Origin of the sequence: Frigoribacterium sp. PhB107 (genome assembly GCF_003751515.1) — a bacterium.
Classification (GTDB): domain Bacteria; phylum Actinomycetota; class Actinomycetes; order Actinomycetales; family Microbacteriaceae; genus Frigoribacterium.
In genome coordinates this window covers 860,698-917,932 of sequence record NZ_RJKU01000001.1, presented here as the reverse complement: position 1 = coordinate 917,932, position 57,235 = coordinate 860,698, and the positions used below count along the sequence as shown (strand labels likewise).

The 57,235-nt window shown below is 71.9% G+C and carries 50 protein-coding genes, 2 tRNA genes and 2 pseudogenes (2 of these 54 running past the window's edge); 38 read left to right on the top strand and 16 right to left on the bottom strand.

Annotated features, from left to right (window positions below; translation table 11 throughout):
* The 4 genes and pseudogenes from EDF18_RS04145 to secA all read left to right on the top strand — a co-directional run.
* A protein-coding gene (locus EDF18_RS04145; RefSeq protein WP_123546502.1) for an LpqB family beta-propeller domain-containing protein crosses the window boundary here: on the top strand, positions 1-1,273 show its 3' portion. Its footprint begins 410 nt before the window's first position; only the last 1,273 of its 1,683 coding nucleotides appear in the window; the start codon falls outside the window, past its left edge; its stop codon occupies positions 1,271-1,273.
* Positions 1,274-1,382: 109 nt separating this feature from the next.
* Complete coding sequence (locus tag EDF18_RS04140) at positions 1,383-2,051, top strand: ComF family protein (RefSeq protein WP_123546501.1); 669 nt, start codon at positions 1,383-1,385, stop codon at positions 2,049-2,051.
* Positions 2,052-2,203: 152 nt separating this feature from the next.
* A complete protein-coding gene (gene hpf, locus EDF18_RS04135; RefSeq protein WP_123546500.1) occupies positions 2,204-2,905 on the top strand; it encodes a ribosome hibernation-promoting factor, HPF/YfiA family in 702 nt (233 codons plus the stop codon).
* 170 nt (positions 2,906-3,075) lie between these two features.
* Positions 3,076-5,728 (top strand): annotated as a pseudogene (secA, locus tag EDF18_RS04130) (preprotein translocase subunit SecA); the annotation flags it as partial.
* Between the two features lie 316 nt (positions 5,729-6,044).
* Here the strand turns inward: secA and EDF18_RS04125 are convergent.
* Entirely contained in the window at positions 6,045-6,578 is a 534-nt protein-coding gene (locus EDF18_RS04125; RefSeq protein WP_123546498.1) for an Rv3235 family protein, read from the bottom strand.
* A 168-nt stretch (positions 6,579-6,746) separates the two neighbouring features.
* On the opposite strand from EDF18_RS04125, the gene EDF18_RS04120 reads away from it, so the two are divergent.
* Positions 6,747-8,240: a sensor histidine kinase gene (locus EDF18_RS04120; RefSeq protein WP_123546497.1), complete on the top strand. Its 1,494-nt coding sequence runs from the start codon at positions 6,747-6,749 to the stop codon at positions 8,238-8,240.
* A gap of 101 nt (positions 8,241-8,341) precedes the next feature.
* On the opposite strand, the gene EDF18_RS04115 is transcribed toward EDF18_RS04120, so the two are convergent.
* Entirely contained in the window at positions 8,342-8,590 is a 249-nt protein-coding gene (locus tag EDF18_RS04115; RefSeq protein ID WP_055796236.1) for a WhiB family transcriptional regulator, read from the bottom strand.
* Between the two features lie 182 nt (positions 8,591-8,772).
* Here EDF18_RS04115 and EDF18_RS04110 point away from each other — a divergent pair, with 182 nt between their 5' ends.
* Complete coding sequence (locus EDF18_RS04110; RefSeq protein ID WP_233568972.1) at positions 8,773-9,231, top strand: hypothetical protein; 459 nt, start codon at positions 8,773-8,775, stop codon at positions 9,229-9,231.
* 35 nt (positions 9,232-9,266) lie between these two features.
* On the opposite strand, the gene bcp is transcribed toward EDF18_RS04110, so the two are convergent.
* Positions 9,267-9,737, bottom strand: coding sequence for a thioredoxin-dependent thiol peroxidase (gene bcp, locus EDF18_RS04105; protein WP_123546496.1), 471 nt, complete (start codon positions 9,735-9,737; stop codon positions 9,267-9,269).
* Positions 9,738-9,834: 97 nt separating this feature from the next.
* Between bcp and EDF18_RS04100 the strand changes: the two genes are divergently transcribed.
* The 4 genes from EDF18_RS04100 (at position 9,835) to EDF18_RS04085 (ending at position 12,448) form a co-directional block, all read left to right on the top strand.
* Positions 9,835-9,907, top strand: a tRNA-Lys gene (locus EDF18_RS04100).
* A 469-nt stretch (positions 9,908-10,376) separates the two neighbouring features.
* The gene (locus tag EDF18_RS04095; protein ID WP_123546495.1) at positions 10,377-11,069 is read left to right on the top strand and encodes an MSMEG_4193 family putative phosphomutase; all 693 of its coding nucleotides are present in this window, start codon (positions 10,377-10,379) and stop codon (positions 11,067-11,069) included.
* Positions 11,070-11,114: 45 nt separating this feature from the next.
* Positions 11,115-11,681, top strand: coding sequence for a DUF3090 domain-containing protein (locus EDF18_RS04090; protein WP_123546494.1), 567 nt, complete (start codon positions 11,115-11,117; stop codon positions 11,679-11,681).
* Positions 11,678-12,448, top strand: a complete 771-nt coding sequence (locus EDF18_RS04085) for an SCO1664 family protein (RefSeq protein ID WP_123546493.1) — start codon at positions 11,678-11,680, stop codon at positions 12,446-12,448. The genes EDF18_RS04090 and EDF18_RS04085 overlap by 4 nt, the downstream gene beginning before the upstream one ends.
* 24 nt (positions 12,449-12,472) lie before the next feature.
* Here the strand turns inward: EDF18_RS04085 and EDF18_RS04080 are convergent, their stop codons facing one another.
* Complete coding sequence (locus EDF18_RS04080; protein ID WP_123547280.1) at positions 12,473-14,020, bottom strand: amino acid permease; 1,548 nt, start codon at positions 14,018-14,020, stop codon at positions 12,473-12,475.
* Between the two features lie 499 nt (positions 14,021-14,519).
* Here EDF18_RS04080 and EDF18_RS04075 point away from each other — a divergent pair, with 499 nt between their 5' ends.
* The 4 genes from EDF18_RS04075 to EDF18_RS04060 all read left to right on the top strand — a co-directional run bounded on the left by EDF18_RS04075 (position 14,520) and on the right by EDF18_RS04060 (position 18,186).
* Positions 14,520-15,824 carry a glycine betaine/L-proline ABC transporter ATP-binding protein gene (locus EDF18_RS04075; RefSeq protein ID WP_123546492.1) on the top strand — a complete coding sequence of 435 codons (1,305 nt, stop codon included), beginning with the start codon at positions 14,520-14,522 and terminating at the stop codon, positions 15,822-15,824.
* Positions 15,821-16,774 (top strand): proline/glycine betaine ABC transporter permease, encoded by a 954-nt coding sequence (locus tag EDF18_RS04070; protein ID WP_123546491.1) that lies wholly within the window; start codon positions 15,821-15,823, stop codon positions 16,772-16,774. The genes EDF18_RS04075 and EDF18_RS04070 overlap by 4 nt, the downstream gene beginning before the upstream one ends.
* A 74-nt stretch (positions 16,775-16,848) precedes the next feature.
* Positions 16,849-17,754 (top strand): glycine betaine ABC transporter substrate-binding protein, encoded by a 906-nt coding sequence (locus tag EDF18_RS04065; RefSeq protein WP_123546490.1) that lies wholly within the window; start codon positions 16,849-16,851, stop codon positions 17,752-17,754.
* A gap of 195 nt (positions 17,755-17,949) precedes the next feature.
* Entirely contained in the window at positions 17,950-18,186 is a 237-nt protein-coding gene (locus tag EDF18_RS04060) for a hypothetical protein (protein ID WP_123546489.1), read from the top strand.
* 19 nt (positions 18,187-18,205) lie between these two features.
* On the opposite strand, the gene EDF18_RS04055 is transcribed toward EDF18_RS04060, so the two are convergent.
* A complete protein-coding gene (locus EDF18_RS04055) occupies positions 18,206-19,039 on the bottom strand; it encodes an alpha/beta hydrolase (protein WP_233568970.1) in 834 nt (277 codons plus the stop codon).
* Between the two features lie 61 nt (positions 19,040-19,100).
* Here EDF18_RS04055 and EDF18_RS04050 point away from each other — a divergent pair, with 61 nt between their 5' ends.
* A complete protein-coding gene (locus EDF18_RS04050; protein WP_123546488.1) occupies positions 19,101-20,372 on the top strand; it encodes a mechanosensitive ion channel family protein in 1,272 nt (423 codons plus the stop codon).
* Between the two features lie 95 nt (positions 20,373-20,467).
* Here EDF18_RS04050 and EDF18_RS04045 read toward each other — a convergent pair whose 3' ends face one another.
* Positions 20,468-20,647 carry a hypothetical protein gene (locus EDF18_RS04045; RefSeq protein WP_123546487.1) on the bottom strand — a complete coding sequence of 60 codons (180 nt, stop codon included), beginning with the start codon at positions 20,645-20,647 and terminating at the stop codon, positions 20,468-20,470.
* A gap of 148 nt (positions 20,648-20,795) precedes the next feature.
* Between EDF18_RS04045 and EDF18_RS04040 the strand changes: the two genes are divergently transcribed.
* Entirely contained in the window at positions 20,796-21,953 is a 1,158-nt protein-coding gene (locus tag EDF18_RS04040) for an SLC13 family permease (RefSeq protein WP_123546486.1), read from the top strand.
* Positions 21,954-22,087: 134 nt separating this feature from the next.
* Here the strand turns inward: EDF18_RS04040 and EDF18_RS16570 are convergent.
* Both EDF18_RS16570 and EDF18_RS04030 read right to left on the bottom strand, forming a co-directional pair.
* Positions 22,088-22,807, bottom strand: a pseudogene (locus tag EDF18_RS16570) (sugar phosphate isomerase/epimerase family protein); the annotation flags it as partial.
* 132 nt (positions 22,808-22,939) lie between these two features.
* Positions 22,940-23,938, bottom strand: a complete 999-nt coding sequence (locus EDF18_RS04030; protein WP_123546485.1) for a magnesium transporter CorA family protein — start codon at positions 23,936-23,938, stop codon at positions 22,940-22,942.
* Positions 23,939-23,955: 17 nt separating this feature from the next.
* Here EDF18_RS04030 and EDF18_RS04025 point away from each other — a divergent pair, with 17 nt between their 5' ends.
* The 17 genes from EDF18_RS04025 to serA all read left to right on the top strand — a co-directional run bounded on the left by EDF18_RS04025 (position 23,956) and on the right by serA (position 43,276).
* Entirely contained in the window at positions 23,956-24,726 is a 771-nt protein-coding gene (locus EDF18_RS04025) for a fructosamine kinase family protein (protein ID WP_123546484.1), read from the top strand.
* A 147-nt stretch (positions 24,727-24,873) separates the two neighbouring features.
* Entirely contained in the window at positions 24,874-26,370 is a 1,497-nt protein-coding gene (locus EDF18_RS04015) for a trehalose-6-phosphate synthase (RefSeq protein WP_123546483.1), read from the top strand.
* Entirely contained in the window at positions 26,367-27,164 is a 798-nt protein-coding gene (gene otsB / locus EDF18_RS04010; protein WP_123546482.1) for a trehalose-phosphatase, read from the top strand. Before EDF18_RS04015 ends, otsB begins: the two co-directional genes overlap by 4 nt.
* Positions 27,165-27,306: 142 nt before the next feature.
* The gene (locus EDF18_RS04005; RefSeq protein ID WP_123546481.1) at positions 27,307-30,303 is read left to right on the top strand and encodes a Na+/H+ antiporter subunit A; all 2,997 of its coding nucleotides are present in this window, start codon (positions 27,307-27,309) and stop codon (positions 30,301-30,303) included.
* On the top strand, positions 30,300-30,905 hold the full coding sequence (locus tag EDF18_RS04000; RefSeq protein WP_123546480.1) for a Na(+)/H(+) antiporter subunit C: 606 nt from the start codon (positions 30,300-30,302) through the stop codon (positions 30,903-30,905). Before EDF18_RS04005 ends, EDF18_RS04000 begins: the two co-directional genes overlap by 4 nt.
* Positions 30,902-32,497 (top strand): Na+/H+ antiporter subunit D, encoded by a 1,596-nt coding sequence (locus EDF18_RS03995; RefSeq protein WP_123546479.1) that lies wholly within the window; start codon positions 30,902-30,904, stop codon positions 32,495-32,497. Before EDF18_RS04000 ends, EDF18_RS03995 begins: the two co-directional genes overlap by 4 nt.
* Positions 32,494-33,129 (top strand): Na+/H+ antiporter subunit E, encoded by a 636-nt coding sequence (locus EDF18_RS03990; protein ID WP_123546478.1) that lies wholly within the window; start codon positions 32,494-32,496, stop codon positions 33,127-33,129. The genes EDF18_RS03995 and EDF18_RS03990 overlap by 4 nt, the downstream gene beginning before the upstream one ends.
* Positions 33,126-33,389 carry a monovalent cation/H+ antiporter complex subunit F gene (locus EDF18_RS03985; protein ID WP_123546477.1) on the top strand — a complete coding sequence of 88 codons (264 nt, stop codon included), beginning with the start codon at positions 33,126-33,128 and terminating at the stop codon, positions 33,387-33,389. The genes EDF18_RS03990 and EDF18_RS03985 overlap by 4 nt, the downstream gene beginning before the upstream one ends.
* Positions 33,386-33,955: a monovalent cation/H(+) antiporter subunit G gene (mnhG, locus tag EDF18_RS03980; protein WP_123546476.1), complete on the top strand. Its 570-nt coding sequence runs from the start codon at positions 33,386-33,388 to the stop codon at positions 33,953-33,955. The genes EDF18_RS03985 and mnhG overlap by 4 nt, the downstream gene beginning before the upstream one ends.
* Positions 33,956-33,986: 31 nt before the next feature.
* On the top strand, positions 33,987-35,750 hold the full coding sequence (ilvD, locus tag EDF18_RS03975) for a dihydroxy-acid dehydratase (protein WP_123546475.1): 1,764 nt from the start codon (positions 33,987-33,989) through the stop codon (positions 35,748-35,750).
* 146 nt (positions 35,751-35,896) lie between these two features.
* Complete coding sequence (locus EDF18_RS03970; RefSeq protein ID WP_123546474.1) at positions 35,897-37,801, top strand: acetolactate synthase large subunit; 1,905 nt, start codon at positions 35,897-35,899, stop codon at positions 37,799-37,801.
* The gene (gene ilvN, locus EDF18_RS03965) at positions 37,798-38,307 is read left to right on the top strand and encodes an acetolactate synthase small subunit (protein ID WP_123546473.1); all 510 of its coding nucleotides are present in this window, start codon (positions 37,798-37,800) and stop codon (positions 38,305-38,307) included. The genes EDF18_RS03970 and ilvN overlap by 4 nt, the downstream gene beginning before the upstream one ends.
* A gap of 68 nt (positions 38,308-38,375) precedes the next feature.
* On the top strand, positions 38,376-39,401 hold the full coding sequence (gene ilvC, locus EDF18_RS03960; RefSeq protein ID WP_123546472.1) for a ketol-acid reductoisomerase: 1,026 nt from the start codon (positions 38,376-38,378) through the stop codon (positions 39,399-39,401).
* A 105-nt stretch (positions 39,402-39,506) separates the two neighbouring features.
* Positions 39,507-40,646 carry a mannitol-1-phosphate 5-dehydrogenase gene (locus EDF18_RS03955; RefSeq protein ID WP_123546471.1) on the top strand — a complete coding sequence of 380 codons (1,140 nt, stop codon included), beginning with the start codon at positions 39,507-39,509 and terminating at the stop codon, positions 40,644-40,646.
* A complete protein-coding gene (locus EDF18_RS03950) occupies positions 40,643-41,134 on the top strand; it encodes a hypothetical protein (protein ID WP_123546470.1) in 492 nt (163 codons plus the stop codon). Before EDF18_RS03955 ends, EDF18_RS03950 begins: the two co-directional genes overlap by 4 nt.
* Complete coding sequence (locus EDF18_RS03945) at positions 41,131-41,532, top strand: hypothetical protein (RefSeq protein ID WP_123546469.1); 402 nt, start codon at positions 41,131-41,133, stop codon at positions 41,530-41,532. The genes EDF18_RS03950 and EDF18_RS03945 overlap by 4 nt, the downstream gene beginning before the upstream one ends.
* 154 nt (positions 41,533-41,686) lie before the next feature.
* The gene (gene serA / locus EDF18_RS03940) at positions 41,687-43,276 is read left to right on the top strand and encodes a phosphoglycerate dehydrogenase (protein WP_123546468.1); all 1,590 of its coding nucleotides are present in this window, start codon (positions 41,687-41,689) and stop codon (positions 43,274-43,276) included.
* An 88-nt stretch (positions 43,277-43,364) separates the two neighbouring features.
* Here the strand turns inward: serA and EDF18_RS03935 are convergent, their stop codons facing one another.
* Positions 43,365-44,000 carry an MBL fold metallo-hydrolase gene (locus EDF18_RS03935; RefSeq protein WP_123546467.1) on the bottom strand — a complete coding sequence of 212 codons (636 nt, stop codon included), beginning with the start codon at positions 43,998-44,000 and terminating at the stop codon, positions 43,365-43,367.
* 155 nt (positions 44,001-44,155) lie between these two features.
* On the opposite strand from EDF18_RS03935, the gene EDF18_RS03930 reads away from it, so the two are divergent.
* Positions 44,156-44,231 (top strand) — tRNA-Glu (locus EDF18_RS03930).
* Positions 44,232-44,398: 167 nt separating this feature from the next.
* Here the strand turns inward: EDF18_RS03930 and EDF18_RS03925 are convergent.
* The 7 genes from EDF18_RS03925 to EDF18_RS03895 all read right to left on the bottom strand — a co-directional run bounded on the left by EDF18_RS03925 (position 44,399) and on the right by EDF18_RS03895 (position 53,306).
* Positions 44,399-45,382: a carbohydrate ABC transporter permease gene (locus EDF18_RS03925; protein ID WP_123546466.1), complete on the bottom strand. Its 984-nt coding sequence runs from the start codon at positions 45,380-45,382 to the stop codon at positions 44,399-44,401.
* A complete protein-coding gene (locus EDF18_RS03920; RefSeq protein ID WP_123546465.1) occupies positions 45,379-46,518 on the bottom strand; it encodes a carbohydrate ABC transporter permease in 1,140 nt (379 codons plus the stop codon). The genes EDF18_RS03925 and EDF18_RS03920 overlap by 4 nt, the downstream gene beginning before the upstream one ends.
* Before the next feature lie 127 nt (positions 46,519-46,645).
* On the bottom strand, positions 46,646-48,007 hold the full coding sequence (locus EDF18_RS03915; RefSeq protein ID WP_123547278.1) for an ABC transporter substrate-binding protein: 1,362 nt from the start codon (positions 48,005-48,007) through the stop codon (positions 46,646-46,648).
* 134 nt (positions 48,008-48,141) lie between these two features.
* Entirely contained in the window at positions 48,142-49,215 is a 1,074-nt protein-coding gene (locus EDF18_RS03910; RefSeq protein WP_158614605.1) for a LacI family DNA-binding transcriptional regulator, read from the bottom strand.
* A gap of 154 nt (positions 49,216-49,369) precedes the next feature.
* A complete protein-coding gene (locus EDF18_RS03905; RefSeq protein WP_123546463.1) occupies positions 49,370-50,050 on the bottom strand; it encodes an alpha-ketoglutarate-dependent dioxygenase AlkB in 681 nt (226 codons plus the stop codon).
* Between the two features lie 50 nt (positions 50,051-50,100).
* On the bottom strand, positions 50,101-51,669 hold the full coding sequence (locus EDF18_RS03900; RefSeq protein WP_123546462.1) for a PQQ-binding-like beta-propeller repeat protein: 1,569 nt from the start codon (positions 51,667-51,669) through the stop codon (positions 50,101-50,103).
* A 44-nt stretch (positions 51,670-51,713) separates the two neighbouring features.
* Positions 51,714-53,306 (bottom strand): PQQ-binding-like beta-propeller repeat protein, encoded by a 1,593-nt coding sequence (locus EDF18_RS03895; protein ID WP_123546461.1) that lies wholly within the window; start codon positions 53,304-53,306, stop codon positions 51,714-51,716.
* A gap of 246 nt (positions 53,307-53,552) precedes the next feature.
* On the opposite strand from EDF18_RS03895, the gene leuC reads away from it, so the two are divergent.
* The 4 genes in view from leuC to EDF18_RS03875 are tightly spaced (at most 7 nt apart) and all read left to right on the top strand, a layout consistent with a single transcriptional unit that may run on beyond the window.
* Positions 53,553-55,061, top strand: coding sequence for a 3-isopropylmalate dehydratase large subunit (leuC, locus tag EDF18_RS03890; RefSeq protein ID WP_233569052.1), 1,509 nt, complete (start codon positions 53,553-53,555; stop codon positions 55,059-55,061).
* Positions 55,061-55,657 carry a 3-isopropylmalate dehydratase small subunit gene (gene leuD / locus EDF18_RS03885; RefSeq protein WP_123546460.1) on the top strand — a complete coding sequence of 199 codons (597 nt, stop codon included), beginning with the start codon at positions 55,061-55,063 and terminating at the stop codon, positions 55,655-55,657. Before leuC ends, leuD begins: the two co-directional genes overlap by 1 nt.
* Positions 55,658-57,025 (top strand): UDP-N-acetylglucosamine 1-carboxyvinyltransferase, encoded by a 1,368-nt coding sequence (gene murA / locus EDF18_RS03880; protein WP_123546459.1) that lies wholly within the window; start codon positions 55,658-55,660, stop codon positions 57,023-57,025.
* A 7-nt stretch (positions 57,026-57,032) separates the two neighbouring features.
* On the top strand, positions 57,033-57,235 hold the 5' end (the start) of the coding sequence (locus tag EDF18_RS03875; protein ID WP_123546458.1) for a 1-acyl-sn-glycerol-3-phosphate acyltransferase. Its footprint extends 622 nt past the window's final position; the window shows 203 of its 825 coding nt (coding positions 1-203); the start codon lies at positions 57,033-57,035; the stop codon falls past the right edge of the window.

Here is a 57,235-nt window from a genome sequence, read left to right as displayed (position 1 = left end):
CTCCGTGCCCACCAGCCTCGGCTACTCGTTCGTGCAGGAGGACGGCCAGTGGCGGATCAGCGACGCCCCGGACGGCACGGTGCTGAACCCTGCCACGTTCCAGTCGATCTTCCGGGCGCACGCGGTCTACTTCTACGACCCCTCGTTCCGGTACCTCGTGCCCGACCAGCGGTGGTTCCTCGCCCGGTCGTCGACGAGCACGCGCATCGCCTCGGCGCTCCTCGACGGGCCGTCGACCTGGCTGCAGGGCGCGGTGGTCTCCGCGTTCCCCGAGGGCACGCAGCTCTCGCTGACCGCGATCACCGTCGACGACGGCACCGCCAGGGTCGACCTCACGAGCGACGCCCTCTCGGCCTCGGACACCGCCCGCGCGCGCATGCAGGCCCAGCTGCTGGCGAGCTTCTCGACGCTCTCGACCATCACGGCGGTCGACCTCAGCGTCGAGTCGACCGTCCTCGATGTGCCCGACCTGGGCGGGGCGGCGCCCCTTCGCGACCCCACGGTCGACGCGCGGCCCCTGGTGGTCGCCGACGGGGTGCTCGGGTTCGCCTCCCGTTCGTCGGTCAGCCCCCTGCCCGGGCTCGGCCCCGTCGTCGGCGCCCTGGCCCCGACCTCGGCCGAGGCGTCGGCGGACCTGTCCGTCGTCGTCGTCGGGACGGACCGCGGCGCCCTGCGTGTGGGAGCGGACGGGTCGAGCCTGCTCGTCGACGGACGCGCAGGGCTGGCCCCGCCGACCCTCGACGACGCCGGCTGGGTCTGGTCGGTGCCGGTCGACGACGCCCGGGCCGTCACGGCTACCGGTGCGGACGGGGTGCCCCACGCCGTCACGTCCACGCTGCCCGCCGGGTCGGCCGTCGTGGCGTTCCGGGTGTCGCGGGACGGGGCCAGGGCGCTCGTGCTGCTCGACGACCAGGGCGAGTCCCGCCTCCTCGTCGTCGCCCTGCTGCGTGACTCCCGCGGCGTGCCGACGGCGCTCGGCCCCCCGGTCGAGCTGGCGGCGCCGACGGGCCGCCCCGTCGACGCGACGTGGGCCGACCAGCTGACGGTCGCCTCCCTGACCGACACGGGTGAGGGCTCGCTCGTCTCGCTCGCCGAGGTGGGCGGGGCGTCCGCGGGGTCGGGGCAGCCCTCGGGGAGCGCCACGACCATCGTCGGCGGGAACGGGTCCTCGAGCCTGCGCGTGCTGACGGCGGAGGGCTCGGTGCTCGAGCCCCGGGGGAGCAGCTGGCAGGACACGGGCGTCGTGGCGGACCTGCTCGCGACCCAGCGCTGAGCGGTCGGCCGGGGGCGTCGTCCCTCCCCGGGGCAGGTCGTCGCGACGCCGTCCCCGTCCGCGGCCGGTCCGGCAGGGGACGGCCTCGCGACGCGGCCAGGCTGGGGAGGTGCCGCTCGTCCTCCGTCCCGCCATCGCCGTGGCCCTCCGGGGTGCCCTGGCCGCGGTGTCGCCCGTCAGCTGCGCCGGCTGCGGCGCCCCCGACCTCGAGGTCTGCGACAGCTGCCGCCTCCTCCTGCGCCCCCGGCCCGTCGAGGCGGTGCACGCCGGCCTCCGCGTCGTCACGGCGCTCCGGTACGAGTTCGAGGTCCGCGAGGCCGTCCTGGCGTACAAGCAACGCGGCCGGCTGAGGCTCGCGGCCGAGCTCGGCCCGGCCCTGCGTGCGGCGGTGGAGGTCGCCCTGCCCGCAGGCTCCCCTCCGACGGCGCTGGTCGCCGTGCCGCCGTCCCCGTCGGGGCGGCGGCGCCGGGGGTGGGACCCGGTGACGACCCTCGCACGGGCCGCGAGGGTGTCCGCGTCCCCGGGCGTCCTCGTCGTCCGGCCCGGTCGTTCGTCGTCCCAGAAGCGCCTGGACCGCGAACAGCGCGCCCGTGCCCGTCGGGGCAGCCTGCGCTGCCGCGTCGACCTGACGGGGCACCGGGTGGTCGTCCTCGACGACGTCCTCACGACGGGGAGCACTGTGCAGGAGGCGCGGAGGGCACTCGAGGACGCGGGCGCCGAGGTGGTCGCCGCGGTCTGCCTCGCGTCGACGCCGCTCGCCTCGCACGCCGCGTCGTGACGCCTCCAGGCCGGGCTCGCGGCCGCCCCAGGGCGACGCGCGGGTGGACGGGAGGTGACAGGGAGGCGTCGACCTGGCTACGGTGGGGCAAAGGCGTGAAAGGACATCCGCCTGGCTGACAGGCGGCACGTCGATAGCCATAGGAGGTCGTCATGGAAATTTCCGTCACGGGTCGAAACGTCGGCATCACCGATCGTTTCCGCGACTACGCCACTGACAAGGCCGACAAGGTGGCGCAGCTCGCCACCAAGGCTCTGGCGCTCGAGATCAAGGTCTCGCGCCACAACGAGAAGGCGAGCGGACAGGCCGGCGACGACCGCGTCGAGCTCACCCTCATCGGCCCGGGCCCGCTCGTGCGGGCCGAGTCGACGGGAGGCGACAAGTACGTCGCCTTCGACCTCGCTGTCGCGCGGCTGCTCGAGCGGATACGCCGGGCGAAGGACCGCAAGAAGGTGCACCGGGGCCAGCACAGGCCCACGTCGCTGCAGGAGGCCTCGAGCGCCGACTTCAGCACCCTCGGGGTGGTCCCGGCCGCCGCCGAGACCCTCGACGCGGTCCGCACGGGCAGCGTCCCGACCGTGCAGGGCGAGGTGGCCGAAGAAGAGGACGAGGTCTACACGCCCGTCGTCATCCGCAAGAAGGTCTTCGCGTCGACGCCGATGACCGTCGACGACGCCCTGTACTACATGGAGCTCGTGGGCCACGACTTCTACCTCTTCATCGACTCCGAGACCGATCGCCCGAGCGTCGTCTACCGCCGCAAGGGGTGGGACTACGGCGTCATCGGCCTCGACCAGAGCGCCCCAGAGCTGCAGGAGGCGGCGACGGCCCTGAAGGCGGGCTTCGCCGGCTGACGCGGCCGACGCCCCACCGCGGCGTCGACCCAGGCGGCCACGCCTCGGGGGAGGAGGGGAGGACCACGCCGGTCCTCCCTCCTCCTCCCAGGGCGGTGGCCGCTAGTCTTGTCACCATTCCGTGACCGTCCCGCGAGGGGACGGACACGTCCAGAACCAGGGAGCATCCGTTGGCCAACGTCCTAGAGAAGGTCCTCCGCGTCGGTGAAGGGCGCACACTCCGCAGGCTCAAGGCGTACGCCTCGGCCGTCAACGAGCTCGAGGACGACTTCACGACGCTCACGGACGACGAGCTCAAGAACGAGACCGTCGAGCTGCGCGAGCGCTACGCGGGCGGCGAGTCGCTCGACGACCTCCTGCCCGAGGCCTTCGCCGCCGTCCGGGAGGCCGCGAAGCGGACCCTCGGCATGCGCCACTTCGACGTCCAGCTGATGGGCGGCGCGGCGCTCCACCTCGGCAACATCGCCGAGATGAAGACCGGTGAGGGCAAGACGCTGGTCGCCACGACCGCCGCCTACCTCAACGCGATCGCCTCGCGCGGCGTGCACATCATCACCGTCAACGACTTCCTCGCGAGCTACCAGTCCGAGCTGATGGGCCGTGTCTTCCGTGCCCTCGGCATGACGACCGGCTGCATCCTCGCCGGACAGACGCCGGCCGAGCGCCGCGAGCAGTACGCGGCCGACATCACCTACGGCACGAACAACGAGTTCGGCTTCGACTACCTGCGCGACAACATGGCGTGGCAGTCGCAGGACATGGTCCAGCGCGGCCACTTCTTCGCCGTGGTCGACGAGGTCGACTCGATCCTCATCGACGAGGCGAGGACGCCCCTCATCATCTCGGGTCCCGCCTCGGGCGAGGCCAACCGCTGGTTCGCCGAGTTCGCGACGATCTCGAAGCGCCTCGTCGCCGGCACCGACTACGAGGTCGACGAGAAGAAGCGCACCGTCGGCGTGCTCGAGCCCGGCATCGAGAAGGTCGAGGACTACCTCGGCATCGACAACCTCTACGAGTCGGCCAACACCCCTCTCATCTCGTTCCTCAACAACTCCATCAAGGCGAGCGCGCTCTTCAAGCGCGACAAGGACTACGTCGTGATCAACGGCGAGGTGCTCATCGTCGACGAGCACACCGGCCGCATCCTCAGCGGCCGCCGCTACAACGAGGGCATCCACCAGGCCATCGAGGCCAAGGAGGGGGTGGAGGTCAAGGCGGAGAACCAGACGCTCGCGACCGTCACCCTGCAGAACTACTTCCGGCTCTACAAGAAGCTCTCGGGCATGACGGGAACGGCCGAGACCGAGGCCGCCGAGTTCATGAGCACCTACAAGCTCGGCGTCGTCCCCATCCCCACGAACAAGTCGATGCAGCGCATCGACCAGACCGACCTCGTCTACAAGAACGAGACCGCCAAGTTCGAGCAGGTCGCCGAGGACATCGTGGAGCGCCACGAGAAGGGCCAGCCCGTGCTGGTCGGCACCACGAGCGTCGAGAAGAGCGAGTACCTGTCCCGCCTCCTCGCGAAGCGCGGCGTCAAGCACGAGGTGCTGAACGCCAAGAACCACGCCAGGGAGGCGGCGATCGTCGCCCAGGCCGGTCGCTTCGGCTCGGTCACGGTCGCGACGAACATGGCCGGTCGAGGCACCGACATCATGCTGGGCGGCAACGCCGAGTTCCTCGCCGTCGCGGAGATGAACACGAAGGGCCTCAGCCCCTCCGACACGCCGGACGAGTACGAGGCCGCCTGGGACGACGTCTTCGCGGCCAAGAAGGCCGAGGTCGCCACCGAGGCCGAGAAGGTGATCGAGGCCGGCGGTCTCTACGTGCTCGGCACGGAGCGCCACGAGTCGCGACGCATCGACAACCAGCTGCGCGGACGCAGCGGCCGACAGGGCGACCCGGGCGAGAGCCGGTTCTACCTGTCGCTCACGGACGACCTGATGCGCCTGTTCAACTCGGGCGCCGCCGAGTCGCTGATGGGCCGCGGCAACGTGCCGGACGACCTCGCGATCGAGAACAAGATCGTCGGGCGTGCCATCCGGTCCGCCCAGTCGCAGGTCGAGTCGCGCAACGCCGAGATCCGCAAGAACGTCCTCAAGTACGACGACGTCCTCAACCGTCAGCGTGAGGCCATCTACGGCGACCGTCGACACATCCTCGAGGGCGACGACCTGCAGGACCGCTCGCAGCGGTTCCTCGAGGACGTCGTCAACGAGGTCATCGACCAGCACACGGGGGAGGGCAGCCCCGACGACTGGGACCTCGACGCGCTCTGGACCGAGCTGCGGACCCTGTGGCCCATCTCGATCACCATCGACGAGGTCATCACCGAGGCAGGCTCCAAGGGCAAGGCGACGCGCGACTTCCTCGGCCAGGAGATCCTCTCCGACGCCAAGGTCGCCTACGGAGCCCGCGAGGAAGCTCTGGGCGAGCCCGCGATGCGCGAGCTCGAGCGCCGCGTCGTGCTGTCGGTCATCGACCGGCGCTGGCGCGACCACCTGTACGAGATGGACTACCTCAAGGACGGCATCGGCCTGCGGGCCATGGCCCAGCGCGACCCGCTGGTCGAGTACCAGCGCGAGGGCTACGCGCTCTTCCAGAGCATGATGGGCCAGATCCGCGAGGAGTCGGTCGGGTTCCTGTTCAACCTCGAGGTCGAGGTCCAGTCCCAGGTCGGCGCCGCGGAGACCCCCGTCATCGCCGCCAAGGGCCTCGACGGCGAGAAGCAGCAGTCGAAGCTCGAGTACTCCGCTCCGAACATCGCGGGCGAGGTCGAGGTCCGCGATCAGCGCGGGCGCCTCGAGCAGGCCGCGACGGCCAAGGCGCAGAAGGCCCAGGACGACGCCGAGCGCGGCGACGATCCCGAGGTCGCGGCCGCGCAGGCGACGACCACGTCCAAACCGGCTGCCCGCGGGGCCTTCGGCCAGGCGCAGGGCGGCGAGGCGGCCGGTTCGCCCGTCAACCGTGCGGAGCGTCGGGCGGCGGGCAAGAAGAACGCCTGACGACGCCGGCACGTCCCTGCCGACACGACCCTGACGGGGCCGCTCACCTCCGGTGGGCGGCCCCGTCGCCGTCTGCGCGTCGGCGGGGTGCCGTGGTGCCGGTCGGAGGCTGTGCTCGTCAGAGGCTGTGCTGGTCAGAGGATGTGCAGCGCGCTCGCCTGCCAGCGCCCGCAGACGATCTCCAGCCGGATCGCGACGGCCCGCGCGCGACCCCGACCGTGCACGACCACGACCGTCTCGGCGACACCCGGAACGGGACGGGCGACCGTCACCGTGCCGATCCGGAGGACGGGCCGGATGGGTCGGTCGGCGAGCACGGAGCGCGCCCGGGTGGAAAGCTGGACCCGGGCGCGAAGCACGGCGTGGACCTCGGCCGTGACCCAGCGGGTCAGCTGTTGGAGGTCACGAGCGCCGGCGAGCACCTCGAGCACCGAGCGGGCGAGGCCCTCGGCGGCCAGTCCCGGGTCGAGCTCCGGCTCGGGCGGAGCCGTCTGCTCCGGGGGGAGCGATTCTGAGGGGAGCGATTCTGGGGGGAGCGGCTCCGGGGGGAGCGGCTCGACGAGGAACAGCTCGGCAGGACGGTGAGGCCCGTCCGTCCGTCGTTCGGGCTCGTCCAGCCCACGTGGCTCGTCGGGCTCGGATGACAGGAGGGCGAGAGGGGGAGTCATGGGGCTCGGACTTTCGTCGGTGGTGTGGCGTTCAACATATGACATGTGCAGACGGGTCTGTCCCGACCTGCCGCGGCTGTGGACAAGTCGTGGACGCGGGACGGGCGCGCGGCCCACGGCCGACGGCCGACGGCCGACGGTCGGCGGAGGTCGACCTAGACTGGGCGGGTGTCGACGCTCAGTGATCTCGTTCTCGCCCAGGGCCGCTCCAGCGAGGCCGACGTCGAGTGGCTGCACCTGCTGGTCGGCGACTGGCAGCTGCTCGCCGACCTCGCCTTCGCCGACATGGTGCTGTGGGTCCCCACGGACACCGACAGCTACGTCGCCGTCGCGCACGCGCGGCCCTCGAGCTCGGCCACGCTCTTCTACCGCGACTTCGTCGGCCAGGAGGTGCGCCCCGAGTGGCGCTCCCAGATCCAGCAGGCCTTCGAGACGACGCGCATCGTCGACTCGGCGGCGCCCGACTGGTACGAGGAGACCCCCACCCGCGTCCGGGCCGTGCCCGTCCTCCGTCGCCTCGGCGCGAGCCGTCCCGACGTGACGGAGGCGCCCATCGCGGTGATCACGCGACACACGAACCTGAGCGAGGCGCGCACGCCGAGCCGTCAGGAGCTCACCTTCAACCAGTGCAGCAACGACCTGTTCGCGATGATCGCCGCGGGGGACTTCCCCGATCTCGGGGCCCCGACCGGCCCTCGACGGGGCGCCCCCCGCGCCTCCGACGGCCTGCTCCGCCTCGACGTCGACGGCATGGTCACCTTCGCGAGCCCGAACGGCCTGTCGGCGTTCAACCGGATGGGCTTCGCCGGCGAGCTCGAGGGCGAGTCGCTGGCCGAGGTGACGACCGGGCTGCTGCAGGGCAAGCTCGTCATCGACGAGTCGCTCCCGCTCGTCGTCACGGGGCGGGCGCCGTGGCGCACCGACATCGAGGCGCGAGGCGTGACGGTCTCGTTGCGTGCCATCCCGCTGCGCGACAAGGGCGAGCGCGTGGGCGCCGTCGTGCTCTGCCGCGACGTCACCGAGCTGCGTCACCAGGAGCGCGAGCTCATCACGAAGGACGCGACGATCCGCGAGATCCACCACCGCGTCAAGAACAACCTGCAGACCGTCGCGTCGCTGCTGCGGATCCAGGCCCGACGGACGCACACGGACGTGGCCCGCGAGGCCCTGACCCAGGCCATGCGCCGTGTGGCCTCCATCGCCGTCGTGCACGACACCCTGTCCGAGGGGCTCAGCCAGAACGTGGACTTCGACACGGTCTTCGACCGGGTCCTCATGTTGATCACCGAGGTGGCGTCGAGCCACGCCACCACCGTGCGACCCACCAGGACCGGCAGCTTCGGCGCGCTCCCGAGCGAGTACGCGACCCCCTTGGCGCTGGCGCTCACCGAGCTCGTGACCAACGCCGTCGAGCACGGCCTCGACGGTCGCGACGGGGTCGTCGAGATCTCGGCCGAACGGGACGACGAGCAGCTGACGGTGAAGGTGCGCGACGACGGCGTCGGCCTGCCCGAGGGCAAGGTCGGCTCCGGACTGGGCACGCAGATCGTCCGGACGCTCATCCAGGGCGAGCTCGGCGGCACCATCGACTGGCACACGCTCGTCGGGAACGGCACCGAGGTCACCATCGAGATCCCGTTCCGGTGGCTGACCCGGTCCTGACGGCTGAGGCCTGACGCGCTGGGCGTGACGGCTCGCGGGCCCGGACACGACGAGGCCGGCTCCCCGTGGGGGAGCCGGCCTCGTGGTCGTCCTGCCGTCGCCTAGCTGGCGCGGCGGGCGCGGGCGGCGCGGCGCTTCAGCGCTCGGCGCTCGTCCTCGCTGAGCCCGCCCCAGACGCCGGAGTCCTGACTGGTCTCCAGGGCGTACTGCAGGCAGGTCTCCGTGACCGTGCAGCGACCGCAGACGGTCTTGGCCTTGTCGATCTGGTCCACAGCGGGGCCCGTGTTGCCGACCGGGAAGAACAGCTCCGGGTCAGCGGTCAGGCAGGCGGCTTTGTCACGCCAATCCATCGATGGGTACTCCTTTGGGTGCTGGACCGGGCACGTCGAAGCGCCGGGTTCCGGTGGGGGGAAGAAAGCCGAGAGACTTCGATTCATTGGGAGGCGCGCACCACGACGTACGCGTCACTTCGACCTCGAATATGGTCGCATACTGGAACCGCCAGATCAAGGATTCTCAGGAGGGATCGAGCGTGACCGAGCAGTCCGGAGACACCCCTCCCGAGAGGACAGGTCGTTCTGCGACACCGTCACGTCCCGCCCTCTTCTGGCTGCTCGTCCTGCTGCTCGCGGCCGAGGCTGCGCTGCTCGCCGTGGCGACGGCGTACCTCCTGATCGAGATCCTCACGGTGCAGCCCGACTCCTACGCGGCCGCCGCGGCGATCCTGCTGCTCACTCTCATCGCCACGGTCTGGCTCGGCGCCATCGTCGTCGGCGCGCTCCGGGGCCGAGGCTGGATCCGGGGAGCCGCGATCGTGTGGCAGGTGCTGCAGATCGCCGTCGGCGTCGGCAGCCTGCAGGGCACCTTCGCCAACCCCTCCGTGGGGCTCTGGCTCATCGTGCCCGCCGTGCTCGTCGTGGTGCTGCTGCTCGTCCCCAGCGTCGTCGCCGTGACCTCCGCACGTGACGACGCCCCGCCTCGCACCTACTGAAGGGGCGCGGCGGGGCGAGGCGTCGTCGGGGAGGCTCAGTCGAGGCCGAGCTTCTTCCGCAGCGAGGCCACGTGGCCCGTCGCCTTCACGTTGTACAACGGGAGCTGCACCACGCCCTGCTCGTCGAGCACGAACGTCGACCGGATCGTGCCGGTGACGACGCGGCCGTAGTTGTTCTTCTCGCCCCAGGCGCCGTACTCCTGGTGCACCGTCAGCTCCGGGTCGGACAGCAGGGGGAAGTTCAGGCCCTGCTCGTCCTTGAACCGGCGGAGCGCCTCCGGAGCGTCCTTCGACACGCCCAGCACCTGGTAACCCGAGCCCGCCAACGAGTTGATGTTGTCGCGGAAGTCGCACGCCTGCGTCGTGCAGCCCGGCGTCGACGCCGCCGGGTAGAAGTACACGATCACCTTGCGACCCACGAAGTCCGACAGGGAGACGGGCGCGCCCGACTCGTCGTCGAGGGTGAACGAAGGCGCCGCGGCGCCCTTCTCGAGCTTCGTGGACATGGTGCTCCGATCTGGCAGCGCGCAGGGGCGCCGGTGGTTCTCAGGGGGTCGATTCTCATGCTAGAGTCATTCCTCGTTGCGCCACGCCGCGCAGCACGCACCTCTAGCTCAATTGGCAGAGCAACTGACTCTTAATCAGTGGGTTCTCGGTTCAAGTCCGAGGGGGTGCACGAACAAAAAATGGGTCCCCCGTGTTCGAAGCTTCGCTTCTTCGCGGGGGATTTTTTGCATGCCTTTCGTCGCCTCCGGCGACGTGCGGCTCGGGTCGGGCGGTGCCGAGACTCGTGCCGCCAGGTGCTGGTGCGTCGGGGCTCGGGGCGGCGCTTCGCTGGCCCCCTTCGGCGACAGGTGAGTCGGCCGGCGCTTCGCTGGCCCCCTTCGGCGACAGGTGAGTCGGGCGGCGCTTCGCTGGCCCCCTTCGGCGACAGGTGAGTCGGGCGGCGCTTCGCTGGCCCCCTTCGGCGGCAGGTGAGTCGGGCGGCGCTTCGCTGGCCCCCTTCGGCGACAGGTGAGTCGGGCGGCGCTTCGCTGGCCCCCTTCGGCGACAGGTGAGTCGGGCGGCGCTTCGCCGGCCTCCTTCGGCGAGAGATGGGTCGGGGGCCGGGGAGGGGAAGGGCGGGGCGGGCCTAGGGTGGCGGGATGGCGACTGTTGTGGTGGTGCGGCACGGGCGGACGACGGCGAACGCGACGGGGGTGCTCGCGGGGCGGACTGCCGGGGTGCTCCTCGACGAGGTCGGACGGCAGCAGGCCGCCGCGACCGGGGCGCGGCTCGCCGTGGTGCCCTTCGCCCGGGTCGTGACCTCTCCGCTCGAGCGGTGTCGGGAGACGACCGAGGCCATCGTGGCGCAGCAGTCCGCCGACGCCGCCTTCAGCGTGCTGGTCGACGCCGCGATCACCGAGTGCGACTACGGGGACTGGCAGGGCCGGCCCCTCTCGGAGCTCGCGGGCGAGGACCTCTGGCAGACGGTCCAGCGCCAGCCCTCGGCCGTGACCTTCCCGGGCGGCGAGACGATGTCGGGCATGCAGCACCGCGCCGTGAGCGCGATCCGCGCCCACGACGCCGCGGTCGAGCAGGAGCACGGGCCGGGAGCCGTCTGGCTCGCGGTCAGCCACGGAGACGTCGTCAAGTCCGTCCTCGCCGATGCGCTCGGCGTGCACCTGGACCTGTTCCAGCGCATCTCGGTCGGACCTGCCTCGGTGTCGATCCTCCGCTACGGCGCGCACCGCACCGACGTCCTCGCCACCAACACCGACGGAGGCGACCTCAGCTGGCTGCGAGGCTCGGCGCCGAGCGCCGACGCCGCAGTCGGGGGAGGCGCGGGCACCGTCTGAGAGCCGGCCCCGGACACCCGTCCGCACCGCTCGTAGGATGGCGTCATGCCCACCATCGTCCACGGGTTCGACTGGCCCGACCGCGTCGTCGTCGGCACCGTCGGGCTTCCCGGAGCCCGCACCTTCTACCTCCAGGCCCGCGACGGCCGACGTGTCGTCAGCGTCGCCCTCGAGAAGGAGCAGTCCGCCGTCCTCGCCCACAAGATCGACGAGATCCTCGACGAGGTGCGCCGCGTCGAGGGCAACCCCGCCAGCGTGCCCGAGACGACGCCCGACGAGCTCGTCGACCACGCGCCCCTGGACCAGCCGGTCGAGGCCGAGTTCCGCGTCGGCGCCCTGAGCCTCGGCTGGGACCCGTCCACCGCCCAGGTCGTCGTCGAGGCCTACCCCCTCGCCGATCCCGGCGACGACGACCTCGACGTCGACCTCGATGCGGACGACGCCGTCGAGCCCGTCGAGATGATGACCCTGCGGCTCCCCGTCGGCACCGCCAGGGCCTTCGCCGCCCGCACCCTCGAGGTCGTGGGCGCCGGTCGTCCGCTCTGCCCCCTCTGCGGCGCGCCCATGGATCCCGAGGGCCACGTCTGCGCCGTCCCCGGCGACTCCTGGTGACGACCGGGCCCGACCTGGTGACGGGGGAGTTGACGCTCACGGGCCGGGTGACCACCGCCTCCAACGCGACGTTCGTCGGCGAGGTCGAGGGCGTGGTCGTCGTCTACAAGCCGGTCGCGGGCGAGCGACCCCTGTGGGACTTCCCGGACGGCGACCTCGCCTCCCGGGAGGTCGCCTCCTGGCACGTGTCCGAGGCGCTCGGCTGGGACGTCGTCCCGCGCACCTGGCTCCGTGACGGCCCGCTCGGCCCCGGCATGGTGCAGCTCTGGTGCGACGTCGATCCCGAGCAGGACGCCGTCGACCTGCTGCCCTCGGCCGACGTGCCCGAGGACGGCTGGCGCACGGTGCTCGAGGGCCTCGACGAGGACGACGAGCCGGTGGCGCTCGTGCACGAGGACTCTGCCGCCCTCCGCCGGATGGCCGTCTTCGACGTCGTCGTGAACAACGCGGACCGCAAGGGCGCCCACGTCCTGGCGATGCCGGACGGCCGACGACACGGAGTCGACCACGGCCTGACCCTGCACGTCGAGCACAAGCTCCGCACCGTCCTCTGGGGCTGGGCCGGCGAGCCCCTGACGAGCGACGAGCTCGACGGCGTGGCCCGGGTCGAGCGGCAGCTCGGCGGCGAGCTGGGGGCCGTCCTCGGCGGGCTGGTCACCGAGGCCGAGCTCGCAGCCCTCCAGGCACGGTGCGCCCGCCTCCGGTCGACGGGCGCCTTCCCCGAGCCCGAGGGCCAAGCGCCCGCCGTCCCCTGGCCCCTCTTCTGACCTCGGCTGCCCGAGCGCCGCGGTCTAGTCCTGTCCGCGGTCGTCGCGGGGCAGCTGCGACGACGCGTCGCGACCAGTGACCGGGTAGGGGCCCGTCATGCCCTCGCGCAGCCGTGCCGCCGCGAGGATGCGGTCGCGCTGGAGGTGCCAGCCGAGGATCAGCAGCGGGATGATGACGACGAGCGACATGACGGTGAACGAGCCGATCGGCCAGTCGATCGCCATCAGCACGACGACCGCCAGCAGGAAGGCCAGCGTGAGGTAGCTCGTCACGGGCGCGCCGGGCAGGCGGAACGACGGCTCCTCGGCCTTGCCCTGCTTGGCCCACTGCCGCAGTCGCATCTGGCAGAGGATGATCGTGCCCCACGCGGTCAGGATGCCGAGCGAGGCGATGTTGAGGACGATCTCGAACGCGGTGTTCGCGCCGACGACCGCGTTCAGCACGACGCCCAACAGGGTGATGCTCGCGGTGAGCAGGATGCCGCCGAAGGGCACGCCGCCCTTCGACATCTTCGTCGTGAACTTCGGTGCCGAGCCGTTCATGCCCATCGAGTGCAGCACGCGGCCGGTCGAGTAGAGGCCGGCGTTCAGGCTCGAGAGCGCGGCGGTGACGACCACGAAGTTCATGATCGAGCCGGCCACCTCGCCCACCTCGGGGCTGCCGATGCTGCCGAAGAAGGTGACGAACGGGCTCTGGCCGGCCTCGTACGACGTGTACGGCAGCAGCAGCGACAGCAGCACCAGGCTGCCGACGTAGAACACCGCGATGCGGATGATGACGGTGTTGATCGCCCGGGGGACGACCTTCTCGGGGTGCTGCGTCTCGCCGGAGGCGGTGCCGACGAGCTCGATCGCGGCGTAGGCGAACACGACGCCCTGGATGACGATGACCGCGGGCAGGAGGCCGTTCGGCAGGATCCCGCTCGCCGCGATCACCGACCAGCCCGTGTCGATCGACTCGCCCCCGCTCGTCACGGGGAACGACGCCGCGAGCCACACGACGCCCACGACGAGGAACACCACGAGCGCCGCGACCTTGATGATCGCGAACCAGAACTCCATCTCGCCGAACACCTTGACGGCCAGCAGGTTGACCGAGAGCACGACGGCCAGCGCCACGAGGGCGAGCAGCCAGTCGGGCGCCGACGTGAAGGCGCTCCAGTAGTGCAGGTAGAGGGCGACGGCGGTGACGTCGACGATGGCGGTCATCGCCCAGTTCAGGAAGTACATCCAGCCGGCGGCGTACGCGGCCTTCTCGCCGAAGAACTCGCGGGCGTACGAGACGAACGACCCCGAGGAGGGGCGGTGCAGCACGAGCTCGCCGAGGGCGCGGAGGATGAAGAAGGCGAAGACGCCGCAGATCGCGAAGACGATCGCCAGCGCGGGGCCCGCCGAGGCGAGCCGGCCGCCGGCGCCGAGGAACAGTCCTGTCCCGATCGCACCGCCGATGGCGATCATCTGCAGCTGGCGCGGCTTCAGCCCCTGGTGGAACCCCTCCTGCTCGTGCGAGAAATCCTGGGGAACGTGGTCGGGGGCGGCGGCGCGGCCACCCTCGTTCGAGGGGCTCGTCATGGGACGACCGTAGACCCCTCGGTGCACGATGTGCACCTTCCCTCGCCGCAGCGCGCGGGACCAGGAGGCGCGGCCCGGTGCGTGCAGGCTCTGTAACGATGGGGTCTCGATCGAGATCCCCGCAGGCACGGGCGACACGCCGTCGCGGGGGACGCGCACGGTCCCCCGGGAGGGGGTCGGCGACTTGGTCGTCACGTGTCGTCCACGCTACCGTCGTGTCGACCCGGTCACCCGGGTCCGTCATCATCAGGACGCGCTGCCGCCGGCCCCCACGACCACCGGGCCGCGACGACGTACGGTCTGGTGGCGCAGGCGCCGGTCCCGTGACCGGCCCAGCGGGGTACGGGTTCGCGAGGCAGACCAGGCACGACGCCGGTCACGCGCCGCTTGAGCCGGTCCGTCCCGCACGTGCCGTCGACCCGTCCGCCCGACCTGGACGCCGCCGACGGCTCCGGCCCGAGCGGCCGGACGCCCCTCTCGGCGTGCGCATGGAGAGCCCGTGACCACCACCCCCGCAGTGCGAGCCCGGAACCTGTACAAGGTGTTCGGCCGCCGCCCCAAGGACGCCGTGACCCGCCTGGAGGCGGGCGCCACCCGAGCCGAGGCCGCGTCCCTCGGCACGGCCGCCGTCATCGACGCCTCCTTCGACGTGCAGCCCGGCGAGATCTTCGTCGTGATGGGCCTGTCCGGCTCCGGCAAGTCGACGCTCATCCGGATGCTCAACGGCCTGCTCGAGCCCACGTCCGGCTCGGTCGAGGTGTCGGGGTCCGCCATCTCCGACGTGCCCGCCGCGCGCCTCCGCGAGGTGCGGCGTCAGAACGTGTCGATGGTGTTCCAGCACTTCGCACTGCTGCCGCACCGCACCGTGCTCGACAACGTCGCCTACGGCCTCGAGGTCCAGGGCGTCCCCAAGGCCGACCGTCTCGCCAAGGCGAGGGAGATGACCGAGGTCGTCGGCCTCGGCGGCTGGGAGGACAAGCTGCCCTCCGAGCTGTCGGGTGGCATGCAGCAGCGCGTCGGTCTGGCCCGCGCCCTCGCCGCCGAGACCGACATCCTGCTGATGGACGAGGCGTTCAGCGCCCTCGACCCGCTGATCCGCCGCGAGATGCAGGAGCAGCTGCTCGAGCTGCAGGCGACGCTCGGCAAGACCATCGTCTTCATCACGCACGACCTCAACGAGGCGATGTTCCTCGGCGACCGGATCGCCGTCATGCGCGACGGCCGCATCGTCCAGATCGGCACGCCGGAGGACATCCTCACCGACCCGGCGAACGACTACGTCGCCCAGTTCGTGCAGGACGTCGACCGCGCCAGGGTGCTCACCGCGTCGAGCGTGATGGAGCCGGCCCGCGCCGTCGTCCAGCTGACCGCCGGCCCGCGCGGCGCGCTCCGCACCCTCCGCGACCTGCAGACCGCGGCGCTGTTCGTGCTCGGCCGCGACCGGAAGCTGCTCGGCTGGGTGCGCGACGGCCACGTGATGCGCCAGGTCAAGGCCGCCGACGCCGACCTCGCCTCGATCGTCAACGCGGAGTTCGCGAAGGTGGGCCCCGACGCCGCCCTGGTCGACCTCTTCGAGCTCGCCGTCGAGAGCCCCCTGCCCATCGCCGTGGTCGACGACCGCGACCGCCTGATCGGCGTCATCCCGCGCGTCACGCTGCTGGCCGCCCTCGGCGGGGTCGACACCTCGACGTCGCCGATCCCGGTGCTCGAGCCCGTGACCCGCTACTCCGAGAGCGAGCTCGACGAGACCCTCGCGGCGCCTGCCGGCGTCCCGACCGCGACCACCGAGGGAGCCCTCCGATGAACGAGTACCTGCGCATCCCCTTCGGCGACGCCGTCGCCGTCGTCGTCGACTGGGTCACCACCCACCTCGGCGGCTTCTTCTCCGTGATCCGCGCGATCGTGACCTTCTTCTACGAGTGGGTCGAGTACTTCCTCAGCGCGCCTCCCTTCTGGGCGGTCGTCGTCGTGATCGCTGCCCTGGCCTTCGTCGCGAAGGGCTGGAAATTCGGCCTCGGCACGGCGGCCGGGCTGCTGTTCATCGGCACCCTCGGCCAGTGGGAGAACGCGATGTCGACCCTGGCCCTGGTGCTCGTCGCCGGCGCGGTGGCCATCGTGCTGAGCATCCCGCTCGGCGTGCTCGCGGCCAAGTCGAACCTGGCGTCGCAGATCATCCGGCCCGTCCTCGACTTCATGCAGACGACGCCGGCGTTCGTCTACCTGATCCCCGCCCTGCTGCTGTTCCGGATCGGCGTCGTCCCCGGCATCGTCGCGACCGTCGTGTTCGCGATGGCCCCCGGCGTCCGTCTGACCGAGCTCGGCATCCGGGGCGTCGACAAGGAGGTGGTGGAGGCGGGCCACGCGTTCGGCTCGTCGCCGTGGCGCATCCTCCGCCAGATCCAGCTGCCGCTCGCGAAGCCGAGCATCATGGCCGGCGTCAACCAGGTCATCATGCTCTCGCTCTCGATGGTGGTCATCGCCGGCATGGTCGGCGCGGGCGGGCTCGGCGGCGACATCGTCGCGAGCCTCAACCGCATCGACATCGCCCTCGGCGCCGAGGCCGGCATCTCGGTCGTCGTGCTCGCGATCATCCTCGACCGGATGACGGCGGCCCTGGGTGCCGATCGCCGCGCACGGCGACGTCCGCTCCGCAGCGGCACGGGCCGGGATGACGCTCCCGCCCCGTCGCCGAGCACCCAGGAGGCGCGCACCGCCGACAGCGAGCAGCCCGTCCCCGTCGGGGCCGGCGCGTGAGCCCGCAGCCCGTCACCAGCACCAGCACCCGCACCAGCACCTCGAACACACCGATCGTCCCCGGAAGGACACCCATGAAGAAGCGCACCATCGCCGCCTCCGTCGCCCTCGGCACCACCGCCGTCCTCGGCCTCGCCGCCTGCTCGCCTCCCGGCAGCTCGTCGTCGGCCGAGACGCTCGACAACGGCGACAAGAGCGTCGTCGAGCTGGCCGTCTTCAACGGCTGGGACGAGGGCATCGCCGCGTCGTGGCTCTGGAAGTCGGTGCTCGAGGACGAGGGCTACACGGTCAACCTGCAGATGGCCGACGTCGCTCCCGTCTACTCGGGCCTCACCACCGACGACTACGACGTCGTGCTCGACACCTGGCTGCCGACCACCCACGCGGACTACGTCGAGCAGTACGGCGACGACCTGACCGACCTCGGCGCGTGGAACGACGACGCCAAGCTCGCCGTCGCGGTCAACGCCGACGCCCCGATCGACTCGCTCGAGGAGCTGAACGCGAACGCCGACCTCTTCGGCGGCTCGATCGTCGGCATCGAGCCCGGCGCCGGCCTGACGACGGCCGTGCAGGACGCGACCATCCCCGACTACGGCATCGACGCCCTCGAGCTGCAGACCTCGTCCACGGCCGCCATGCTCACCGAGCTGAAGAGCGCCACCGAGGCCGGCGAGAACATCGCCGTGACCCTGTGGAGCCCGCACTGGGCGTACGACGCGTTCCCGATCAAGGACCTCGCCGACCCGAAGGGCACGCTCGGCGACGCCGAGGGCATCCACTCGTTCGGCGGCAAGAGCTTCACGGCGAACTTCCCGCAGCTGACCGAGTGGCTCGAGGGCTTCGAGATGGACACCGAGACCCTCTCGTCGCTCGAGAACGCCATGTTCAACAGCGGTGTCGACGGCAGCGACTACACCGAGGTCGTCGACGAGTGGATCGCCGAGAACCAGGACTACGTGGACGGCCTCACCAGCTGACCCGAACCTCCTCGTCCCGCGCCCTGCGGGCACGATCTCGCCCCGTCCGGCTCTGCCGGGCGGGGCGTCGTCGTACCCCGGTTCCGGGCGTCCGCACAGGCGGACCACCGGGGACGCACGGCTGGACCCCAGGAGAGAACAGGGGAGGCGCGGGTACCGTCGGTCACGCACGTCCCCCACGAAAGGCACCACCCCGTGACCACGATCGCCGTCGAGCCCCTCCGCCGCAGCGCGCAGCTCAGCACCCGGATCGTCTCCGGCGGGCTGGTCCAGGTCTCGACCCCCGACCGCGTCCTCGGCCACGTCAGGGACGAGGGCGGCGTGCACGTGGCGCTGAAGGGCCCGAACCCCGCCTGGGCCGAGGAGGTCGGCCGCTACGCCACGCTCGGCATGGCGCTCGAGGCGCTGCGCCTCCGCAAGCGCTCCGTCTGACGCTGCCTCCCGCGCCCCGTCAGTCGCCCACGCCGGCGAAGAACGACGTGAGCTCGCGGTCGATCCGTGACCGCGCCTCCTCGTCGCTGATCGACGGCTCGCCGTCGCCCGGCTGGGCACCGTAGCTGCCGAACTGCGCGTGGGCGAGGCCCGGGATCTCGACGACCGTCGCGTCGTCGGGCAGCATGTCGCGGTAGCGCTCGATGTCGTCCGGCGTGCTCAGGCCGTCCTGGCCGCCCCCGAGGCTGAGGACGGGCAGGTCGTCCCGGCCCGACAGGTCGGTCGTCGCGCAGTACGAGCCGAAGAGCACCAGCCCGTCGACCGCCGGGTCGTCGGCAGCGTACTGGCAGGCCCGCACCCCGCCGAGGGAGTGACCGCCCACGGCCCAGTTCGTGACCTCGGGCGCGAGGTCGGTGAAGTGCGAGAGCGGACGCGGGTCGAGGATGCCGAAGCCGAGCACGGGGCGCTCGACGACGACGGTGACGCCCGTGGCGACGAGGCCGGCGAGCACCTGCTCGTAGGCCTGCGGGTCGACGCGGGCGCCTGCGACGAAGACGAGTCCCTGGTCGAGCGCCGTGGTCCGGGCCGGGCGCAGCACGACGACGTCGGGCTGGTCGGCGACGTCGACCCGAGGGTCGTCCGCGACGGCGGCCAGTGAGGAGGCGGTGGCCGACATCGGCGTCTTCGCCCAGACGAAGAAGCCGGTCGCCACGAGGACGACCACGGCGAACAGGACGAGCGCGACGCCCTTCAGCACGCGACGCGTGCGGCTGCGGGGGGCCGCGCGGCGCCGGCGTCCGGGAGGTGACGAGGGCGTGGCGTCGCCGTGACGGGAACCTGTGGATCGACTCACGGTCCCAGTCTGACGGCACCGAGGTCGGTCGGGCGTCCTCCCGGTGCGACAGGGTGGACGGATGCCTTGGATCCAACTGCTCATCTCGGTGGCCGCGGCCGTCGTGCTCACCTTCGTCGTCTCGGCGGTCGTCGGCCTCGTCGTGGGGCTCGTCGCCAAGAAGAAGGAGTGGGCGAAGGCGCTCGTCGAGCGCATGCGCCGCCCGTTCCGCTGGACGCTGCTGGTCGTCCTCCTCACGATCGCCCTCCGCACCTCCTTGCCTGCCCTGCTGGGCTCGCCGTACGCCGGCGAGGAGGTCGTCGCCCAGCTCTTCCGCTGTGCGGTGATCGTGGTCGTGGCCTGGTTCGTCGGCGCGCTGGCCCTGTTCTTCGAGGACCTCGGGCTCGCGCGGTACCGGATCGACACCGCCGACAACCGGATCGCGCGGCGGGTGCGGACGCAGGTGCTGATCCTCCGTCGCCTCACGATGGTGGTCGTGGTGGTCATCGCGGCGGGGGCGATCCTGCTCGGCTTCCCCGGGGTCGAGGCGGTCGGTGCGAGCGTCCTCGCCAGCGCCGGGCTCGTCTCGGTCGTGGCGGGGCTCGCCGCGCAGTCGACCCTCGCGAACGTGTTCGCGGGGATCCAGCTCGCCTTCAGCGACGCGATCCGCATCGACGACGTCGTGGTGGTCGAGGGGCAGTGGGGCCTGATCGAGGAGATCACGCTCTCGTACGTGGTCGTGCACATCTGGGACGACCGTCGTCTCGTGCTGCCGTCGACCTACTTCACCACCACGCCGTTCGAGAACTGGACCCGCCGCAACAGCGAGCTGCTCGGCGCCGTCGAGCTCGACCTCGACTGGCGCGTCGACCCCGGGGCGATGCGCGACGAGCTCGACCGCATCCTCGAGCGCACCGACCTCTGGGACCGCCGGACGAAGGTGCTCCAGGTGACCGACGCGACCGGCGGCTGGGTGCGCGTCCGGGTGCTCGTCACCGCCAAGGACGCCGGCACCCTCTTCGACCTGCGCTGCCTCGTGCGCGAGGACCTCGTCTCGTGGCTGCACCGCGTCTCGCCCCAGGCCGTGCCGCGCACCCGCGTCCAGACGGTCGAGGCAGAGCCCGAGCCGACGACGCGCCGTCCGTCCCGGTCGACCTCAGAGTCGGGCGGCCTGTTCTCGGGCGAGAACGCCGGGTCGGAGCGCACGCAGCTCTTCACCCAGGCGATCCCTGTCCAGCGCGACGCCGACCCCGAGCCGCGGCCCTACGCCGCGACGATGGGCGCCGAGGACGAGCGCGACCCCCACGTCGACCGCTCGTTCGACGGCCGTCCGACGGGTCGCCCCGACCGCTGAGCCCGGTCTCTACGCACGAAGGAGGCGCGCCCCCGGTCGGGGACGCGCCTCCTTCGTGCCTGCGCCGGCAGGTCAGCCGGCCGGGGGCGGAACGGTCAGTCGTTCTCGTTCGCGGCCTCAACCACGTTGCCGACCGCGATGGCCGTCGTGGCCGCCCAGGCCACGGCGGTGAGCAGCAGCCGCCAGTCGCGGGGGCCGGAGCTGAGGCTCTTGAGCAGGCTGACGCCCGAGAAGAGCGAGCTGATGATCGCTCCGTTGAAAAGGAATTTGCGCACGGTTCTCTCCTGGTGATCGGTGCCTCCACCGTACTCGTCAGGCCGCGGAGCGCACCGGGGCGGATCGGTGCAGTGCGTGCACCGCGTGGGGTCGTAGGGTGAGCTGCCCGGCTCGCCCGGTCCGGGCTCGTCGGCCGGAGGAGACCTGGTGCGCACTGCCGTGCTCGGAGCAGCGTTGCTCGTCGTCGGGCTCGTCGCCCTGCTCGCCGGGGTGCTCACGCTCGACGAGCTGGGCACGCTCGTCGAGCGCGTGGCGCCGGTGCTCGGCTTCGTCGTCGCGCTGACGATCGTGTCGGAGCTCGCGGCCGAGGCGGGCCTCTTCTCGTGGCTGGCCGGCTTCGCGGCACGAGCGGCGCGCGGCCGGGTCGTCGTGCTCTGGGCCTTCGTCGTCGCGCTCGCGCTCGGCTGCACGATCTTCCTGTCGCTCGACACGACCGCCGTGCTGCTCACCCCCGTGGTGGTGCTCGTCGCCCGGCGCGTCGGGCTGCCGCCGATGCCGTTCGCCCTCACGACGGTGTGGCTCGCGAACTGCGGCTCGATGCTGCTGCCGGTGTCGAACCTGACCAACCTGCTGGCCCTCGACGCCCTCGGGTCGCCGTCGCCCGCCTCCTTCGCCGCGCTCGTGGCGCCGGCGGCCGTGGTCGCCGCCGTCGTGCCGGTGGCCGCCGTCGGCCTGCGCTACCGCCGCGAGCTGAGCGGGCGGTTCGAGGCTCCCGGGCGGGAGGAGGCGGGCGACCGCGTGCTCTTCGTCGTGGCCGCCGTCTCCGTGGCGCTGCTCGTGCCCGCGCTCGTCAGCGGGATCGAGGTCTGGATCCCGGCGGCCGTCGCGGCGCTCGTCCTCGTCGTCGTCACCGCCGTGCGGCGCCCCTCCACGCTGCGGCTCGGCCTCGTCCCCTGGGGCACGATCGTCTTCGCCAGCGGCCTCTTCGTCGTCGTCGAGGCGGCTCACTCGCTCGGGCTCGCCGACGCGCTCGCCGTGCTCGTCGGCTCCGGCGACGGGCTGCCCGACCTGCTGCGCCTCGCCGCCGGCAGCGCGGCCGCCGCCAACGTCGCGAACAACCTGCCTGCCTACCTCGCCCTCGAGCCCGTCGCCGGCTCGCCGCTGCGGCTCGTCGCCGTGCTCGTCGGCGTCAACGTCGGCTGCCTCGTGGCGCCCTGGGCCTCGCTCGCGACGCTGCTCTGGCACGGGCGGCTGACCTCGATGGGCGTCGAGGTGAGGTGGCGCGGCGTCGTGCTCGGCGGGCTCGGGGTCGCGGTCGTCGCCGTGCCGCTCGCCGTCGTCGCCACGGTGCTGGTCGGGGCGTAGGCCGCCGAGGCTCCGCCCGCGGACGCGGTGTCTGCGGACGCGGCGCCCGAGGACGCGGTGCCGGCGGCCAGAGCTGCTCGTGCGTGCCTCAGCGTGCGCCTCAGCATGTCCGTGAGCGCCGCCTCGTCCGTCGCCCGGCCGCGGGCGTGCACCTCGGCGACGACCGACCCGGACCAGCCCGACCGTGCCAGGTGCCCGAGCACCTCGGCGACCGGCTGGTCGCCCGTGCCCGGCACCAGGTGCTGGTCGACGAGGCCGCCCGGCCGCGTCGAGACGACCCCGTCGCAGAGGTGCACGTGACGGAGGCGCGGGCCGAGGGCCAGCGCGAGGTCGAGCGCGTCCCGCCCGGCGACGGCGGCGTGCGAGAAGTCGAGCACGGCCGCGTCGACGGCGAGGGCCGAGGGGTCGTGCCCGGGGGAGTAGACGTCGGCGACGACGGGCCCCAGCCGCCACGGGAACATGTTCTCGACCGCGAGCTCGACGCCCGTCGCGGCAGCCAGCTCCCGGACCAGGTCGAGGAACCGCGCGGCGTGCCGACGTTGCCAGCGGAACGGCGGGTGGACGACCACGGTGGCCGCGCCGAGGTCGGCGGCCAGCTCGGCCGAGCGCCGCAGCTTCTCGCCCTGGTCGCGGCCGAGCGCGAAGTGCGCGAGCGGCAGCACCGGTGCGTGCACCGAGAGCACGGGCAGCCCCCAACGGGCCGAGGAGGCGCGCAAGAGCCGGGCGTCCCGGCTCGCCCGGTCGGCGGTCACCATCACCTCCACCCCGTCGAAGCCGGTGGTCCTCGCGAGGCGGAACGCCTCGTCGACGGGGAGCGGGGAGACGCAGGACGTGCTCGTTCCGACCGTGATCACGCGGCCAGGCTACGACCGGGCCCGCGGCGGGGGAGCCGAGCAGGGGTGAACGTCGGGCGAACGGCCGGGGAACGTCCCCGGGGCCGGGCGACCGCCTCCTGGGTCGGCTCGAGGGTCCGGGCCAGCCGCCGGCTACAGCCAGTCGCGCTTGCGGAACTGCCACCAGAGCACGCCGCCCACGCCGACGATGAGCACGCACGAGGTGACGAAGCCCCCGACCGTGCTGAAGCCGGGGTAGGGCACGTTCTGGCCGTAGAAGCCGGTGATGGCGGTGGGCACCGCGATGATCGCCGCCCAGCTCGTCACCTTCTTCATGATCCCGTTCATCCGGTTCGACTGCAGGTTGAGGTTGGTGTCGAGGATGGTCGAGACGAGGTCGCGGAGCGAGTCGTTCTGCTCGGCGACCCGGACCACGTGGTCGTAGACGTCCTGGTAGTAGGGCTGCATCACCGGGTCGAGGTCGTGCAGGTCGCGGCGCAGCAGCGTGTTGAGCACCTCGCGCATCGGAGAGGCGACGCGCCGCAGCCGCACCAGGCTCTTGCGCAGCGCGAACGAGCGCTTCTGCACGTCGAGGGTGCGCGGCGCCGGGTCGAACAGGTCGTCGGCGATGCCCTCGATCTCGTCGTCCAGCGCGTCGACGGCCTCGAAGTGGCGGTCGACGACGACGTCGAGGACGCCCCACAGCAAGAAGGAGACGCCGTGAGCCGCGAGGTCGGGGCTCTGGTCGAACGCCTTCTCGAGCCGGGAGACGTCGAAGTCGGCGTGGTGGATGGTCACGAGCGCCTTGGCGGTCAGGAACGCCTTGACCTCGCTCGTCGCCAGCTCGCCCGACGCCGCGTCGAACGAGACGTCGTAGAGCGCCGTGAAGAGGTGGTTCTCGTAGCGGTCGACCTTCGGCCGCTGGCCGTCCTGCAGGGCGTCCTCGACGGCGAGCTCGTGCAGCCCCAGCTCGTCCTCGAGGTCGTCGAAGTCCGCCGCGGTCGGGTCGGTGAGGTCGACCCACACCGTGCAGCCCTCGGTCTCGAGGTGGTCGCTGACGTCGGCGAGGGGGAACCCCTGCACCACGAGCCGCCCGCTCCGGTACGCCCGGGTCTGCGTCGGGGTGCGGGTCGTGGTCGGGGCCTCGGTCATGGGGGCATGCTATCCACGTGACCTCGCACGTGAAGCAGCGCGCCGACGCCCCCGACGACTTCTTCGAGGCCGAGGCGGCCGGCCTCGCGTGGCTCGCCGAGGCCACACCCGGCGGGGGCTCGAGGATCGTGTCCGTCGAGTCGGTCTCGCCGGGCCGCATCGCGCTCGGGGCCGTGCACGAGACCCGCCCGACGCCGGAGGCGGCACGGCGGTTCGGCGCGGCGCTCGCCGCAACCCACGCGGCCGGCGCGGACGCCTTCGGGGCGCCTCCTGCCGGCTGGCACGGCCCCGTCTTCATCGGCCGACGGCAGCAGGAGTGCACGCCCCGCGACAGCTGGGGCGCGTTCTACGCCGCCCAGCGCGTGCTGCCGTTCGCCCGGACGGCCGTCGAGGCCGGGTCGCTGACGCGCGACGAGCTCGACCTCGTCGAGAGCGCCTGCGACCTCGTCGCCGCGGGAGCGCTCGACGACGACCAGGCGCCGGCCCGCCTGCACGGCGACCTCTGGAGCGGCAACGTCCTGGTCGACGCGGACGGCGTCGTCCTGATCGACCCGGCCGCTCACGGCGGCCATCCCGAGACCGACCTGGCGATGCTGCAGCTGTTTGGCCTCCCCTTCCTCGAGGAGGCGCTGGCTGGCTACCAGGACGCCTCGCCCCTCCGGGACGGCTGGCGCGACCGCGTGCCGCTCCACCAGCTGCACCCGCTCGCGGTGCACGCGGCGGGCCACGGCCGCAGCTACGGCCGGGCGCTCGCCGAGGCGGCCGGACAGGTGCTCCGGCTCGTCTGAGCCGGCCGCGCGGGGGAGGGACGCCCGGGAGCAGGGCGCCCGGGGGAGGGGCGCCCGGGGGACAGGCCTCGCCGGGGGCCCGGACGGGCGCGCTGATAATCTGGCCGTCCCCCGTCTCCCGGGGGTCGAACGGAGCTGATCACCCCCATGTCTGACACCGCAGAGCGCTACGGCTTCGTCGTCGTCTCCAACCGCCTCCCCGTCGACCGCGTCGTCGCCGAGGACGGCTCCGCGTCCTGGCAGCACTCGCCGGGGGGCCTCGTGACCGCCCTCGAGCCCGTCATGAAGGCGAACGACGGGGCCTGGGTCGGCTGGGCCGGCCAGCCCGAGCTCGAGTTCGAGCCGTTCGTCGACGAGGGCATCCACATCGTGCCCGTGCCCCTGAGCGCCGAGGAGGTGCAGCGCTACTACGAGGGCTTCAGCAACGACACGCTCTGGCCGCTCTACCACGACGTCATCGCCGCCCCTACGTACCACCGGCTCTGGTGGGAGGCGTACGTGCAGGTGAACCAGCGGTTCGCCGACCGCGCCGCCGAGATCACCGAGGAGGGCGGCACGATCTGGGTGCAGGACTACCAGCTGCAGCTCGTCCCGAAGATGCTGCGCGAGGCGCGTCCCGACGTGACGATCGGCTTCTTCAACCACATCCCGTTCCCGCCGCTCGGCATCTTCTCGCAGCTGCCCTGGCGCCGCCAGATCCTCGAGGGGCTGCTCGGCGCCGACGTCATCGGGTTCCAGCGCGGCGACGACGCCTCGAACTTCTCCCGCGCGGTGCGCCACCTGCTCGGCTACGGGACGACCCGCCCCTACGTCGAGGTGCCGGTCGACGACGACGTGGTCACGGGGTCCTCGCACGTGTCCCGCCGCGGCACGAAGGTGCGCCGGGTGCTGGCCAAGCACTTCCCGATCTCGATCGACGCCGCCAGCTACGAAGAACTCGCCGCGCGACCCGACATCCAGGCCCGGGCGGCCGAGATCCGCGCCGGCCTCGGCAACCCGAAGACGGTCATGCTCGGCGTCGACCGGCTCGACTACACCAAGGGCATCCGCCACCGGATGAAGGCGTTCGGCGAGCTGCTCGCCGACGGCCGCCTGAGCGTCGAGGACGCGACGCTCGTGCAGGTCGCGAGCCCCAGCCGCGAGCGGGTCGAGACGTACAAGACCCTCCGCGACGAGATCGAGCTGACCGTCGGCCGCATCAACGGCGACTACGCGACGATGAGCCACACGGCCATCAGCTACCACCACCACGGCTACCCGCGTGAGGAGATGGTGGCGCTCTACCTCGCCGCCGACATCATGCTCGTCACCGCCCTCCGCGACGGGATGAACCTCGTCGCGAAGGAGTACGTGGCGGTGCGCCGCGACAACGACGGCGTGCTCGTGCTCAGCGAGTTCGCCGGCGCCGCCGACGAGCTCAAGACCGCGCTGCTGATCAACCCGCACGACATCGGCGGCTTGAAGAACACCATCATGCGGGCGATCGAGATGCCGAAGCGCGACCGGACGACGCGGATGCGCGCCCTCCGTCGGCGCGTGCTCGAGCACGACGTGGCCAGCTGGTCCGCGTCGTTCCTGCAGGCGCTCGAGAACGTGCGCCCCGGCCAGCAGATCACGGCACCCGCCGAGGAGGACGCCTCGTGACCACGACCCCCCTGACCACGGACGACGAGTCGCGAGCCCTCTCGGACGCGCTCGGCCGTCTCGCGACGACCCCGCGCCTCCTCGTCGCCCTCGACTTCGACGGCACCCTCGCGCCCGAGGTCGACCAGCCGATGGCGGCCCGCCCGCTGCCCGAGTCGAAGGAGGCGATCCGTCGCCTGCTCGAGATGGAGGGCACCTCCGTCGCCCTCGTCTCCGGCCGCGACCTCGCGTCGCTCGACCGCATCAGCGAGATGCCCGAGCAGGTCCTGCTCGTCGGGTCGCACGGGATCGAGGTGCGGATCGGGGGAGAGGTGACCTCCCTGACCGAGGACGAGCTCGCCCGTCGCGCCGTCATCTCCGAGGCGCTGCACACGGCGGCCGACGGTCGCGAGGGCGTCTTCGTCGAGGAGAAGCCGGCGGGCCTCGCCCTGCACACGCGTCTCGCCGACGAGGCGACGACGACGGAGGTGCGAGAGGCCGTCCGGCAGCGCCTCGCCGACGAGCCCGGCGTGCACGGCCGCGAGGGCAAGAACGTGCGCGAATACGCCGTCCGCCCGACGGGCAAGGACGACGGGGTGGCGCGGCTGCGCGAGGCGGTGGGCGCCACCGGCGTCCTCTTCGCCGGCGACGACGTGACCGACGAGGACGCCCTGCGGTCGCTCGGCGACGGCGACCTCGGCATCCGGGTGGGGCCGGGCGAGACCGCCGCGAGCCACCGCGTCGCCGACCCGGCGGCGATCGGACGGCTGCTGGGCGAGCTCGCCGACCTCCGCGAGCACCTGGGGCATGCCTGATCGCGCATGCGTCCCCCGGGTGAGCCGGCCTCGGGCAGTCCTCCCAGGTGACCGCAAGGTAAGCTGACCTCTCCGCCCGACTCCTCGTCGCCGATCAGCCCGAACGACCGACGAACTCGCCAGCCGACGGAGGTGCACCAAGATGATCGCTGCTCTCGCGGCTTTCGCGGCCGCCTCGATCGTCGTCGCCGCACTGGGTCGCCGGCTCGGGCCGTCGCTGTTCCTGTGGGCCTCGGCCGTCCCGTTCGCCGCCATGGTGATGACCGCGCTCCAGGGCCCCCAGGTCCTCTCGCAGGGGCAGGTCGTCGAGTCGGTCCCGTGGATCCCGCAGCTCGGCATCACGCTGACACTTCGCCTCGACGTGCTGTCGTGGGTGCTCGCCCTGGTCGTCACCGGCGTGGGCGGGCTCGTGCTCGTGTACTGCTCCCGCTACTTCAAGCCGGGGGAGAAGAGCCTCGCGCGCTTCGCCGCCGTGCTCGTCGCCTTCGCCGGGGCGATGTACGGCCTCGTCACCAGCGACGACGTCTTCGTGCTGTTCGTCTTCTGGGAGGCGACGAGCGTCTTCTCGTACCTGCTGATCGGCCACTACACGAACAAGCAGGCGAGCCGCGGGGCCGCGCTCCAGGCGCTCATCGTCACCACGGCGGGCGGGCTGGCCATGCTGGTCGGGCTCGTGGTCCTCAGCGTGCAGGGGGGCACCTCCTCGATCGAGGCCCTCGTCGCGTCGCCGCCGAGCGGCACGGCCGTCACCGTCGCGGTGATCCTCGTGCTCGTCGGCGCGCTGTCGAAGTCGGCCCTCGTGCCGTTCCACTTCTGGCTGCCCGCGGCCATGGCCGCCCCCACCCCGGTGAGCGCGTACCTGCACGCCGCGGCCATGGTCAAGGCGGGCATCTACCTCGTCGCCCGCTTCGCGCCGGGCTACCACGACTCGCCCGGCTGGCAGGAGGTCGTCGTCACCGTGGGCGTCGTGACGATGCTGCTCGGCGGCTACCGTGCCCTCCGCCAGCACGACCTGAAGCTCGTCCTCGCCTACGGCACGGTCAGCCAGCTCGGCTTCCTCACGATCATCGCGGGCTACGGCACCCGGGACGCGGGGCTCGCGGCGCTCGCGCTGCTCGTCGCGCACGCCCTGTTCAAGGCGACGCTGTTCCTCGTCGTCGGCATCGTCGACCACCGCACCGGCACGCGTGACCTCCGCAAGCTGAGCGGCCTGGGCCGGCAGGCTCCCGTCCTCGTCGTCATCACCGTCATCGCGCTCGCGTCGATGGCGGGCGTGCCCCCGACGTTCGGCTTCGTCGCGAAGGAGGCGGTGCTCTCCGCCCTGCTCGCCGACGCCGAGCACGGCAGCGCCTGGGGCGTGATCGCGCTCGTCGGCGTCGTCGTGGGCTCCGTCCTCACCACGGCCTACAGCCTGCGGTTCCTCTGGGGGGCGTTCGCCCGCAAGCGCGACGTCGCCCCGGTCGACTTCGTCCGCGAGCACATCGACTTCCTCGCCGCGCCGGCCGTGCTCGCCGCGCTCAGCCTCGCGATGGGCTTCGTCGCGGCCCCGGTCGACCGCGTCATGGCGCGCTACGCGGACACGCTGCCGCACGTCGAGGGCGAGCACGGCCCGTACCACCTCGCCCTCTGGCACGGCTTCGAGCCCGCCCTCGGCCTCACCGTCCTCTCGCTCGTGCTCGGCGCCGTGATGTTCTGGCAGCGCGAGCGGGTCTCCTCGGTGCAGAAGGCGGTCTCGTTCCTGCCCCGCGCCTCCGACGGCTACGTCCGGATCATGACCGGCATCGACAAGACGGCGTCGCGCACGACGGCGGCGACCCAGCGGGGCTCGCTGCCGTTCTACCTCGGCACGATCCTCGTCGTGTTCGTCGTGTCGAGCATCGTCACCCTGTCGTCGAACCGCAGCTGGCCCGACGCGGCCGTCATCTGGGACTACCCGGCGCAACTGGCCGTGGGCGGACTCATGATCGTCGGCGCCGTGGCCGCGGCGCGGTCGAACAAGCGCTTCCAGGCCGTCGTGCTCGTCGGTGTGACCGGCTACGGCATGGCTGCGCTGTTCGCCCTGCACGGCGCCCCCGACCTCGCGCTCACCCAGGCCCTGATCGAGACGATCACGCTCATCGCCTTCGTGCTCGTGCTGCGGCGACTGCCGGCGCGCCTCGGCGACCGCAACGGCCGCTCGCACCGGGCGCTGCGCGCCGTCATCGGCGTCGCGGTCGGCTGCGTCATGGCGACCATCGCCGTCGTCGCCCTCGGCGCCCGCAGCGGCGGCACGATCTCGAGCGCGTTCCCCGAGCTCGCCGTCGTCGGCGGCCACGGCAAGAACGTCGTCAACGTCACCCTGGTCGACATCCGCGGCTGGGACACGATGGGCGAGATCAGCGTGCTGATCGCGGCCGCGACCGGCGTCGCGAGCCTCGTGTTCCTCACCTCGCGCACCGACATGCTGCCGCGACCCGCGCGCCGCACCCGAGCCCAGCGCTTCCTCGCCCGGGTGCGCCCGGCCCTCGAGCCCGCGCCCGTCGTCCCCGGCGCCGAGGCCGGCGGCAGCCAGGCCGACCGCGCCGACGCCTCGTCGAGCACGGCGGTCGGCTCCGAGGTCGAGGGCGACCGGCGCGCTTGGCTGCTCGCCGGCCGCAAGCTGGCGCCGCAGAACCGCTCGATCCTGCTCGAGGTCGTCGTCCGGCTGCTCTTCCACGCCATCGTCGTCGTCTCGATCTACCTGCTCTTCGCCGGTCACAACCTGCCGGGCGGCGGCTTCGCCGGCGGCCTGGTCGCGGGCATGGCCTTCGTGGCGCGCTACCTCGCGGGCGGGCGCTTCGAGCTCGGCGCCGCGGCGCCCCTCGACGCCGGCAAGGTGCTGGGCAGCGGTCTGCTGATCATCGTCACCACCGCCGTCGTGCCCCTCTTCTTCGGCGTCGACGCCCTGACCTCGACCTGGTTCGAGGGCGAGGTGCCGCTGCTCGGCCACGTCGAGTTCGTCACGTCGACGTTCTTCGACATCGGCGTCTACCTCGTCGTGGTGGGCCTCGTGCTCGACGTGCTCCGCAGCCTGGGGGCCGAGGTCGACCGGCAAGAGGAAGAGGACGACCGCGGCGACGCGTCGGTCACGGCCACCACCAAGGCGGAGGGCCCCGCATGAGCGCGTCGCTGATCCTGATCGTCGTGATGGCGGCGCTCTACGCGTGCGGCATCTACCTCATGCTCGAGCGCAGCATGACCCGTGTGCTGCTCGGCTTCCTGCTCGTGGGCAACGCGACGAACATCCTCATCCTCACGATGTCCGGCCGCAGCGGCGAGGCGCCGATCGCCGACGGCCAGGTGCCCGAGTCCAGCTTCGCCGACCCGCTGCCGCAGGCGCTCATCCTCACGGCCATCGTCATCACCTTCGGCGTCTCGGCCTTCCTGCTGGCCCTCATCTACCGCTCCTGGCGGCTCGCGCAGGAGGACGACGTGGCCGACGACCTCGAAGACCTGGAGATCGGCATCCGCGGGGTGCCCGCCGAGGACGAGACGCAGGGCGACGGCGACGACGAGAGCGACGGCGACACGGAGTTCGGCACGGACGCCGAGGCCGCCGTGCCGAAGTCGTCCTTCGACGACGACGACCCCTGGGACCACGCCCCGAGCGAGACCATCCCGGTGGCCGACCCGGAGCACGCTCCCGACCACGACCCGGCCCACCCCGAACGAGACCGCGACCGCGGCACCTACCGTGACGACCCGAGAGGAGGCCGACCGTGAACCTCGACTTCCTCGTCCCGCTGGTCGTGCTCGTGCCTCTCATCGGTGCGGGCGCCGCGCTGGTCGCGACCCGGCGGCCCCGGCTCCAGGCCGTCCTCACGATCGCCGCGCTGGCGGTCGTCGTGGCCATCAGCGCCGTCCTCCTCGTCGTCGTCGACCGTGACGGCGCGATCGCGGTCCAGGTAGGCGGGTGGGAGGCGCCCTTCGGCATCCTCCTCGTGGTCGACCGCCTCGCGGCGCTGATGCTCACGATCTCGTCGATCGTGCTGCTGGCGGTCTTCGTGTTCTCCGTCGGGCAGGGCTCGGCGGACGGCGACGGCGACGCCCCCGTCTCGATCTACAACCCCACGTACCTCATCCTCGCCGCCGGCGTCTTCGACGCGTTCGCGGCGGGTGACCTCTTCAACCTCTACGTCGGTTTCGAGATGCTGCTCATCGCGAGCTACGTGCTGATCACCCTCGGCGGCACCGAGCAGCGCATCCGGGCAGGCGTCACCTACATCGTGGTGAGCCTGCTGTCGAGCGTGCTGTTCCTGGCGTCGATCGCGATGATCTACGGCGCCCTCGGCACGGTCAACATCGCGGACATCGCGCAGAAGATGGACACCATCCCGCCGGACGTCCAGACGATCATCCACGTGATGCTGCTGACGGCCTTCGGCATCAAGGCGGCGATCTTCCCGCTGTCGTTCTGGCTGCCCGACTCGTACCCGACCGCGCCGGCCCCGGTCACGGCGGTGTTCGCGGGCCTGCTGACGAAGGTCGGCGTGTACGCCATCATCCGGACCGAGACGGTGCTCTTCGTCGAGAGCAACGTCAACGTCTACCTGCTGATCATCTCGTTGCTGACGATGGTGATCGGGATCCTGGGCGCGGTGGCGCAGGCGGACATCAAGCGCCTCCTGTCGTTCACCCTGGTCAGCCACATCGGCTACATGATCTTCGGGATCGCGCTCGGCACCGTCGAGGGCCTCGCCGCGACGATCTACTACGTGGTGCACCACATCACGGTGCAGACCACGCTCTTCCTGGCGGCGGGGCTGATCGAGCGGCGGGGCGGGACGGCCTCGGTGCTCCGGCTCGGCGGGCTGCTCAAGGCGGCGCCCGTGGTGGCGGTCCTCTTCTTCATCCCGGCCCTCAACCTCGGCGGCATCCCCCCGTTCTCCGGCTTCATCGGCAAGGTGGCGCTCTTCGACGCCGGCGCGCGCCTCGACGACCCGCTCGTCTACGTGCTGATCGGTGCCGGTGCGGTCACGTCGCTGCTCACGCTCTACGCCCTGATGCGGGCCTGGAACCTGGCCTTCTGGCGTCCCGGCAGCGACGTCGAGGACCACGAGTCGCCCCTCACCGAGCGTCTCGAGGAGGCGCCCGGCCGCACCGCCGTCCAGGCGAAGCGCGCCAACCCGCGCACCATGATCGGTGCGACCGTCGGCATGGTCGGCGTCTCGCTCGTGCTGACGGTCTTCGCGGGCCCGCTCTACGGTGTCGCCGAGCGCGCGGCGGGCAAGGTCTACGGCTCGAACTCGTACGTGCAGCTCGTCTTCCCCTCGGGTGAGGGCGACACCGCCGACAACGAGGGGAGCGCACCGTGACAGCCCGGCCCTCGGCCCACGAGGTCGGACGCAGCCTGCTCCGTCAGCTGCCCCTCCTCGTCGGCCTCGTCGTCCTCTGGATGTTCCTCTGGAACCAGCTGACCGTGCTCTCGTTCGTCACGGGTGTCCTCGTGGCCTTGCTCGTCACGCGGGTCTTCTTCCTGCCGCCGGTCGAGCTGAGCGGGCGGTTCAACCTCGGCTGGGCTCTCGTGTTCCTCGGCCGCTTCGTCTTCGACCTCGTCGTCGCGTCGGTCGAGGTTGCCTGGACGGCCGTCCGGCCCCGAGGCGTGACGAGCAACGCGATCGTCGCCGTCCAGCTGCACACCCGGTCGGACTTCATCATGACGCTCGTCGCCGAGGCCGTGTCGCTGGTGCCCGGTTCGCTCGTCGTCGAGGCCGACCGTGAGCGGTCGATCCTCTACATGCACGCCCTCGCGGTCGAGGACGCGGACGGAGTGGAGGAGGTGCGGAAGAGGGTGCTCGGCTTCGAGAAGCGCATCGCTCGTGCGCTCGGCAGCGCCGACGACCTCCGCCGCATCGCCGACGGGATGCCCGCCACCGAGGACGCCCCGACCGACCGGTCCGGCGCCGAGCTGCCCGTGAACGAGAAGAACAAGGGGGTCGCCTCGTGACGATCGTCTCCTGGGTCGTCGGCGTGCTCTTCGCGTTCGCCGCGCTCGCGTCGGTGCTCCGCATCGTGCGGGGGCCGTCCATCCTCGACCGCATGATCGCGAGCGACATGCTGCTCACGACCCTCATCTGCGTGCTCGCCGCCGACATGGTGCTCGGGAACCACACCCGCACCCTGCCGGTCATCATCGTGCTCGCCCTGACGGCCGTCTTCGGCTCGATCACGGTGGCGCGCTACGTGTCGAGGCAGGACCCGTCATGAGCGACCAGTTCTACACGATCTCGAGCGCCGTCCTGCTGGTCGCCGGTGCGGCGCTGTCCGCCGCCGCCGGCGTCGGCCTCCTGCGGTTCCCCGACGCCCTCACCCGCATGCACGCCGCCACGAAGCCGCAGATCTTCGGGCTGATCCTGATGCTGTCGGCGATCGCCCTCGACCAGCACAACCTCGGGACCATCGCCTCCCTGGTGGTCGTCCTGGTCTTCCAGATGCTCACGGCGCCGATCTCGGCGCACATGATCGGCCGGGCCGGCTACCGCAACGGCGACCTCCGCCGCGACATGCTCGTCGTCGACGAGCTCGACGAGGCGGTCGCCCGGGCAGGGGAGGAACTCGTGGCCGACGGCCAGTCGCTCTCCGACGTCGACCCGTCGACCCTGCCGGTGGGGTCGGCCGACGCGTTGGCCGTCGAGCTCGACCGGGCCGACGGGCTCGACGACTCCGAGGGCGACGACGACGCCCACGACGACGAGGCCCGGGAGCGCGAGCACGACGCCCCGCTGCACGTCAAGGGCGGGCACCACCACGCCCCCGATCCCGGCCTCGGCTGAGGGGCACGCCAGCTGGCCCTAAACTCGACCCATGCCCGTGAATGACAGCCAGCCGTCGGACGCAGAAGCCCGAGGCCCCATCGACGCAGCACCCATCGACGCAGCGCCCATCGACATCAAGCCCCGGAGCCGCGTCGTCACCGACGGGGTCGAGGCCACCACCTCGCGCGGCATGCTCCGCGCCGTCGGCATGGGCGACGAGGACTGGGAGAAGCCGCAGATCGGCATCGCCAGCAGCTGGAACGAGATCACCCCCTGCAACCTGTCGCTCGACCGGCTCGCCCAGGGCGCGAAAGAGGGAGTGCACGGCGGCGGCGGCTACCCGCTGCAGTTCGGCACCGTCTCCGTCTCCGACGGCATCTCGATGGGCCACGAGGGCATGCACTTCTCCCTCGTCTCGCGCGAGGTCATCGCCGACAGCGTCGAGGTCGTCATGAACGCCGAGCGCCTCGACGGCTCGGTGCTGCTCGCCGGCTGCGACAAGTCGCTGCCCGGCATGCTCATGGCCGCCGCGCGCCTCGACCTCGCCAGCGTGTTCCTCTACGCGGGCAGCGTCGCCCCCGGCTGGGTCAAGCTCAGCGACGGCACCGAGAAGAACGTCACGATCATCGACTCGTTCGAGGCCGTCGGCGCGCACAAGGCCGGCACCATCAGCGACGACGACCTGAAGGCCATCGAGTGCGCCATCGTGCCCGGCGAGGGCGCCTGCGGCGGCATGTACACCGCCAACACGATGGCGAGCGTCGCCGAGGCGCTCGGCATGAGCCTGCCCGGCTCGGCGTCGCCGCCCTCGGCCGACCGTCGTCGCGACTACTTCGCCCACCGCTCGGGCGAAGCCGTGGTGAACCTGCTGCGCCTCGGCATCACCACCCGCGACATCCTGACGAAGGAGGCGTTCGAGAACGCCATCGCCGTGGCCATGGCGTTCGGCGGGTCGACCAACGTCGTGCTGCACCTGCTGGCGATCGCCTACGAGGCCGAGGTCGACCTCACCATCGACGACTTCAACCGCATCGGCGACACGATCCCGCACATCGGCGACCTCAAGCCCTTCGGCAAGTACGTGATGAACGACGTCGACCGCATGGGCGGCGTCCCCGTCGTCATGAAGGCCCTGCTCGACGCGGGCCTGCTGCACGGCGACTGCCTCACCGTCACCGGCAAGACCGTGCGGGAGAACCTCGAGGCGATCAAGCCGAAGCCGCTCGACGGCGAGGTCCTGCGCACCCTCGACGACCCGATCCACGCGACCGGCGGGCTCACCGTGCTGAGCGGCTCGTTCGCCCCGGAGGGGGCCGTCGTCAAGACCGCAGGCTTCGACGCCTCGGTCTTCGAGGGCCCGGCCAAGGTCTTCGAGCGTGAGCGCGGCGCGATGGACGCCCTGACGGCCGGGCGGATCGAGGCCGGCGACGTCGTCGTCATCCGCTACGAGGGCCCGAAGGGCGGTCCGGGGATGCGCGAGATGCTCGCCATCACCGCGGCCATCAAGGGCGCTGGGCTCGGCAAGGATGTACTACTCTTGACGGACGGACGATTCTCGGGCGGCACAACCGGCCTCTGCATCGGCCACATAGCACCCGAAGCGGTGGACTCCGGTCCCATCGCCTTCGTGCGTGATGGCGACCTCATCCGTGTCGACATCGCCGCTCGCTCGATCGACCTACTCGTCGACGCCGCTGAGCTCGAGGCCCGCCGAGAAGGCTGGGCTCCCCTCCCTCCGCGCTACACCCGCGGTGTCCTCGCCAAGTACGCACGCCAGGTCCGCTCCGCGGCCGAGGGCGCAGTCACGTACTGACCTCGTCCCGACCGGCTCGGCGCGGCACCGCCGCCCGAGCCGGCATCCGGACGGGGCGTCCGGCTCGCCGATCCGCACAGCGCACCGCCGTCGACCGGCACCGTCGTCACCGCTCCACCACCACCACGAAGAGGGAATCGGCACTGATGCCCAACGACACGACACCTCAGCCCGGCGCCCCCGTGCGCCCCGGCGCCCGGCCGGCCCCCGCTGCCGGCCCCACGAGCTCCGCGACGACCACGCAGCCGGTCGTCCTCACGGGCTCCGGCGCGATCCTCAAGTCGCTCGAGCACCTCGGGGTCACCGACGTCTTCGGCCTCCCCGGCGGCGCGATCATCCCCTTCTACGACGAGCTGATGGCGTCGACCGCCATCCGCCACATCCTCGTGCGCCACGAACAGGGCGCCGGCCACGCGGCCGAGGGCTACGCCGCGGCATCGGGACGGGTCGGCGTGGCGATCGCCACCTCCGGTCCGGGGGCCACCAACCTCGTCACCGCCATCGCGGACGCCTACATGGACAGCATGCCGCTGCTCGCCATCACGGGACAGGTCTTCTCGACCCTGATGGGCACCGACGCGTTCCAGGAGGCCGACATCGTCGGCATCACGATGCCGATCACCAAGCACTCGTTCCTCGTGACGAAGCCCGAGGACATCCCCGCGACGCTCGCCGCCGCGTACCAGATCGCGAGCACCGGCCGGCCCGGCCCCGTGCTCGTCGACATCACCAAGGACGCCCAGCAGAACTCGGCGCCCTTCGTCTGGCCGCCCGTCGTCGACCTGCCCGGCTACCGGCCGGTCACGAAGGCGCACGGCAAGCAGATCGCCGCGGCGGCCCAGATGATCGCCGAGGCGAAGCAGCCCGTGTTCTACGTCGGCGGCGGAGTGATCCGTGCCGGGGCGTCCGCCGAGCTCAGGACGCTGGTCGAGCTGACCGGCGCCCCCGTCGTCACGACGCTGATGGCTCGCGGCGCGTTCCCCGACACCCACGCCCAGCACTTGGGCATGCCGGGCATGCACGGCACCGTCCCGGCCGTCCTCGGCCTGCAGGAGAGCGATCTCATCATCGCGCTCGGCGCCCGCTTCGACGACCGCGTCACCGGCAAGGCCGATCTCTTCGCCCCCGGCGCCAAGGTGATCCACGTCGACATCGACCCGGCTGAGATCTCGAAGATCCGCCTCGCGGACGTCCCCATCGTGGGCGACGCGAAGGTCGTCATCCCCGACCTCGCTGCGGCCTTCGCCGAGATCCCCGCCGCCGACCGCGCCGACACCTCCGCCTGGTGGCAGGAGCTCGAGGGGCTGCGCGAGCAGTTCCCGCTCGGCTACACCCAGCCCGACGACGGCCTCCTCTCGCCTCAGGCCGTGATCCAGCGGATCGGGCAGCTGTCCGGTCCCGAGGCGATCTACGCCTCCGGCGTGGGCCAGCACCAGATGTGGGCCGCGCAGTTCATCGAGTACGAGCGTCCCCACGCCTGGCTGAACTCGGGAGGCGCGGGCACGATGGGCTACTCGGTGCCGGCCGCGATGGGCGCCAAGGTGGCCCAGCCGGACCGCGTCGTGTGGGCCATCGACGGCGACGGGTGCTTCCAGATGACGAACCAGGAGCTCGCCACCTGCGTCATCAACGACATCCCGATCAAGGTCGCGATCATCAACAACTCGTCGCTCGGCATGGTCCGCCAGTGGCAGACCCTGTTCTACGAGGGCCGTCACTCGTTCACCGACCTCAACACGGGCCACGAGACCCGGATGGTGCCCGACTTCGTCAAGCTCGCCGACGCGTACGGAGCCCTCGGCATCCGCGTCACGCGGGAGGACGAGATCGACGCCGCGATCCAGCTCGCGCTCGAGACGAACGACCGCCCGGTGGTGATCGACTTCGTCGTCAGCCGCGACGCCATGGTCTGGCCGATGGTGCCCCAGGGCGTCTCCAACTCCGAGATCCAGCACGCCCGGGCCCTCGCCCCCGAGTGGGACGACGAGGCCCCCGGCACCAGCGCCTCCGACACGACCCGTGACGGCGACATGACAGGAGAGCACGCATGAGCCACGTCCTGAGCCTCCTCGTCGAGGACAAGCCCGGTCTGCTGACCCGGGTCGCCGGGCTCTTCGCCCGCCGCGGCTTCAACATCGAGAGCCTCGCAGTGGGCAAGAGCGAGGTCGAGGGCCTCAGCCGCATCACCGTCGTCGTCGACGTCGAGGAGCTGCCGCTCGAGCAGGTGACGAAGCAGCTCAACAAGCTGATCAACGTCATCAAGATCGTCGAGCTCGACTACTCGCAGTCGGTGCAGCGCGAGCACATGCTGATCAAGGTGCGGGTCGACGCCACCACCCGGTCGCAGGTGCTCGAGGCCGTCACGCTCTTCCGCGCGTCCGTGGTCGACGTCTCGACCGACTCGCTCGTGATCGAGGTCACCGGCGACACCGGCAAGACCACGGCGCTGCTGCGCGTGCTCGAGCCCTACGGCATCCGCGAGATCTCGCAGTCCGGCCTGCTGGCCATCGGCCGCGGCTCGAAGGCGATCACCGACCGGGTCCCCAAGGCCCAGTGACCGGCGCGGGCTCGTCCCCGCCGCCTCCCTGCTCCACCCCACCGCCCCACACAAGGAGAACCACCACCGTGACTGAGATCGTGTACGACACCGACGCAGACCTGTCGATCATCCAGGGCAAGAAGGTCGCCGTCATCGGCTACGGCTCGCAGGGCCACGCCCACGCGCTCAACCTGCGCGACTCGGGCGTCGAGGTCGTCATCGGCCTCAAGGAGGGCTCGAAGAGCCGCGCCAAGGCCGAGGAGGCCGGCTTCACGGTCCACACCCCCGCCGAGGCCTCGGCCTGGGGCGACGTGATCGTCGTCCTCGCGCCCGACCAGGTGCAGCGCCACGTCTACGCGGACGACATCGCCCCGAACCTCACCGAGGGCAAGGCGCTCGTCTTCGGCCACGGCTTCAACATCCGCTTCGGCTACATCGAGGCCCCCGACAACGTCGACGTGCTGCTCGTCGCCCCCAAGGGCCCCGGACACACCGTCCGCCGCGAGTTCGAGGCGGGCCGTGGCGTCCCCGTCATCGTGGCGGTCGAGAACGACGCATCCGGCTCGGCCTGGGACCTCGCCTGGTCGTACTCGAAGGGCATCGGCGGCCTCCGTGCCGGCGGCATCAAGACGACCTTCACCGAAGAGACCGAGACCGACCTCTTCGGCGAGCAGGCCGTGCTCTGCGGCGGCACCTCGCAGCTGATCCAGTACGGCTTCGAGACCCTCACCGAGGCCGGCTACCAGCCGCAGATCGCCTACTTCGAGGTGCTGCACGAGCTCAAGCTGATCGTCGACCTCATCTGGGAGGGCGGCCTCGCCAAGCAGCGCTGGAGCGTCTCCGACACCGCCGAGTACGGCGACTACGTCTCGGGCCCCCGGGTCATCACGCCCGACGTGAAGGAGAACATGAAGGCCGTCCTGGCCGACATCCAGTCGGGCGCCTTCGCGAAGCGCTTCATCGACGACCAGGACGCCGGCGCGCCCGAGTTCGCCGAGCTGCGCAAGAAGGGCGAGGAGCACCCCATCGAGGCCACCGGCCAGGAGCTCCGCGCACTCTTCGCCTGGAAGCAGACCGACACGGACTACGTCGACGGCAGCGCTGCGCGCTAGCCACCCCCTCTCCACCTGAGCACCACCCGCAGGGGCCCCTCTCCACCCGGAGCGGGGCCCCTCGGCCGTCCGGGGCTCACGGGCTGTCGTGGCATGATCTAGGGCATGGCAGCGAGCAAGAAGGCAGTGCACTTCGGTGCGGGGAACATCGGTCGGGGCTTCGTGGCGCAGTTCCTGCACGCGAGCGGCTACGAGGTCGTGTTCGCGGACGTCAACGACGAGCTGATCGGCCTGCTGCAGCAGCAGCCGTCGTTCGAGGTGCACGAGGTGGGCGAGCAGAGCCGCACCACCGTGGTCGACGGCTACCGGGCGATCAACAGCCGCACCGACGAGGAGGCGCTGGTCGCCGAGATCGCGACTGCCGACGTCGTCACGACGGCCGTGGGCGCCCGCATCCTCCCGTTCGTCGCCCCGGTGATCGCCCGCGGGCTCGCCGCCCGTGAGGCCTCCCTGGCGCCGCTCGCCGTGATCGCGTGCGAGAACGCGATCAACGCCACCGACTCCCTGGCCGAGGCCGTCCGCCAGGCCGACCCGGCCGAGAACGCCGTCTTCGCCAACTGCGCGATCGACCGCATCGTCCCCGAGCAGGCCGGCGGCTCGCTCGACGTGACCATCGAGTCGTTCTTCGAGTGGGTCGTCGAGAGCGCGCCCTTCGGCGCCGACCGTCCCGACATCGCCGGCGTGACCTGGGTCGACGACCTGGCGCCGTTCATCGAGCGCAAGCTGTTCACGGTCAACACCGCCCACGCGGCCGCCGCCTACCACGGCTTCTCGCACGGCCTCGAGAGCATCCGCGAGGCACTGGCCGACGAGGCCGTGCTGGCCGAGGTCCGCGGCGCGCTCCGCGAGACCACCGAGCTGCTCGTCGCCAAGCACGACCTCGACCTCGACGAGCAGCAGGCCTACGTCGAGAAGAACCTGGTGCGCATCTCGAACCCGCACCTGCCCGACACGACCGAGCGGGTCGGCCGCGGCCCGCTCCGCAAGCTCAGCCGCCACGAGCGCTTCGTCGGTCCGGCCACGCAGCTCGCCGAGCGCGGGCTCGGCCACGACGCGCTCGTCCGCGCGCTCCGTGCGGCGCTCGACTTCGACGTGCCGGACGACTCCGAGAGCGTCGAGCTGCAGGCGCTGCTCACCTCGGGCCTCCCCGACGAGGAGCTGACGGTCACGCTGACCGGCGTCGAGCAGGGCCACCCGCTGTTCCCGGCGCTGCTGGAGGCGATCTCGTCGAAGACGACGGCATGACCGACCCGTTCCCGGCGCGCCCCGAGCCACACGAGATCGACGAGCACGACGAGCACGACGAGCACGACGAGATCGACGAGCACGACGACGCCCTCAGCTGGGGAGACGAGCGTGACGCCAGCCACGTCGAGGGCCCCGCGCCCGTCTCGCAGGCCGGCCCCGAGGCCGACGACGAGCTCCCCGCGGGGATGAGCAGCGCCTCCCTGGTGGGCCACGGGGTCTTCGGCGGCGTCGCGCTGTTGTCCTGCGTCGGCTGGCTCGTCTCGAGGGACCAGTTCCTCCTCTCGTTCGGCGGCACGGCCGTCGACCGTGTGCAGACGGCGCTGTGGCTGCTCGGCGTCGCGCTGGCGATCGTCGCGCCCGCGGTGTGGTTCGTGACCACGATCCTGCTCGTGCCGCAGTCGCGGTCGTCGCGGCGCCTCCTCGTGTTCGCCGTCGGGGCGGTCGCCCTGGCGCCGTGGCCCCTGGTGATCGGAGGAGGCGCGTGACCGCCCGCGAGACCGGTCCGGTCACGCAGCCGGTCGGCCCCGCCGCCGCCTCACGCCGTCGTGGCTCCCGCGTCGGCGTCGTCGTGGTCGCCGCCCTGGCCGCCTCGTTCTTCGCCTACGACCTGTACGAGGCGATCACCAACCTCGTGCTCGTGCCGCAGGACGTCCGCTACCAGAACAACGAGTTCTTCGACGAGGTCGGGGTCGACGGCCTAGCCGCCTCGCCGCCGTGGGCCGCGCTCGTGGCCAACGTGCTGCTGCCGGTCGTCGCGTGGGTCGCGGCGCTCCTCGTGGCGCGCCGGCGGCCGCTCTGGCAGGTCGTGCTCGCGTTCGTCGCGGCGCTGGCGCTCGTCGGCTCGGTGTCGCTCACGATCACGGCGTACGTGCTCAGCATCTGATCCGAGCCGCCGGGCCGTGCGCCCCGACGGCGGACGCGGGGCGGGGCGTCATGTGCGCGTCATGCGCCGCCCGAGTCGATAGAGTGCACAGCAGCCGCGCCCACGGCGCGTCGCGGCGTTCACCCCAGACCCCTCTCGTTAGGACATCGTCTCCGTGGCCAAGCCCGTCGTGCTGATCGCAGAAGAACTCTCACCCGCCACCGTCGAGGCCCTCGGCCCCGACTTCGACGTCCGGTCGGTGGACGGCACCGACCGTCCCGCGCTGCTCTCGGCCCTCGCGGGGGCCGACGCGGTGCTCGTCCGCTCGGCGACGCAGCTGGACGCCGAGGCCATCGCGGCGGCTCCCGGCCTCAAGGTGATCGCCCGTGCGGGCGTCGGGCTCGACAACGTCGACATCAAGGCGGCCACGACCGCCGGCGTCATGGTCGTGAACGCGCCGACCTCCAACATCATCTCGGCGGCCGAGCTCACCGTCGGACACATCCTCAGCCTCGCGCGGCACATCCCGGCGGCGCACTCCGCCCTGGCCCAGGGCCAGTGGAAGCGCTCGAAGTACACGGGCGTCGAGCTGTTCGAGAAGACCGTGGGCATCGTGGGCCTCGGACGCATCGGAGCGCTGATCACGGCCCGCCTGCAGGCCTTCGGCGTGAACGTGGTCGCCTACGACCCGTACGTCACCCCGGCCCGCGCCCAGCAGCTCGGCGTCACGCTGCTCTCGCTCGACGAGCTGCTCGCCACCGCCGACTTCGTCACCATCCACATGCCGAAGACGGCCGAGACGACCGGCATGATCGGCCTCGAGCAGATGAAGGCGATGAAGCCGACGGCCTTCGTCGTCAACGTGGCCCGTGGCGGCCTGATCGACGAGGACGACCTCTACACGGCGCTCACCACGGGCGAGATCGCCGGCGCGGGCCTCGACGTCTTCGTGTCGGAGCCCCCGGTCGACCAGAAGCTGCTCGGCCTCGAGAACGTCGTCGTGACCCCGCACCTCGGCGCGTCGACGGACGAGGCGCAGGAGAAGGCGGGCGTCTCGGTCGCGCGCTCGGTGCGACTCGCCCTCGGCGGCGAGCTGGTGCCCGACGCCGTGAACGTCGCCGGCGGGGTCATCGACCCCTACGTGCGCCCCGGCATCCCGCTGCTCGAGAAGATCGGCCAGGTCTTCGCCGCCCTCGCCGACTCGCCCCTCACCAGCGTCGACGTCGAGGTCCGCGGCGACCTCGTCGACCACGACGTCAGCGTCCTCAAGCTCGCTGCGCTCAAGGGCATCTTCACGAACATCGTCAGCGAGTCGGTCAGCTACGTGAACGCGCCGCTGCTGGCGGAGCAGCGCGGCATCACCGTGCGGCTGCTCACGGACCCCACGAGCGAGGAGTACCGCAACGTCCTCACCGTCCGCGGCTCGCTCGCCGACGGCGGCCAGATCTCGGTCTCGGGCACACTGACGGGCACGAAGCAGGTCGAGAAGATCGTCGAGATCAACGGCTACGACGTCGAGGTCCCGATCGCGGCCCACCACCTCGTCATGGTCTACGGCGACCGCCCGGGCATCGTCGCCGTCTACGGCAAGGAGTTCGGCGACGCCGGCATCAACATCGCCGGCATGCAGATCGCCCGCCGCAGCGCCGGGGGCCAGGCTCTCAGCGTGCTCACGATCGACAGCCCCGCACCCGACGACCTGCTCGAGAAGGTGCGCACGGCGATCGACGCCGAGCTGCTCCGCGAGATCGACGTCACGCTGTAGCCGACAGGCAGCACCACGGCACGACGCCCCGACGCCGGTCTCGCGATCGGTGCCGGGGCGTCGTGCTGTGCGTGGGGAGCGGCCGCGCCTAGAGCTCGATCGACTCGTGGGCAGCCAGCTGCACGGCGTCGCCGCCGACCGACTGCGCGCTCGCCTTCATCCGGTCGAAGTGCATCGCCAGGCCGGGGCCGGAGAGGGTCTGCTCGTGCGTCGGGAAGGCCAGCTTCGGCTTCACCGCCGCCACGTAGTCGATGACCTCGGACACCTTGAGCCACGGGGCGCCGACCGGCGTCGCCAGGGTCTCGACGGGCACGCTCGGCACGGTGAACTGGTCGCCCGGGTAGAACAGCGATCCGTCGACCAGGACGCCGACGTTGTCGATCACGGGGATGCTCTCGTGGATCACCGCGTGCCGCGTCCCGTGGAACGACAGGGTGAAGGGCCCGGCCTCGACCGTGTCGCCGTCGGTGACGACGTGGACCTCGAACCCGTCGGCCGCGTCCGCGACGCCCTGCGGTCCGTACAGGACCGCGCCGGGGTTCGTCTCCCGCAGGTGGCCGAGCTGGTCGGGCGTCCAGTGGTCGGCGTGCTCGTGGGTCACGACGACGGCGTCGACGTCATGCAGGTCGACCAGGGGAGCGGTGAACGAGCCGGGGTCGATGACGAGCTTGCGCCCGTCCTTCTCGACGACGAGGCAGGCGTGTTCGAGTTTCGTGAGGCGCATGAGGCCGACTGTACGCCCGCCGCAGGCCGCGGCGACCCCTCGTCGGGGACCGGTGCCCCGCCTCCTGCGCATCCGCGGACCGTCCGCGACACGCGGGGCGGCCTCGATTTGTGACCGGCTCGACAGCTGTGGCATACTCGACGAGTTGCAAATACGGCCCCATCGTATAGCGGCCTAGTACGTCGCCCTCTCACGGCGGTAACACGGGTTCGAATCCCGTTGGGGTCACCACCACGAAACCGCCCGGCTCTCAGCCGGGCGGTTTCGTCGTTCTGGGGAAGGATCGGCCCCTCAGGGCCCGCCCCAGCCCAGCCCCCACGAGGACGGCCCCGGCGACGTCGGTGTGACGTCGCCGGGGCCGTCCCGCCGTGAGGCAGGTCGAGCACCGCCAGGGCGGTCTAGCCCTTCGTGGCGCCGGCCAACAGGCCGCGGACGAAGAACCGCTGCAGGGCGAAGAACACGATCAGCGGCACGATGATCGAGATGAAGGCGCCGGCCGTGAGCAGCTCCCACGACTGGCCGTACGAGCCCGACAGGTCCTGCAGCGCCTTCGTGATGGGCAGCCCCTGCCCCGAGGTGAACACCGTCGCCACGAGCAGGTCGTTCCACACCCACAAGAACTGGAAGATGCCGAAGGAGGCGATGGCCGGCATCGACAGCGGCAGCACGATGCGGAAGAAGACCTGGCCGTGTCCGGCGCCGTCCATGCGGGCCGCCTCGATCACCTCCGCCGGGATCTCGGAGATGAAGTTGTGCAGCATGAAGATGGCCAGGGGGAGCGCGAAGATCGTGTGCGCGATCCACACCTTGGCGAACGAGCCGTCGAGCCCGTTCACCCCCAGGCCGGGGAGGATGTACAGGCCCCCGACCCGGAGACCGTCGGAGAAGAGCCGGAGCAGCGGCACGAGGGCCATCTGGATCGGCACGATCTGCAGCGCGAAGACGAGCACGAACATCGTGTTGCGGCCCTTGAAGTCGATCCACGCGAACGCGTAGGCCGCGAGGCTGGCGATCGTGATCGGGATGAGGGCCGCGGGCAGCGTGATGACGAGGGAGTTGAAGAAGGCCTTGCCGAGGGTGAGGCTGTCGCCCGAGTTGAACGCGTTGACGTAGTTGTCGAACGTGAACCCGGGATTGGCGAAGACGGTCCACCAGCCGGTCGTCTTGATGTCGTTCGCGGGGCGGAACGACGAGATGAAGAGACCGGCCGTCGGCAGCGTCCAGATCGCGGCGATGACGAGCGCGGCGATCGTGGCGCCGCGGCTCGTCGTGCCCTTCTTCAGCTTGCCGCTCGAGCTCTCGACGGCGGCGAGGCCGCGCTTGAGCTGCCGCTCGGTGCCCGAGCCGACGGCGACCCCGACGGGGGTGGGGGTGGCGGTCATCGGATCTCCCTCTGCTTCTGGATCTGGCGGGCGTTGTAGACGACGATCGGCAGGACGAGCACGAACAGGATCACGGCCAGCGCCGAGCTGTACCCGGTGCGGCTGCCGAGCTGGAACTGGCGCACCATCTCGAAGGCGAGGATGGTCGTGTCGTTGCGGCCGCCGGTCATCGCCGAGACGATGTCGTAGACCTTGAGCGAGGCGATCGAGATGGTCGTGAGCACCACGATGATCGTGGTGCGGATGCCGGGGACCGTGATGTGACGGAAGGCTTGGAAGCCGTTCGTCCCGTCGAGCGAGGCCGCTTCGAGCTGCTCCGCCGGGACGCCCTTGATGGCCGCGGACAGCACGGTCATCGCGAAGCCCGCCTGGGTCCAGATCAGCACGATCACGAGCAGGAGGGTGTTCCACGGCTCGAGGCCCAGCCAGTCGACGGGCTGGCCGCCGAAGCCGACGAGGATGCCGTTCAGCAGGCCGATCTGGTCGCCCTGGCGGATGTCGTAGAAGAACTTGAAGATGATCGACGCGCCCACGAACGAGATGGCCATCGGCATGAAGACGAGCAGCTTCAGGAACTTCTCGCCGCGGCTCTTGTCGATGAAGACCGCGTAGGCGAGGCCGATGGCGGTCGCGGTGATCGGCGCGAGCAGCACCCAGATCAGCGTGTTGCCGAAGGCGGTGAGGCCGTCGGGGCTCGTGAAGACCCAGACGAAGTTGTCGAGGCCCGCGAAGCCCGAGCCGTCGTTCTTCATGAAGGCCTGGCCCGCGGTGGTGATGGTGGGGTAGATCAGGCCGATCAGCAGGAAGAACACCGCCGGGGTCATGAAGGCGATGAGCTGGAGCGAGTAGCCGGCCCCGCGCTTCGAGCGGTAGTCGAGCAGGAACAGCCCGCCGCCGAGGACGGCGGCGATCGCCGCGACCCAGATGACCGACTGGTAGAGGCCGAAGGCGAGCAGCACCACCACGGGGACGACGACGCAGACGGCGAGGCGGAGGATCGTGTACTGCAGGCCGCGGCGGGGCGCGAACTCGACGAAGACGAGCACCACGCCGACCAGCGCGGCGAAGGCGAGCAGGATCAGAGGGATCTGGGCCAGGGGCGGGATGCCCGCCAACCACTGGAAGAAACTGGACATCGCTGTCCCTTTCACGTTCGGGTACGGGGGGCGCTCGGGCGCAGGCGGGAGGAGGCGGCTGTGCGCGACGGGGACGCGTGAGGGGCCGCCGCCGCACGGCGACGGCCCCTCACGGCGGGGTTGCTGGCTAGCTGGTGTAGCCGGCCTGGATCTCCTCGAGCACCGAGTCGGTGTCCGTGCCGTCGATCCAGTCGACCATGCCCTTCCAGAAGCTGTCGGAGCCGACCGACTTGGGCATCAGGTCGGAGCCGTCGAAGCGGAACGTGGTGTCCGTGCCCTGGAGGATCTCGACGGCGCCCTTCAGCAGGTCGCTGCCGGCGTTCTCCGGGTCGAGGCCCTTGTTCGCCGAGATGACGCCTCCGAGCGAGACGCGGCTGTTCGCCCAGTCGGCGCTGGCGAGGTACGCCTGCACCTTGGCGGTGTCGTCGTCGTTCGAGAACGCGGCGACGAACTCACCGCCGCCGGTGACGGCTGCCGGGTCGTCCTCCTTCATCGGCGGGGTGAGGAAGGCCCACACGTCGCCGTCCTCGGCGACCGTGGCGGGGGTGCCCTCGGCGTTGTTCGCCGCGGTGAGGAAGCCCTCGAAGAACGAGGCCTGGTGCGTCAGCGCGCAGCTGCCGTTCGCCACGTTGGTCGCGACGTCGCCGAAAGCGGTCGAGTTGATCGACTTCACGTCGCCGTAGCCGGCGTTGACCATCGCCGGGTCCTGCAGGATCGTGCCGACGGAGTCGAACGCGTCCTTGATCTCGGGGTCGGTGAACTTCGTGTCGCCGGAGACCCACGAGTCGTAGGCGTCGGGGCCGGCCTCGCGGAGCACGAGGTCCTCGACCCAGTCGGTGCCGGGCCAGCCCGAGGCCTCGCCCGAGTTGAAGCCCGCGCACCAGGGAGCGGTGCCGGTCTTCTCCTGGATGGTCTTCGAGACCTCGACGAGCTCGTCGTAGGTCTTGGGGATCTCGACGCCCCACTCCGCGAACTTCGCGGGGGAGTACCAGACGTAGCCCTTGACGCTGGCCATCAGCGGAGCACCGTACTGCGTGCCGTCGACCTGGCCGTACTTCTGCCAGTCCTCGGACCAGCCTTCCTTGACGTTGGCGAGCGCGTCGGCCGGGAGCTCCTGCACCTTGCCCGACGACGTCACGGTGTCGGCGAGGAGACCTGGCTGCGGGAAGATCGCGAGGTCGGGGGTGTCGCCGCCCTGGACCTTGATGCCGATCTGCTTCTCGAACTCCTTGTCGCCCGTGTACTTGATCTCGATGTCGTTCTGCTTCTCCCAGTCGGCCCACGACTCCTCGAGCAGGGTCGCCTCGTCGCCGTTGATGGTGCCGTAGACGTTGACGACGCCGTCGGCCGTGCCGACCGATCCGCCGGCGTCGCCGCCCGCGTTGGGGTCGTTGGGGTCGGCGCTTCCGGAGCAGCCGACCAGCAGGAAGCTGGATGCCGCCAGGATGGCCAGGGGCCCGGTGAACCTGCGGTGCAGGGATGCTCGCATGGTGATCTCCTCGTCGAGTTGCGATGCACGTGCCCCGCTCGTGCTGCCGAGCCGGGACACTGCCGCGCGCGTCGTCGTCGACGCGCGTCGACGATGAGTGTCACACACGCGCAGGAGGCGCGCAACAACCCGTGCTAGCGGCGCGTCGCAGCGGGACGAGCGGCAGGACGGACGGCGCCGTGGGAGTCGAGGGGCGGGGGCGCGGAACTGCCCCGGACGACGAGCTGCGGGGCCACGAGGAGGTGCGGCGCGTCGAGCCGGCATCCCTCCAGCCGGTCGACGAGGTGGTCGACGGCGGCCGCCGCGAGCTCGACACCAGGCGGCGAGACGGTCGTGAGCGGCGGCGAGGTCATGTCCGCGGCGAGGTCGCCGATGCTGAGGGCCACCACCGAGGCGTCTCGGGGGATCGAGCAGCCGGCGAACGCGGCCGCCTGCACGAAGCCGGCCAACGCCGTCTCGTTGAACGCGACCACCGCGGTGGGACGTGCCGGCGAGGCGACGAACGCGTCGAAGGCCGCGCGGCCGCCCGTGACCGAGACGGGGGCGTGGTGCACCTCGAGCACGAGGCCCGCTCGCCGCGCGGCGTCGTCCAGTGCGCGGGAGGCCCTCGCGAGGGGGCCCGAGCCGCGCTCGTGCGAGCCGACCGACTGGCTGAGGAAGAACGCCCGCTCGTGGCCGAGGTCGACGAGGTGCTGCACGGCCAGGCGCCCCAGCGCGTCGTAGTCGGCGTCCACGAACCAGAGGCCGGCCACGTCGTCGGGGCGGCCGATGTTCGTGAAAGGGACCCGCGCCTCCGTCAGGACGGGCACGCGGTCGTCCTCCGGCGTCAGCTCCATCAGGACGACGCCGTCGACCAGGCCCTCGCTCACGAGGCTCTCCAGGCCCTCGACGTCGTCGATCGGGGTCGACCAGAGCAGGAGGTGGTAGCCGCGTTCCCGCGCCCGGTCCGTGGCTGCCGCGACGTACTCGAACTCGGACGACGTCACGCCGCGCCTGCCGTACGGGTAGTGCAGGGCCAGGATGCCGCCCCGCGACCCCGCCAGGCCGCGCGCGAAGGCGTTCGGCGTGTAGTTGAGCTCGGCCATGGCCGCCTCGACGCGACGGCGGGTGGCGTCCGAGATCGTCCGACGGCCGCTGAGGGCGTACGAGACGGTGCTCGACGAGACGCCGGCCAGGCGCGCCACGTCGTCACGGGTCGCTGGTGCCATGCTCGTCCACCTCGTCGTCGGTCGTGCGCACAGCATACGAGCGCAGGCCCGGATGAGCGACGAGCGTCGGGCGGGAGGGAGCTGCTACGCGGGCCACACCGGTCGCCGTGCCTGACTGTCCAGACCCGAGCGGCCCGCTCCGGCCGCGGGCGGCCTACGCAGGCCACACGGGTCTGAACTGCACCGAGATGCGCGGGCCGACCGCCTTGCGGGTCTTCGCGATCGCGTGCTCGTGCGTGCGCTGGCTGCTGCCGCCCATCACCAGCAGGTCGCCGTGGCCGAGGGGGAAGCGCTGCACCTTGCCCGTGCGACGTGACCGGATCGCGAGGGTGCGCGGCGCGCCGAGGGACAGGATGCCCACCATCGTGTCGCGGTCGATCGTGCGGCCGACGCGGTCGCCGTGCCAGGCGATGCTGTCGTCGCCCGTGCGGTAGAAGCAGAGCCCGGCGCGGCGGAACAGCTGCTCGTCGGGCGCCCCGCGCCGGCTGGAGTACCACTGGTTCAGCTCGTCGCGCGCCGTGCCGAGCACGGGGTCGGGCAGCACGTCGCGCTCGCCGTAGGACGACACCAGCCGTGGCACCTCGACCACCCGGTCGTACATCGTCCGCGTGTCGGCCTGCCAGGGGACCTCGGCGACGAGGCGCTCGAACATCGCGTCGCTGCCCGTCGCCCAGCCGGGCACGAGGTCGAGCCACGCGCCGTCGTCGAGGGGCAGGTGCTGCACGGCCCCGTCGAGGTCGCGCAGGCCGGTGCCCCGCCTCGTGACGGGGCCCGCGCCCGTCTCGGCGTCGTCGTCGAGGCCGTCCAGCAGGGAGGAGGTGAAGGTCGTGCTCATGCCCCTCAGCCTAGCTGATCGTTCGAACGCGCGTTCGAACAGGGTCGTCGTCACCACCGGGGCGCGACGACCTCGGATGCCTCCGGTCCGGTGAGCTCATGCGCCACGCCGTCGACGTCGACGTCGACCAGCGCTCCGCCCCAGAACGACACCTGCAGCCTGCCCTGGTAGACCCACAGCCGCTCGCCCGACGACCGGTCGAAGGCGACGACCGTCGACCGGCCGCCCGAGCTGCCGTAGGCGAACGCGTAGCCGACGGTGCGTCCGGTCGCGGCCGGCACCGCACCGCCCGGCAGCTCGACGACCGACCTCGCGGCCCCGTCGGTCCCGTCGAGGACGCGCAGGGCGAGCGATCCGTCGTCCCCGTCGGGCGCCGCGGCGAAGAGGTCGTCGTCGGTCTGGCCGGCGAGGCCGTCGACGCTGACCGCTCCCCGGCGGTCGTGGCTCCAGCGGGTCTCGCCCGTGTCCCAGTCGACGCAGCTGACGCGGTCGTCCGCGACGTCGGTCACGACGAGGCACGTGCGTGCCGCGCTCGGCGCCCCCTGCACGTCGGGGGAGGTCGTCCACCGGGTGCGCCCGTCGAGGTCGACGGCCGTGAAGCCCCCCGACCGACCCGACGGCGACACGATGAGGTCGTCGTGCACGAGCGGCCCGACCAGCGTGTCGAGCCTCGTGCCCCAGTCGCGCTCGCGGCCCGTCCGCGGGTCGACGGCCACCGTGCCGCCCGGCGTCGAGACGAGGGCGCGGTCCGGGAGGGCGAGGACGACGCCCGTCGTCGTGCCGGCGCCCCGCCACGTCACGTGCCCGAGGTCGTCCGCGTCGCGGACCTCGTACCGGTAGGCGCCGCCCGCGGACGGCTGGCGTCCCGTGAGGACGACCTGGCCCTCCGACTGGAACTGGTCGCTGTCCGTCGTCGTCCACGGCGCGGAGCCGTCGACGACCCGACCCGTCGCGGGGTCCAGCGCCACGAGCTTCGAGAGGGCGCCGCCCGAGGTGCGCAGCAGGAGGCGGTCGGGGTCGCCCGCCGGGCCGATCGGCGAGGCCGACAGCACCTCGGCTCCGTCGAGGTCGCCCAGGTCGGCGAAGTCGTCCCGGGCGTCGTGCACCCAGGCCATCCGGCCGTCCCGCGTGTCGAGCAGCCCGACCCGCGACCCGACCTGCCGGGTGTCGCTGCCGCAGCCCGCGTCGTTCGCGAAGCCGTAGGTCCAGGCAGGTGCGGCGCGGACGAGCACGAGACCGTCGTCGCCGACCGGCGCCGAGGGGAACCTCAGGCAGAGGGCCGGCGCGCCGGGGGCGAGCGTCCCGGCGAGGTCGGCGGTCCAGCCGGAGGCGGTCGGCGCCTCCCGCAGGTCGACGGTCGACGTGCCCTGCCAGGGCGACAGCCCGCCGTACACCGGCTGGCCGGGGACGAGGGCGGCGGTGACGGCCACGGCGGCCACCACCAGGGCGAGGTAGCCGAGGGCGAGACGACGGCCGGGCGCGAGGCGGCGCCACCAGCGCGGGCCGGGCGACGGCGGACGACCCGACGGGCTCCCGGACGGAGGCGGGACCTGCTGGCCGCCCTCCGCCTCCTCGGCGGTCGTCGTCCGTGCCCCGGTCGTCGGCGTCTCCCAGACCACCGCGGCCCTCGGCCGCGGGGGCTGCCACGGGGCGCCCGGCGCCGTCACGAGGTGCTCCCGACGCGGGTGCGGTCGACGAGGCGGGAGGCGGCGGCGGAGTCGTCCACGACGACGAGGGCGCCGCCCCAGAACGAGACCCGGCCGGGCGACGTCGACGTCCAGAGCCGGCGTCCGCTCGACGCGTCGTAGGCGCTGACCGCGTCGGGGCTGGCGCCCGAGTCGTCCGTCTCGACGTAGACGACGGTGCGCGACGCGGCGACCACCTCGTCGGACGGGCCGAGCGGCACGGCGACACGGCGCGAGCCGTCCGACACGTCGAGGGCGGCCAGCTCGGGGCCGTCGTCGCGCTGCGCCACGACCCAGACGTCGTCCCGCGACTGCCCCGGCACGGGCACGACCCGGGCAGGACCTCCGAGGTCGCGGCTCCAGAGCACCCGACCGTCTCCCCGGTCGAGGCAGGTCACGGAGGAGGCGTCGGGCGACAGGGCGAGGACGCACCGGTCCGTCACGTCGAGGGCTCCTGCCTCGACGGGGGTCGTCCAGCGCCGGTCGCCGAGCGGGTCGACGGCCGACACGGTCGGACGAGACCGTCCCGCCCGCTCGACCACGTAGAGGGAACCGTCGCCGGCGGGGCCGACGGCGGCCGTCTCGAGGGTCGTGCCCCGGCCCCGGCCCCGTTCGAGCGGACGCGCCGCGCCGGTGCGGCCGTCGACGAACGAGCTGCGGCCGTCCGCCTCGAGGACGACGCCCGACTCCAGCAGCAGGGGAGTGGTGCCCACGTCGGCCCGGCCCTGCCAGACGGGCTCGGTGAGGTCGCCCGCGTCGACGAGGGAGAAGCGCCGCGACGCGTCGTCGGTGCCGCCGACGGCCCGGAGCTGCAGGCGCCCGACGGCGGCGACGCTCACGGCGGGCAGGTCGCGGCGCCCGCGGGCCACCTCCAGGGAGCCGCCTCCGTCGAGGTCGAGCGCGACCTGCGCGGCGCCGCCCGAGGTCTGGACCTGGACCAGCACGCGGTCGGCGGCCGGGACGACCTGCGTCGCCGGGATGGCCAGGGCGTCCGCGTCGGGCACGTCCTCCGCGAGGTCGTGCACCCAGCGGACGCGGCCCGTCCCGGCCTCGACGAGCGCCACGCGGCTCGTGTTCCCGGACACGGCGGCGCGGCGACAGCCCGGCGACGACGCGGCGTCGTCGGTCTCGAGGTCCACCGAGGTGCCCACCGCGACGAGGCCGTCGACGGCGGCGGAGGGCCAGACGTGCACGCAGCTCGGGGGCACGTCGGGCGCGAGGAGGCCGGCGAGGTCGAGGCTCCACGCGGCGTCCGTGGGCAGGCGTCGCAGCTCGTCCGCGACGGGCGTGCCGGTCGCCGGGCCGCTGCCGTAGCGGGGGACGACCGCGACCCCGACGACGAGCACGGCCGTGGTCGCGAGGGCGAGGGCGAGGTAGGCGGAGCGCAGGCGGGACGACGAGGAGGCGGTCGTCCGGCGGCGACGTCGGGGCGCCTCCTCGTGCGGCACGGCAGGGGGGAGGCGGGAGCCGGACGGCAGGGAGGCGGGCTGCGCCGCGCCGGCCTCCGGCGCGTCGGCACGGCGGCCCGCGCCGGGACGGGCCGGCAGCCAGGGAGCGTCGTCTCGCACCATGCTCGGTCGACCTCCTCGTCGGGCGGGCCCGCCGCCGCACGACGGAGGACCTGGTACCAGTCAGGACCCGCGAGGTGCCGCGCGCCCACCTCGTGTTCGGAGACCTCGGCCGCGGCGCTCGCCGGGGGAATGCCGGGCGCCCGCGGCCGCGTTGCACCCGGCAGCGCGTCGGGCAGGGGCCAGGAGGCGCTGGCGTAGACTTCGACGATCATTCCGACCGAGACACCCGAGGAGAGGGGCGTGCCCGTGGGCAGGACGCTTGCCGAGAAAGTGTGGGACGACCACGTCGTCGTCAAGGGCGAGGACGGCGCCCCCGACCTTCTCTACATCGACCTCCACCTCCTCCACGAGGTCACGAGCCCGCAGGCCTTCGACGGGCTCCGGCAGGCGGGGCGACCGATGCGGCGCACCGACCTGACGATCGCCACCGAGGACCACAACACCCCGACCCTCGCGATCGACAAGCCGATCGCCGACCTCACCAGCCGCACGCAGATCGAGACGCTCCGCCGCAACACGGCCGAGTTCGGCGTCCGACTGCACCCGCTCGGCGACGCCGAGCAGGGCATCGTCCACGTCGTGGGGCCGCAGCTCGGCCTCACCATGCCGGGCATCACCGTTGTCTGCGGTGACTCGCACACCTCGACGCACGGCGCGTTCGGCGCGATGGCCTTCGGCATCGGCACGAGCGAGGTCGAGCACGTCATGGCGACGCAGACCCTGCCGCTCAAGCCGTTCAAGACCATGGCCGTCACCGTCGAGGGCACGCTGCGGCCCGGCGTGACGGCGAAGGACGTCATCCTGGCGGTCATCGCGCAGATCGGCACCGGCGGCGGCCAGGGCTACGTGCTCGAGTACCGCGGCAGCGCGATCCGCGCCCTCTCGATGGAGGGGCGCATGACGATCTGCAACATGTCGATCGAGGCCGGCGCCCGTGCCGGGATGGTCGCCCCCGACCAGATCACCTTCGACTACCTCGAGGGCCGCGACCACGCCCCGACCGGAGCCGACTGGGACGAGGCGGTCGCCTACTGGAAGACCCTCCCGACCGACGACGACGCCGTGTTCGACGCCGAGGTGTTCCTCGACGCCGACTCGCTCGAGCCGTTCGTCACCTGGGGCACGAACCCGGGCCAGGGCGTCTCGCTGAGCGACTCCGTGCCCGACCCTTCGACCGTCGTCGACCCCAACGAGCGCGCCGCCGCCGAGCGCGCCCTCGAGTACATGGCCCTCGAGGCCGGCACGCCGATGAAGCAGATCCCCGTCGACGCCGTGTTCATGGGCTCGTGCACCAACAGCCGCATCGAAGATCTGAGGGCCTTCGCGTCAATCGTGCAGGGCAAGACCAAGGCCGAGGGCGTCCGCGTGATGGTCGTGCCGGGCTCGGCCCGCGTGCGGCTCGAGGCCGAGGCCGAGGGCCTCGACAAGGTCTTCACCGACTTCGGCGCCGAGTGGCGCTTCGCCGGCTGCTCGATGTGCCTCGGCATGAACCCCGACCAGCTCGCCCCGGGCGAGCGCTGCGCGTCGACCTCGAACCGCAACTTCGAGGGCCGCCAGGGCAAGGGCGGGCGCACCCACCTCGTGTCGCCGCTGGTCGCCGCCGCGACCGCCGTCCGCGGCACCCTGTCGTCCCCGTGGGACCTGTCGGCCGACGAGGCAGGCGCCGTCGGCGCGGCGGACGCGGCCTCGTCGACCCCGATCCACGACCAGGTCGCCGCCGAGCTGACCGGCCAGACCGCAGGAGGCGCGTCCTAGTGCAGAAGTTCACCGTCGTCACCGGCGTGGCCGCGCCCCTGAAGCGCTCGAACGTCGACACCGACCAGATCATCCCGGCCGAGTTCCTCAAGCGGGTCACCAAGACCGGCTTCGAGGACGCGCTCTTCTTCTCGGCGCGCCAGGACCCGGACTTCGTGCTCAACCGCCCGGAGTACCAGGGCGCACGAGTGCTCGTGGCCGGCCCCGACTTCGGCACCGGCTCGAGCCGGGAGCACGCTGTCTGGGCGCTCCGCGACTTCGGCTTCGACGTCGTGCTGAGCTCGCGCTTCGGCGACATCTTCCGGGGCAACTCGGGCAAGCAGGGCCTGCTGAGCGCCGTCGTGGCCGAGGACGACATCGAGCGGATCTGGGCGGTCGTCGAGGCGAGCCCCGGCATCGAGATCACGGTCGACCTCGCCGCGCAGACCGCCACGGTCGGTGACCTCACGGTCTCGTTCGAGGTCGATGCCTACACTAAGTGGCGCCTCCTCGAGGGTCTCGACGACATCGGACTGACCCTCCGCGACGAAGCCGCGATCACAGAATTCGAAACCCGCCGCGCCGCCTGGCGCCCGAAGACATTGCCGGTGAAGTAAGTGAACTCTCTCGTCCAAGACGCAGCAGCTGCAGGGGCCCGTGTCGGCCTGAAGTCCGATGAGATCGTCATCCGCGGCGGCAAGCCGCTGATCGGTCGCATCGAGGTGCGCGGGGCGAAGAACCTCGCCACGAAGGCGATGGTCGCCGCGTTGCTCGGCGACACCCCGAGCATCCTGCGCGACGTCCCGGACATCAGCGACGTCAACGTCGTCCGCGGCCTGCTGTCGGTGCACGGCGTCCGCATCACCGACCCGGCCCGCGGCGAGATGATCCTCGACCCGGCCAACGTCGAGTCGGCGCACTTCGCCGAGATCGACGCGCACGCGGGCTCGAGCCGCATCCCGATCCTGTTCTGCGGCCCGTTGCTGCACCGGCTGGGCGAAGCGTTCATCCCCGACCTCGGCGGCTGCCGCATCGGCGACCGTCCCATCGACTTCCACCTCGACGCGCTCCGTGCCTTCGGCGCGGTGGTCGACAAGTCGTACAACGGCATCCACCTCACCGCGCCCGACGGGCTCAAGGGCGCGAACATCGAGCTGCCCTACCCGAGCGTCGGCGCGACCGAGCAGGTCCTGCTCACGGCCGTGCTCGCCGACGGCGTCACCGAGCTGCGCAACGCGGCGATCGAGCCCGAGATCATGGACCTCATCGCCATCCTGCAGAAGATGGGCGCCATCGTCTCGGTCGAGCCGAACCGCGTCATCTTCATCGAGGGCGTGAAGACGCTCCGCGGCTACACGCACCGGGCCATCAACGACCGCAACGAGGCCGCCAGCTGGGCGAGCGCCGCGCTGGCGACCAAGGGCGACATCTTCGTCGAGGGCGCCGACCAGAAAGACCTGATGACGTTCCTCAACGTCTTCCGCAAGGTCGGCGGCGACTTCGACGTCCACGAGGACGGCATCCGCTTCTTCCACCCCGGCGGCGAGCTCAAGCCCGTCGTCGTCGAGACCGACGTGCACCCCGGCTTCATGACCGACTGGCAGCAGCCGCTCATCGTCGCGCTCACCCAGGCGCAGGGCACCTCGATCGTGCACGAGACGGTCTACGAGAACCGCTTCCAGTTCACCGAGGCGCTGAACGACATGGGCGCCGACATCACGGTCCACAAGGAGGGCCTGCCCGGCCACGACCGTCGCGTCGCCCGTCGCGAGTTCGAGCAGGCGGCCGTCATCAACGGCCCGACCGCGCTGCACGGCGCCGACATCCGCGTCCCCGACCTGCGCGGCGGCTTCAGCCACCTCATCGCCGCGCTGACGGCCGAGGGCGAGTCGAAGATCAGCAACGTCGGCATCATCAGCCGCGGCTACGAGCACTTCATCGCGAAGCTGCGCAAGCTGGGCGCCGACTTCGACTTCCAGGGCTGATCGCGACGTGAGCGACGCCTCCTCGCCGACCCCGCCGGCCGGCGGGGTCGACGCGCCCCTCGTCCAGACGCCTCGCCAGGTCGGCCGCTTCGGCCGCGGCAAGGAGAAGAGCGCTGTGTTCCGGGGCGTCGCCGCCGTCGGCGCGCCGCTCTTCGACCGGCTCGCCCGCATCGAGGTGCGCGGCGCCGAGAAGCTCCCGGCCGAGGGGGC

Bases quoted from the DNA above. Each gene is read 5' to 3' on its own strand.
- hpf (WP_123546500.1), top strand. From the start codon at position 2,204: ATGGAAATTTCCGTCACGGGTCGAAACGTCGGCATCACCGATCGTTTC.
- EDF18_RS04125 (WP_123546498.1), bottom strand. From the start codon at position 6,578: ATGACTCCCCCTCTCGCCCTCCTGTCATCCGAGCCCGACGAGCCACGT.
- EDF18_RS04115 (WP_055796236.1), bottom strand. From the start codon at position 8,590: ATGGATTGGCGTGACAAAGCCGCCTGCCTGACCGCTGACCCGGAGCTG.
- bcp (WP_123546496.1), bottom strand. From the start codon at position 9,737: ATGTCCACGAAGCTCGAGAAGGGCGCCGCGGCGCCTTCGTTCACCCTC.
- EDF18_RS04095 (WP_123546495.1), top strand. From the start codon at position 10,377: ATGGCGACTGTTGTGGTGGTGCGGCACGGGCGGACGACGGCGAACGCG.
- EDF18_RS04090 (WP_123546494.1), top strand. From the start codon at position 11,115: ATGCCCACCATCGTCCACGGGTTCGACTGGCCCGACCGCGTCGTCGTC.
- EDF18_RS04080 (WP_123547280.1), bottom strand. From the start codon at position 14,020: ATGACGAGCCCCTCGAACGAGGGTGGCCGCGCCGCCGCCCCCGACCAC.
- EDF18_RS04070 (WP_123546491.1), top strand. From the start codon at position 15,821: ATGAACGAGTACCTGCGCATCCCCTTCGGCGACGCCGTCGCCGTCGTC.
- EDF18_RS04065 (WP_123546490.1), top strand. From the start codon at position 16,849: ATGAAGAAGCGCACCATCGCCGCCTCCGTCGCCCTCGGCACCACCGCC.
- EDF18_RS04050 (WP_123546488.1), top strand. From the start codon at position 19,101: ATGCCTTGGATCCAACTGCTCATCTCGGTGGCCGCGGCCGTCGTGCTC.
- EDF18_RS04030 (WP_123546485.1), bottom strand. From the start codon at position 23,938: ATGACCGAGGCCCCGACCACGACCCGCACCCCGACGCAGACCCGGGCG.
- EDF18_RS04015 (WP_123546483.1), top strand. From the start codon at position 24,874: ATGTCTGACACCGCAGAGCGCTACGGCTTCGTCGTCGTCTCCAACCGC.
- EDF18_RS04005 (WP_123546481.1), top strand. From the start codon at position 27,307: ATGATCGCTGCTCTCGCGGCTTTCGCGGCCGCCTCGATCGTCGTCGCC.
- EDF18_RS04000 (WP_123546480.1), top strand. From the start codon at position 30,300: ATGAGCGCGTCGCTGATCCTGATCGTCGTGATGGCGGCGCTCTACGCG.
- mnhG (WP_123546476.1), top strand. From the start codon at position 33,386: ATGAGCGACCAGTTCTACACGATCTCGAGCGCCGTCCTGCTGGTCGCC.
- ilvD (WP_123546475.1), top strand. From the start codon at position 33,987: ATGCCCGTGAATGACAGCCAGCCGTCGGACGCAGAAGCCCGAGGCCCC.
- EDF18_RS03970 (WP_123546474.1), top strand. From the start codon at position 35,897: ATGCCCAACGACACGACACCTCAGCCCGGCGCCCCCGTGCGCCCCGGC.
- ilvN (WP_123546473.1), top strand. From the start codon at position 37,798: ATGAGCCACGTCCTGAGCCTCCTCGTCGAGGACAAGCCCGGTCTGCTG.
- EDF18_RS03955 (WP_123546471.1), top strand. From the start codon at position 39,507: ATGGCAGCGAGCAAGAAGGCAGTGCACTTCGGTGCGGGGAACATCGGT.
- EDF18_RS03950 (WP_123546470.1), top strand. From the start codon at position 40,643: ATGACCGACCCGTTCCCGGCGCGCCCCGAGCCACACGAGATCGACGAG.
- EDF18_RS03935 (WP_123546467.1), bottom strand. From the start codon at position 44,000: ATGCGCCTCACGAAACTCGAACACGCCTGCCTCGTCGTCGAGAAGGAC.
- EDF18_RS03925 (WP_123546466.1), bottom strand. From the start codon at position 45,382: ATGACCGCCACCCCCACCCCCGTCGGGGTCGCCGTCGGCTCGGGCACC.
- EDF18_RS03920 (WP_123546465.1), bottom strand. From the start codon at position 46,518: ATGTCCAGTTTCTTCCAGTGGTTGGCGGGCATCCCGCCCCTGGCCCAG.
- EDF18_RS03915 (WP_123547278.1), bottom strand. From the start codon at position 48,007: ATGCGAGCATCCCTGCACCGCAGGTTCACCGGGCCCCTGGCCATCCTG.
- EDF18_RS03910 (WP_158614605.1), bottom strand. From the start codon at position 49,215: ATGGCACCAGCGACCCGTGACGACGTGGCGCGCCTGGCCGGCGTCTCG.
- EDF18_RS03905 (WP_123546463.1), bottom strand. From the start codon at position 50,050: ATGAGCACGACCTTCACCTCCTCCCTGCTGGACGGCCTCGACGACGAC.
- EDF18_RS03895 (WP_123546461.1), bottom strand. From the start codon at position 53,306: ATGGTGCGAGACGACGCTCCCTGGCTGCCGGCCCGTCCCGGCGCGGGC.